Raw genomic sequence first — 57671 nt, 5'->3', positions numbered from 1 at the left:
CTGTTGTTGTTCCACGGCCGCGGTGGCACCGTTGGCCGTGGCGGCGGCCCGGCCCATGCGGCGATCCTGTCGCAGCCACCGGGTTCGGTCGCGGGGCGTTTCCGCACCACCGAGCAGGGCGAGATGATCCGCTTCAAGTTCGGCCTGCCGGACATTGCCGAGCAGAACCTCAACCTGTACCTGGCGGCGGTGTTGGAAGCCACCTTGCTGCCACCGCCTCCTCCGGAGCCGGCCTGGCGCCATTTGATGGATGAATTGGCGGCAGATGGGGTCAGCGCCTACCGCGCCGTGGTGCGGGAAAATCCGCAGTTCGTCGAGTACTTCCGCCAATCCACCCCTGAGCAGGAACTGGGGCGCTTGCCGCTGGGCAGCCGCCCCGCCAAGCGGCGTGCCGGGGGGATTGAAAGCCTGCGTGCGATTCCGTGGATCTTCGGCTGGACCCAGACCCGCCTGATGCTGCCGGCCTGGCTGGGCTGGGAGGCGGCGCTGAGCAAGGCGCTGGAGCGCGGCGAAGGCGAGTTGCTGGAGCAGATGCGTGAGCGTTGGCCGTTCTTCCGTACCCGCATCGACATGCTGGAAATGGTGCTGGCCAAGGCCGACGCCGACATCGCTCAGCTTTATGACGAACGTTTGGTGCAACCAGACTTGCTGCCGTTAGGTGCGCACTTACGCGACCTATTGTCGCAGGCGTGCAGCGTGGTGCTTGGCCTGACTGGCCAGTCGCAACTGCTGGCCCATAGCCCAGACACCCTGGAGTTCATCCGCCTGCGCAACACCTACCTCGACCCCTTGCACCTGCTGCAGGCCGAGTTGCTAGCGCGGTCACGTCAAAAGGAAGCGGCGCAGGACAGCCCTCTGGAACAGGCGCTGCTGGTGTCTGTGGCGGGTATTGCCGCCGGGTTGCGCAACACCGGTTGAGGTTTCTTGCGTGTTCTCAATAGCTTGCAGATGAAGCATACAGGCCGTCCCGAGAGGGGCGGCCTGCGTTTGCAGGTCGGGGTTGCACCCAGGCGCACCCTGCCTGTGGCGTATGCCCGACGAGGGTTCCTGCGACTTTTGGCGGCTTGTATGGTGAGGGCCCGCTGTGTATCTTGATCAGCCTTTGGCCGTTTGATCGGCCTGGACCCATTTCTACGAGATTGGCCCCATGCGGCGAATCCGAGCGTCATCTCTATAAAAAATTGAGGAGCACATCGATGCGCGTCATTCTGCTGGGAGCTCCCGGGGCCGGTAAAGGTACTCAGGCAAAGTTCATCACTGAAAAATTCGGCATTCCACAAATCTCCACGGGCGACATGCTGCGCGCTGCCGTCAAGGCCGGCACCGAGCTGGGCCTGATCGCCAAGAGCGTGATGGACAGCGGTGGCCTGGTCTCCGATGACCTGATCATCAACCTGGTCAAGGAACGCATCAGCCAGGAAGACTGCAAGAACGGTTTCCTGTTCGACGGTTTCCCACGCACCATTCCCCAGGCTGAAGCCCTGGTGAAGGCCGGCGTCGAGCTGGACGCTGTGGTTGAAATCGCCGTTGAAGACGAAGAAATCGTCCAGCGTATTGCCGGTCGCCGTGTTCACGAAGCCTCGGGCCGCGTGTACCACACCGCCTACAACCCGCCAAAGGTTGAAGGCAAGGATGACGTCACTGGCGAAGACCTGGTGCAGCGTAAAGACGACACTGAAGAAACCGTGCGTCATCGTCTGTCGGTCTACCATTCCCAGACCAAGCCGCTGGTGGATTTCTACCAGAAGCTGTCTGCAGCCCAGGGCAAGCCGAAGTACAGCCACATCCCTGGCGTTGGCTCGGTAGAAGCCATCACCGCCAAGGTGCTGCAAGCGTTGAGCTGACCCTTCGGTCGGCTTCACAGACAACGGCCCGCTTGCGGGCCGTTGTTGTTTATACTGGCGCACTTTTTTTCGACCTGGACACCCGCACCGATGAGCACCCTGTTGGCCCTGGATACCGCGACTGAAGCTTGCTCCGTTGCCCTGCTGCACGACGGCAAGGTCACGAGCCACTACGAGGTGATCCCGCGCCTGCACGCGCAGAAGCTGTTGCCGATGATCAAACAACTGTTGGAAGACGCCGGCACCACCCTGTCAGCCGTGGACGCCATCGCCTTTGGCCGTGGCCCGGGCGCGTTCACCGGTGTGCGCATTGCCATCGGTGTGGTGCAGGGCCTGGCGTTTGCGCTGGAGCGTCCGGTGTTGCCGGTGTCCAACCTGGCGGTGTTGGCACAGCGCGCTTTGCGTGAACACGGCGCCAAGCAAGTGGCAGCGGCAATCGATGCGCGCATGGACGAAGTCTATTGGGGCTGCTACCGCGAAACGGCGGGGGAGATGCGCCTGGTAGGCGAGGAGGCCGTGCAGGCGCCCGAGGCGTCGACACTGCCGCAGGATGCCAGCGGTGACTGGTTCGGTGCTGGCACCGGTTGGGGGTATGGCGAGCGCATCGGTGTTAAAACGGTTGGCCAGGACGCCACGATGCTGCCCCACGCTGAAGACTTGCTGGCCCTGGCGCGCTTTGCGTTCGACCGCGGCGAAGCCATCCCGGCCGACCAGGCGGCACCGGTTTATCTGCGCGATAAAGTGGCGCAGACCAAGGCCGAACGCGGGATTATTTGACGCCAAAAATGCTGGCATTTTGGTGTTAATTTCACCAATCGTCAGAATTTGCCCGCGCTTTTAAACCTTTTTCAAATTATGTGTTCTAGTTATCACCAGAGCATTTGCGCACTACGGACAGTGCTGCCAAAATGCCATTACTGATAGCGAGTTCGCGCCCATGCGTATTGATGGCTTATCCTCACAGTCGTACCCGATCAAGCGCAAGCCGCGTAAGGCCAACGCTACGGTGGACGATTCCGTCGAGGATTCGCCGGACTTCATCGAAGTCCAGTCCGATGCGCAAGCCAATGCCCAAGCGCGTATCAGCGGCCTTCCCGCACGTCAGCAAGACATGGTCTTCCCCCGCTCCATGAGCAAAAGCGTCGCCACCGCCCTGGCCAGTTACCTGACCACCGCCGGTTTTGTCGAATGGGATATGGAAGTGCTGGGTCTCGATATCCACATCTGATGCGCCTGCCTTACTACATCGGCTGTCCGTCCTGGAGTGAAAACGCCTGGCGCGAGTACCTGTACCCCGCCGATGCCCGGTCCAGCGATTACCTTGGCCTGTATTCCCAAGTCTTCAACGCCGTTGAAGGCAACACCACGTTTTACGCTCGCCCCTCGGCCGCCACGGTGCAGCGCTGGGCCGAAATCATGCCCGATGATTTTCGGTTCACCGCCAAATTCCCGGGTGATATCAGCCATGGTGGCGACTTGCGCGAACAGTTGCCGGCTGCCGAAAGCTTTGTCGGTTTGATGAGCCCGTTGGGGGAGCGTGTTTCACCGCTGTGGCTGCAACTGTCGGCGAGTTTCTCGCCGCAACGCCTTGGCGAACTGGCCGGGTTTATCGATGGGCTTGAGCGGCCGTTGGCAGTCGAAGTACGCCATCCGGAGTTCTTCGCCAAAGGCGATGCCGAGCGCATGCTCAACCGCTTGTTGCGTGACCGGGGTGTGGAGCGCATCTGCCTCGATCCGCGCGCGTTGTTCAGTTGCACCTCGACTTCGGCGGCGGTGCTGCATGCCCAATCGAAAAAGCCCAAGGTGCCGCCCCGTCCGGCAGCGCTCACTCAATTCCCACAGGTGCGTTTCATCGGCCATCCGGAATTGGAAGCCAACGATCCGTTCCTGATCCCCTGGGTTGAAAAGATCGCCACCTGGATCGAAGAAGGGCGCACGCCCTACGTCTTCCTGCACACCTCGGATAACCGCCTCGCCGCCCAACTGGCGCTGCGCTTTCACGACAAGCTGATGGCGCGCCTGCCCGGTTTGCCAGCGTTGCCGACCTTGCATCGGGAACCCGCTGCGGAGCAACTGGGGTTACTCTAAGGCTCCTTTTTCGCCTGGAGTCAGCCATGGATGCCCAAACCCTTCGCGCCGAAACCTTCAAGGCCCTGCATGAACGTGAGCGTGCCTTCGTGATGCCCAACCCGTGGGATGCGGGCTCCGCGATCATGCTGGCCAGCCTTGGCTTCGAAGCCCTGGCCACCACCAGTGCGGGTTTTGCCTTCAGCCTCGGCCGGCCGGATGCAGAAGGGGCGTTGTCCCTTGAAGACACCCTGGGCAACGCCGGCACCATCGCCCGGGCGACTTCGCTGCCAGTGGCGGCGGACCTGGAAAACGGCTTCAGCGATACGCCCGAAGGCTGTGCCCAGACCATTCTGCGGGCTGCGGCCACCGGCATTGTGGGCGGCTCGATCGAAGACGCCACCGGCATTGCCGCTGACCCGATCTATCCTTTTGACCTCTCCGTCGAGCGCGTAGAAGCCGCGGTTGCTGCCGCGCGCAGCTTGCCGTTCCCGTTCACGCTGACGGCGCGCGCGGAAAACCTCCTGCACGGTCGCCTGGATTTGCCCGACACCCTTCGCCGCCTGCAAGCCTACGCCGAAGCCGGTGCTGACGTGCTGTATGCGCCGGCGTTGCGCAGTGCCGAAGAGGTGCTGGCGGTGGTCAAGGCGGTCGCGCCCAAGCCGGTGAACGTGTTGATGTCCGGTGGGCTGAACCTCAGCGTGGCGCAACTGAGCGAGATGGGGGTGCGGCGTATCAGCGTCGGCTCGGCCCTGGCCTTGGCGGCCTATGGCGAGTTTTACCGTGCAGCGCAGGAGGTGTATGAGTTGGGCACTTTCACGTTTACCGACCGCAAGATGCCCTTCAGCCAGGCCAACGCTTTTTTCAAGGGGTGAATCAGGCGGCCAGGCGCAGGTTCTGGGTGACCAGCGGGCGCGCCCAGTAGTAGTCGAAGTCCAAGGCCTTCTGTTGTGCCACCAGCTCTTCGGTGGGATACGGGGTTGCAGCCGGTGGCAAGAGGTCCAGTTCGAACTCGGCAATCGGCAGGTGCAGGGGGCGCGGGTCGGGTGCCGGGCCTGGTTCTGGCAGCGGCTGGCCTGCATTCAATACGAGCGGGCGGACCCATTCGCTTTCGAAATTCTGTTGGCGTTGTTGCGCGACGATTTCTTCCTGCGGGAATGGCGTCGCGGCCGGTGGCAGCAAATCGGTTTCGAACTCGGCGATTGGCAGGAACAACGGCTCAGGCGGAGCGATTTCGGTGTCTGTCACGTCGCACTCACGCTGGGTGAGGATCTGCGACAGCAGGTCGGCGCCTTCGCGCGGTTCTACCGCGGGGTCCGCCGGTGCTGGCGCCTTGGCGGCGAGCGCGTCCGGCGTTTCGCCAAGCTGCTCGGCCAGTGCGCGGGCGAAGAAGTCCTGCCACACATGGCTCACCCCGGCCAGCGCTTGAGTATTGCGCAGGCCGTAGTGGTTGTGGGTCGGCAGTACACCGATGGTTAGGGGAAGAATGTCTGACATTTTTCTCGGTCGACGCTCAGCTCTGGCAAAATACCTGACTGTTGTTTTTATCGGCCGTTGTTTGCCGATCCTTAATATTTTTGAGCGTAGCGATTGATGAGCGAACAACCAGCGGCCAGCCGCATTCAGGTCGAAGCCTTGGCCGAAGGTTTCCAGGCCCTTGCCGAGCAATGGGCGGCGCGACTTGGCTTGCCGTTAGCGCTGGCGGATGCGGACTTTTCCCTGCAAGTCGGTGAACAGGGCCTGCAGTTGCAACAGCTCGGGCCTGACGCGCCGGGGCCGGTGCGGGTGGACTTTGTTGAAGGTGGCGCGGCGCATCGGCGGTTGTACGGCGGTGGCAGCGGGCAGATGATCGCCAAGGCGGTCGGCATTGCCCAGGGCGTGCGCCCACGGGTGCTGGATGCCACGGCGGGTTTGGGCAAGGACGCGTTCGTGCTGGCCAGCCTGGGCTGCGACATGAGCCTGATCGAGCGTCAACCGCTGATTGGCGCTTTGCTCGAAGACGGCCTGGCACGCGGTGCGGACGATTTTGAAGTGGCCCCCATCGTGGCACGCATGAAGCTGCTCAAGGGCAATTCCATTGAGGTGATGCGCGACTGGGAAGGCGAGCCGCCCCAGGTGATCTACCTCGATCCGATGTTTCCTCATCGTGAGAAAACTGCCTTGGTGAAGAAGGAAATGCGCCTGTTCCGGCCTTTGGTGGGGGATGATCCGGATGCCCCTGCGTTGCTGGCCGCAGCACTGGCCTTGGCCAGCCACCGGGTGGTGGTCAAGCGCCCGCGCAAGGCGCCGTGCATTGAAGGGCCCAAGCCGAGCCATGCACTGGATGGGAAATCCAGCCGGTATGACATTTATCCGAAGAAGGCGCTCAAGGCCTGATTCTTTGTTGGCCTTTAGGGCCTCATCGCCGGCAAGCCGGCTCCTACACGGAAATGTGCAGCCCTTGTAGGAGCCGGCTTGCCGGCGATAGCGGTCTCAGGGGCGATACGCCCGCATAAACAACCCCACCACATCCTGCACATGCGCCTCGGCGGCTTCCTCACTCAGGTGACCGCCACAGCCATACAGCAGACAGAAATTTGCCGTGCCCTTGAGCAGGCAGAAGAAGTGCTCGGCTGCCGTAAACGGCTTGTCGATGCTCAGGGCGCCGCTCTGGTCGATCCGGCTGAGCAGGCGCTCCATACCTTGAAGCATGCGCATCGGGCCCGCTTCGAAGAAGATCTGCGAGAGCTTCACGTCTTGGTTGCCGGTGGTCATCATCAGGCGATGCAGGTTCACCGACTCCTCGCTGTTGATCAGCCGATGGAAGCCCCGCGCAATATTCAGCAGCACCGTTTCCACGGGCATGCCTTCGGGCAATTCGAAATACATCACCGGTAACTGTTCCTCGCACGTCGCCACGACGGCGGCGGTGAACAACGTCTCTTTGTCGGTGAAGTGGCTGTAGACGGTCAGCTTCGACACGCCGGCTTCCAACGCCACGGCATCCATGCTGGTGCTGGCGTAGCCATTGCTCAAAAACAGGATTTTCGCGGCTTCGAGGATAGCCTGGCGTTTTGCCATGTCCTTGGGACGCCCGGGGCTATTGGTGTTGATGGGATTGTCGGACATTTTCACCTTTAATACTGGACTGGTGAGTTTGGTATTAATAACATACCCGCCAGTATAATTATTCCTAGCTCCATTTGCGAAAGGTCCTTCAGCATGCGCAGTACTTTCCTGCCCCTTGCGTTGCCTGCCAGCCTGGTTTTCCTCTTGGCCGCCTGCGGCCATGAAGAAGCGGCCCAGACCACTGTCCGCCCGGCCATGGTGGTGCAACCGCAGCCGTCGGCGCAGGCGATGGACAGCTACCCAGGCGAGGTGCGGGCGCGCTACGAGCCGGACCTGGCGTTTCGCATCGGTGGCAAAGTCAGCAAGCGCCTGGTGGAGGAAGGCGAACGGGTCAAGGCCAACCAACCGCTGGCCGAGCTCGACCCTCAGGACGTGCGCCTGCAACTGGAAGCCACTCGCGCGCAGGTGGCCGCCGCCGAGGCCAACCTGAGCCTGGTGCGCGCCGAGCGCGACCGCTACAAGACCTTGATGGACCGTCAGATGGTCAGCCGCTCTCAGTACGACAATTCTGAGAACCTCTACCGATCCGGTGAAGCACGCCTCAAGCAGATCAAGGCCGAGTTTGACGTGTCCAGCAACCAGGCCGGCTATGCCGTGTTGCGGGCGCCCCAGGACGGAGTGGTCGCCAAGCGCGCGGTTGAAGTGGGCCAAGTGGTGTCCGCAGGCCAGACGGTGTTCACCCTGGCTACCGACGGCGAGCGTGAAGTGTTGATCAGCCTGCCCGAGCAAGGCTTCGGCCGTTTCAAAATCGGCCAACCGGTGTCGGTGGAGTTGTGGAGCCAGCCCGACCAGCGTTTTGCCGGGCGCATCCGTGAGTTGTCCCCCGCGGCAGATCCCAAATCCCGCACCTTTGCCGCCCGTGTGGCCTTCACCGGCGGTAAAGTCCCCGCCGAACTGGGCCAGAGTGCCCGCGTATTCGTCCAGGCCGACGGCGTGATTCCGCTGTCGGTGCCGTTGTCGGCCCTCAGCGCAGAGAACGGCGCGTCCTACGTCTGGCGCGTGCAACCGGACAACACACTCAAACGTACCCCGGTGCGCATCGGCGCGTTTGGCGAGAAAACCGTGCCGGTGCTCGAAGGCTTGAGCCCCACCGACTGGGTGATCGCCGCAGGTGTGCATGTACTCCATGAGGGCCAGCAAGTGCGCCCGGTGGATCGCTCCAACCGAGTTGTGAATCTGGCGGCCAAGGAGTAGTCCCCGATGGGTTTCAATCTTTCCGAATGGGCGTTGCGTAATCGCCAGATCGTACTGTTCCTGATGATCCTGCTGGCCGTAGTCGGCACCTTGTCCTACACCAAGTTGGGGCAAAGTGAAGATCCCCCCTTCACCTTCAAGGCCATGGTCATCAAAACCAACTGGCCGGGAGCGACGGCCCAGGAAGTCTCGCGCCAGGTCACCGAGCGTATCGAAAAGAAGCTGATGGAAACCGGTGACTACGAGCGCATCGTGTCATTCTCGCGCCCAGGGGAATCCCAGGTCACCTTCATGGCCCGCGATTCCATGCACTCGGCGCAGATTCCCGAGCTGTGGTACCAGGTGCGCAAGAAGATCAGCGACATCCGCCAGACTTTGCCGCCGGATATCCAGGGGCCGTTTTTCAATGATGAGTTCGGCACCACCTTTGGCAACATCTACGCCCTGACCGGTGATGGCTTCGACTACGCCGTGCTAAAGGACTACGCCGACCGCATCCAGATTCAACTGCAACGCGTGCCGGATGTGGGCAAGGTTGAGTTGCTGGGCCTGCAAGACGAGAAGATCTGGATCGAACTGTCCAACCTCAAGCTGGCCACCCTCGGCTTGCCGTTGGCGGCAGTGCAGCAGGCCTTGCAGGAACAGAACGCGGTCTCCACCGCAGGCTTCTTTGAAACCCCGACCGAGCGTGTGCAGTTGCGCGTGTCGGGTAACTTCAAAAGTGTGGAGGAGATCCGCAATTTCCCGATTCGCGTGGGTGACCGAACCTTCCGCATCGGCGATGTCGCCGACATCCACCGTGGTTTCAACGACCCGCCCGCGCCGCGCATGCGCTACATGGGCGCCGATGCGATCGGCCTGGCCGTGGCCATGCGTGACGGCGGCGACATCCTGGTGCTGGGCAAGGCGCTCGAAGGCGAATTCGCGCGGCTGCAGAAGAACCTTCCGGCAGGCATGGAGTTGCGCAAGGTGTCAGACCAGCCGGCCGCGGTGAAAACCAGTGTCGGTGAATTCGTCCAGGTGTTGGCCGAGGCACTGGCCATTGTGTTGCTGGTGAGCTTCTTCTCCCTCGGCGTGCGCACCGGCATGGTGGTAGCCCTGGCAATCCCGTTGGTGTTGGCGATGACCTTCGCCACCATGTATTACCTCGGCATCGGTTTGCACAAGATTTCCCTGGGCGCGTTGGTGCTGGCCCTGGGCTTGTTGGTGGATGACGCGATCATCGCCGTGGAAATGATGGCGATCAAAATGGAGCAGGGGTACGACCGGCTCAAGGCTGCCAGCTTTGCCTGGACCAGCACCGCGTTCCCGATGCTCACCGGCACCCTGATCACGGCGGCCGGGTTCCTGCCGATTGCCACCGCGCAATCGAGTACTGGCGAATACACCCGCTCGATTTTCCAGGTGGTGACCATCGCGCTATTGGCCTCGTGGGTCGCGGCGGTGGTGTTTGTGCCGTACCTGGGGGAAAAACTCCTGCCAGACCTGGCGAAGATTCACGCGGCCAAGCATGGCACCGACGGCCCTGATCCCTACGGCACGCCGTTCTATCAGCGTGTAAGGCGCTTGGTGGAGTGGTGCGTGCGTCGGCGCAAAACTGTGATCGTCCTGACCCTGCTGCTGTTTATCGGCTCGGTTGCGCTGTTTCGTTTTGTGCCGCAACAGTTCTTCCCGGCTTCCGGTCGCCTGGAGTTGATGGTCGACTTGAAACTGGCCGAAGGCGCCTCCCTGAGCAACACCGCCGATCAGGTCAAGCGCCTGGAGGCACTGCTCAAGGAGCACGCGGGCATCGATAACTACGTGGCCTATGTCGGCACGGGCTCACCGCGCTTCTACCTGCCCCTGGATCAGCAATTGCCTGCCGCCAGCTTCGCCCAGTTTGTCGTGCTGGCCAAAACCATCGAGGAGCGTGAAAGCCTGCGCACTTGGCTGATCGAGACCCTCAACGAACAATTCCCCGACCTGCGTTCGCGCGTCACCCGTTTGGAAAACGGCCCGCCCGTGGGCTACCCGGTGCAGTTCCGCGTGACGGGCGAGCACATCGAAGAAGTGCGTGCGCTGGCGCGCAAGGTGGCGGCCAAGGTTCGCGAAAACACCCATGTGGTCAACGTGCACCTGGACTGGGAAGAACCGAGCAAGATCGTCTACCTCAATATCGACCAGGATCGCGCCCGCGCCCTCGGCGTGAGCACCGCCAACTTGTCGAAATTCCTGCAGAGTTCGTTGACCGGCTCCAGCGTCAGCCAGTACCGGGAGGACAACGAATTGATCGAAATCCTCCTGCGTGGCACCGCGCATGAGCGCACCGAATTGTCGCTGCTGCCAAGCCTGGCGGTGCCGACCGACAACGGCAAAAGCGTCGCGCTGTCGCAGATCGCCACCCTCGAATATGGGTTTGAGGAAGGCATCATCTGGCACCGCAATCGCCTGCCAACGGTCACCATCCGCGCCGATATCTATGGCAAGGAACAGCCGGCCACCCTGGTCCAGCAAATCCTGCCGACCCTGGAAGGTGTGCGCGCCGAATTGCCGGACGGCTACCTGCTGGAAGTGGGCGGCACGGTTGAAGACTCCGCTCGTGGACAGAACTCTGTCAAAGCCGGTGTGCCACTGTTTATCGTGGTGGTGCTGACGTTGCTGATGCTGCAACTGCGCAGTTTCTCGCGCACCGCGATGGTGTTTCTGACCGCGCCATTGGGCTTGATCGGGGTGACCCTGTTCCTGCTGGTGTTCCGCCAGCCCTTCGGTTTCGTGGCCATGCTGGGCACCATCGCCCTGTCGGGGATGATCATGCGTAACTCGGTGATCCTGGTGGACCAGATCGAGCAGGACATCAAGGCGGGCCTGGCACCGTGGCAGGCAATCATCGAGGCCACCGTCCGACGCTTCCGGCCGATCGTTCTCACCGCCCTCGCGGCGGTGCTGGCGATGATCCCGCTGTCGCGCAGCGTGTTCTTCGGCCCGATGGCCGTGGCGATCATGGGCGGTTTGATCGTGGCGACGGCGTTGACCCTATTGTTCTTGCCAGCCCTGTATGCTGCGTGGTTCCGAGTGAGGAAGGACGTCGCGTAATCATGCTGGCCACCGTTTCAGCCCTGCTGTTGTTGCTGCTTGCCCCTGGCCCGACCAATACCCTGTTGTTTCGCGCCGGGGTGTTGTTCGGGTATCGGGCGTCGTGGCGGCTGGTGCTTGTCGAATGCCTGGCGTACCTGCTCCAGGTCTCCGCGTGGGGCGTGGCGCTGCAATACCTGGCGGCCTATTCGCCGTGGGCGTTGAAGCTCACCCAGTTGGTCGCGGCCTGCTACCTGCTCTATATCTCGTTCAAGTTATGGCAACGCAACAGTGGCGATCGCGATCCGGGAAGGGATCGCTTCAGCGGGCTGTACTTTTTCTGGCTGACGGTGATGAACCCCAAAGGCCTGTTGATAGTTTCGTTTATCGCACCGGCGAACGCCTTTGCCACGCTGCAAGGGTATACAGGGTTCATGCTGACGCTTGCGGTGGTGGTGATACCGGTAGGGACGGCCTGGATCCTGCTGGGCAGTCGGTTCGAGGGCCTTCAAAAGGCGTGGCTGACGCCATTGAGGATCAACCGTGTGACCTCCGTGGCGATCTGCTGCTTTGCCACGCTCATGATGGGACGGCTGGCCGACTCGGTATTTCACTGAAGCACACTGTGCGGCGTTTACATGCAGACGCAAACAGGTGTCAGGGCATTCGGAACGTTTGCCCGTCGCACTCCACTCAGATTTGCCTGATGGACAGGCACGGGCCAGGACCTCGCCAGTGGCGAGCCAGCCTATTTCAATGAGTGTATGGAGTGTCACATGACGATCTTATCAGCGATTGCGGCTTTCAAAGGCGCGTTTCTCGGGGCCTTGCTTGGGAACAACCTGCCGCACAAGGGCTTTGAACCTGCTAACCCACTGAGGCCTGGGTATGGCCATCATCACCGCCCCTATCCAACCGGGCCAGGGTACGGCCACGACCCTCACTGTAAGCCAGGACACGGCGAGCCGTTTCCCGACCCGGGGCACCTTTACCCTACTCGGCCTTCGTATCCGCTGTTTGCGTTTAATCGCTAAGCGGCTGGCCTGAAACAACTGCGCCCAGATCCGTAGCCAGCGATCTGGGCGCAGTGAAAGGGCAGGGCAGTTACAGCGCGCCAAACACCTTTTTCGCCAGGCTGGTGGCTGCCGCCGCCGGGTTCTTGCGAATGGTTTCTTCTTGCTGGGCAATCATCTTGAACAGGCCGTCCAGCGCTTGTTCAGTCACGTAGTTCTCGACGTTTGCGCTCTTGGCATCCACTGCGCCAAAGGCTGCGGCCTTGCCGGCCAGTGCGTTGTATTGCTGGGCTACGCCAACCTTGTCGGTTGCGGCCTTGACGATCGGCAGGAACTTGGCGCGGATCTGTTCGCGGCTGCTCTTGTTCAGGTATTGCGTCGCCGAGTCCTGGCCACCGGTGAGGATGCCCTTGGCGTCAGTCACGCTCATGTTCTTCACCGCATTGACCAGGATCGGCTGAGCCTGGGTCACGGCGGATTCGGCCGCCTTGTTCATGCTGGTTTCCAGTTGCGTGACTTGGTCACCCATGCCGAACATCTTCAGCTTGTCGGCCACCTTGCCCAGTTTGCCTGGCAGGCCGATCTTCACTTCCGGGTTGTTGCTGAAACCACCGGGTACACCCAGCTGTTTCACGGCGATCTGCGCGCCTTGGGTCAGCGCGTCCTTGAGGCCGCCAGAGGCATCGCCCTGGGACAGGCTGCCAAGGTCCAGGGCCAGGGCGTTGGCGCCGAGCAGCAGGCCGGCACACAGGGCAGTGAGGCGAAGGGAGTTACGGAGCATGGGCGCTTCCTTTTGATCGGGTGTACTGGAAAGTGTCAGTGCGCGACGGCATCAACCCGCAGGCGCAGCGGTTGTGGGTCCTGGCCGTTGAGTTGCACGGTGTGTCGCTCGGTGGTGATAAACAGTAGCTTGCCATCGAGCTCGATGCGAGCGCTCACCGAATAACTGTGGCCCGGCTTGACCTGGGCAGGGTCGTAGCTCAAGTGAAACGGCAGCGGCACCTGGCCTTTGACTGGGCCTTTCTGTTCGGCGAGGGTCACGGCCGGCGCGTCCATCAACGACACGTCCTGCAGGCTGACACTCAGGGTGGCGGCAGGCGGCAGGGCGATGCGTTGCAGGTAGAACACCTCGCCGTCGAGGCTGGCCTTGGGCGCAGGATTCATCGATTGGCAGGCTCCGAGCAAGGCCGTGAGGCCGAGGAGAATGATCTTTTTCATGGTACAGCTCCTTGTCAACGGCGTCGGAAACCGCCCGACGCCTTATTCAATCTAGCGGCTTTCTTCAGGTTTGGGCGCTTCAGGCTCCACCGGCGCCTCCGCAGCACCGTCGACGCGATGCAACGCCACTTGGCGAATCGACAGGCGAATCTCGGCGGGCAGCACACGTTTTGCCGCGCCTTCGGCCAGTTCGCCGAGCAGGTCGTGGTAGCTCAGCTTGCCGGCTTCATCGCGGCGCAGTACATCTTGCTCCAGCAGGGTCTGGATGAAATGTCGGAAAAGGCTCTTGTCGAAGAATTCCGGCGCGTTCAGGCCATGCAGGATCGACAGGCGTTGGGCCATGATGGTGCACAGGTCTTCCAGCTCTTCGGCGCTGATGCTGTTCTGGCCGCTGTTGAGCAGCAACGAGATCGCCATGTAGAAGCGCTGCAGGGTCTGGGCAATGCTCTTGGACAGCAGGGTCAACAACACAAAGTGCCGCGAACTTGGCGCCGGACGCAGGTACACGTTGTTCTCGAAACGCAGCAGGCCTTGCTCGACAAAGGCTTCCAGCCATTGGTCGATCACTGTGTCCAACTCGTCCAGCGACCAGCGGATGAACAGCTCCGATTGCAGGTACGGGTACAACGCGTGGGTGTAGCGCAGGATCTGTTCGCGACTCATGCGCGAGCTGCTCTGGAAGAAGCTCGCCAACAACGCCGGCAGGGCAAAGATGTGCAGCACGTTGTTGCGGTAGTAGGTCATCAGGACGGCGTTTTGTTCGTCCAGGTACAGGATCTTGCCCAGAGCATCACTTTGCTCCGACAGCAGGTCCATGTCCTTCACATGCTTGATCAGCGCCAGGCCATCGCCTTCCGGCAGCGTGGTATGGGGCGAGTAAGGCACACGGCGCAACAAGGCCAGGTACAGGTCGAGCTGGCGCGCCATGGCCTGTTCGTCCAGGGCCAGGCGGGTGGTGGACAACAACGCCAGCGCTACCAGGTTCACCGGGTTCACCGCGGCGGCTTCGTTCAAGTGGCGCGCCACCTGTTCGCCCAGGCGGTTGGTGGTCTCGTTGAGCCAGGCCGGTTTGTAGTTCGGGCCCAGGTCCTGGGTGCGCCAGTCCGGCTGCTCGGCGTCGAGGAATTCGGCCAGCTTGATCGGTTCGCCGAAGTTGACCGCGACCTGGCCAAAGCGCTGCTTGAGCGCGCCGACCACTTTGAAGATATCGAAGATCGATTCTTTCTTCTTGCTCGCGCCTCGCAGTTCGCCGAGGTAGGTACGGCCTTCGAGCACGCGCTCATAACCGATATACACCGGCACGAACACGATCGGCATGCGCGAGGAGCGCAGGAAACTGCGCAGGGTAATCGCCAACATGCCGGTCTTGGGTTGCAGCATGCGCCCGGTGCGCGAACGGCCGCCTTCGACGAAGTACTCCACCGGGAAGCCTTTGGTGAACAGCGTGTGCAGGTATTCGTTGAACACCGAGGTGTACAGCGGGTTGCCCTTGAAGGTGCGGCGCATGAAAAACGCACCGCCACGGCGCAGCAGGCTGCCGATGACGGGCATGTTCAGGTTGATGCCGGCGGCGATGTGCGGCGGGGTCAGGCCGTTCTTGAACAGCAGGTAGGACAGCAACAGATAGTCGATGTGGCTGCGGTGGCAAGGCACGTAGATGACCTCGTAGCCCTGGGCAACCTTTTGCACACCTTCGATGTTATTGACCTTGATGCCGTCGTAGATCTTGTTCCAGAACCAGCTCAATACCACTTCAAGGAAGCGAATCGCGGTGTAGGTGTAGTCCGAGGCGATCTCGTTGCCGTAGCGCAGGGCCTGGGCCTTGGCTTTTTCGGGGCTGATCTTTTCCCGCTCGGCTTCGTCGGCGATGGCCTGGCGCACCAGTGGCATGTTGACCAGGCCTTTCACCAGGTTGCGACGGTGTGACAAATCGGGACCGATTACGGCAGTTTTCAGGTTACGAAAGTGCACGCGCAGGATGCGCTGGGCCATGCGCACGGTGCGTTCGTGGCCTTTATTGTGCTCGATCAATTCACGCAGGTTGATAGGCGCAGAGAATTGCACGCGGGTCTTGCGGCCCAGGATCAGGATGCTCAACAGCCGGCGCAGACGCCCGGTCACAGCCCAACTGTCGGCAAACAGCAGCTTCCACGGGCTGGACTCGCTTTCGGGTGACTGGCCCCAGAACACGCTGACCGGAATGATTTGTGCATTCTCTTCGGCGTGTTCGGTCAGGGTGTTGACCAGCCGGGTCAGGGTGGGCGGTGCGCCGCGTTTGTCCTGGCGGCCGAGCCAGTCGGGATCTGGCGTGAGGTAGAAGAACGCCGCCGGTTCCATCAACGGGCCGACCGACACCGGCAGCACCGGGCGCGGCAGGCCGGCCTTGGTGCACTCGGCATCGACCACCGCCAGTTCGGTGAGGGAGGGCGATTGCAGGACGTAGAACACCGGCCGGCTGCGGTCCAGGTTAAGGGTTAGGGACGACTGGTTGATCGTCTCCGAGCGAACCCAGAGGTACAACAGTCGGCGCAAGGTGCCAAACACCAGACGGCGGAACGGGGAGCGGGTCATAGGCGTGCTGCTTCAAGTGGAAAAAACCGAGCAGGTGCTCGGGCGGGTAGTGTGCCGTATTCGCCGAAAATCGGCAAAAAAGCGGCTAAATAAACTTGAGTTGAAGCTTTTTGAGCCTGTCATATACTCGGCAGTTCAATGCGACTGACTCAACAATAAAAAGCATGTGGGAGCAAAACAGATGGCAACGCGCGAAACCGGCAATGTGAAGTGGTTCAACGATGCAAAGGGCTATGGTTTTATTCAGCGCGAGGATGGCAAGGATGTGTTCGTGCACTACCGCGCCATTCGCGGTGAAGGCCACCGTTCCCTGGCTGAAGGCCAGCAGGTGGAGTACGCCGTGGTGACCGGCGAGAAGGGTTTGCAGGCTGAGGATGTGGTGGGTCTTTAAGCATCACCACAATCAACTGTGGGAGCTGGCTTGCCTGCGATAGCATCACTTTGGTCTGCCTGAAAGACCGAGGTGCTTGCATCGCAGGCAAGCCAGCTCCCACATTGATTGGGTTTGCAGTGTTAAATCAGGCTGTTTTCCAGGTGATCTGCTCTTCACCGTCGGCGCTGATGCGAATCCAGGTGTCGGCGCTTTCTTCACCTTCTTCCTCGACCCAGGTCCCCGGTGCGCAACGCACTTCAACGTTCAGCACAGCAAACGCAGCTCGGGCGCAGGCGATGTCGTCGTCCCACGGGGTCTGGTCGCTTTCCAGGTACAGGCTGTTCCATTTGCCTACAGCTTTCGGCAGCCAGGTGACGGGCACGCTGCCGGCCTTGCACTTGTAGGTCTGGCCCTTCTGGACCCAGTCGGAGCACGGACCCAAGGCGGCGCCCAGCCAGGCGGCGATGGCCTTGTGGTCGACGTCGGCGTCCTTCAGGTAAATCTCGATATCAGGTTGGCGCATGGATATTCCTCGTTGCGGGATTCGAAAATCCATTCGCGGAAAAGTCGGTTATTGAAGCACGAAATAATCGTAGCGCATCGACACCGTGACCTTCAGCGGTTCGACGGCCTCGATCACTTCGTTGCGGCGCTCGGCGCTGGCCCGCCAGCCGTGGGGCGTCATGGCCAGCAGGTTGGCGCGGTCTGCAGGCTCGGCCAGGCTCAGGGTGAACTCAAGCGTCTCGCTGTGGGCCAGGCTCATGCCCTCCGGCACCAGGGCCAGGTGCTTGTCGTCGGTGTACTCGCGCACTTCGTCGTACAACCGCTCGCGCAGTTCCATCAGGTGACCGCTGGTCGGGCCAACCTTCATCAAACCGCCGCCTGGGCTGAGCAGGCGCTTGGCCTCTTCCCAATCCAATGGGCTGAACACGCTGGCCAGAAACTGGCAGCTGCCTGACGCCAACGGCACGCGGGCCATGCTGGCGATCAACCAGGTCAGCGCCGGGTTGCGCTTGCAGGCCCGCTTGACCGCTTCCTTGGAGATGTCCAGCGCGTAGCCATCGGCCTGGGGCAGGGCATCGGCGATCTGCGCGGTGTAGTAACCCTCGCCACAGCCGATGTCCACCCAGCGTTGTGGTGCGCGCTCGGCGGCCAGTTCCGCCAGGCGCCTGGCCACCGGAGCGTAGTGCCCGGCGTTGAGGAAGTCGCGGCGCGCCGCCACCATCGCCAGGTTGTCTCCCGGGTCGCGGCTGTTCTTGTGCTGCACCGGCAACAGGTTCAGGTAGCCCTGGCGCGCGCGGTCGAAACGGTGCCCGGCCGGGCAGGCCACACCGTTGTCCACCGCGTTGAGCGGGGCGCTGCAAAGGGGGCAGGCGAGCATCAGGCGAGCAACTTGATCAGGGTCTGGTAGTAGATTTCGGTCAGCACATCGAGGTCGCTGGCCAGGATGCGTTCGTTGACCTGGTGGATCGTCGCGTTGACCGGACCCAGCTCGACCACTTGGGTGCCGAGGGTGGCGATGAAACGCCCGTCGGACGTGCCGCCACTGGTCGAGGCCTTGGTGTCACGGCCGGTGACCGCCTTGATGCTGGCCGAAACGGCATCCAGCAGGGCGCCGGGTTCGGTGAGGAACGGCAGGCCCGACAGCGCCCACTCCACGTGCCAGTCCAGGTTGTGCTTGTCGAGGATCGCCGCCACGCGTTGCTGCAGGCCTTCGACGGTGGACTCGGTGGAAAAACGGAAGTTGAACACCGCCGTCAGGTCGCCCGGGATCACGTTGGTCGCGCCGGTACCGGAATTGAGGTTGGAGATCTGGAAACTGGTTGGCGGGAAGAAGGCATTGCCGTCATCCCAGTGCTCGGCCGCTAGCTCTGCCAGGGCCGGGGCGGCCAGGTGGATCGGGTTCTTGGCCAGGTGCGGGTAGGCCACGTGGCCTTGTACGCCGCGTACGGTCAGGGTGGCGCCGAGGGAACCGCGACGGCCGTTCTTGACCACATCGCCCACCAGGGTGGTGCTCGACGGCTCGCCGACGATGCACCAGTCCAGGCGTTCCTTGCGGGCTGCCAAGCGCTCGATCACGGCCTTGGTGCCATGGTGCGCCGGGCCTTCTTCATCGCTGGTGATCAAGAACGCGACCGAGCCGCGGTGGTCCGGGTAGTCGGTGACAAAACGCTCCGATGCCACGAGCATGGCCGCCAGGCTGCCCTTCATGTCCGCCGCGCCACGCCCGCAGAGCATGCCGTTTTCGTCGATCAGCGCGTCGAACGGGTCGTTCTGCCAGGCGTTCACCGGGCCGGTGGGCACCACGTCGGTGTGACCGGCAAAGCACAGCACCGGGCCTTCGTGCTTGCCGTGGGTGGCCCAGAAGTTGTCCACGTCTTCAATACGCATCGGCTCGAGCGCAAAACCGGCGTCGCCCAGGCGCTGCATCATCAGCTTCTGGCAATCGGCGTCGATCGGCGTGACCGAGGGGCGACGGATCAGGTCGATGGCAAGTTGAAGGGTCGGCGAAAGGTCGGCATGGGCCGTCATGGAAAGCTCCGGAAGCGTGTAATGGGCGCAGGACGCATGTGGAATACAGAACTTGAAATGGCGAAATTCTAATGTGGGAGCAGGCTTGCTCGCGAATGCGGAGTGTCAGCTACGCATGTATTGGCTGATATACCGCATTCGCGAGCAAGCCCGCTCCCACATAAGGCAATCGGCGCTTGGCTGATCCAACAAAACGGCCGTTATCTTATAGCAAAACGGCGGCCAGAGGCCGCCGTTTAGTGCATTGCGCAAGTTTTTACACGGCCGGTTCAGGCGCCGGCGTCGCTGCAGGTTTGGGCAGCGACGAAAGGAACGCCATGATCAGCGCCGCCACGTACGGCAGCGACTGCACCAGCAGCATCACCACCCAGAAGCGGATGTCGTTGCTGGGCAGGCCCTGCACCAGGTAGATCCCCAGCGCCGCGCCCCACAGCAGCAGCATGATGAACATCTCTTCCCGGGCTTCGGAAATCGCGACCCAGAAGCCGTGGTTATCGGCGTTCTTGGGTGTACGGAAGAACGGAATGCTGCTGGTGAAGAAGCCGTACAGCACCGCCTTGGCGATGGTGTGGGACAACGCCAGGCCAGCGAGGGCCGCGCAGAACGCATCCTTGAGGTTCACGCCAACGGCGCGGCGGTACAGGAAGATGATCTTGCCCACTTTGAACACGAACAACGCCAAGGGCGGGATCGCGAAAATCAGCAGCGGCGGGTCGACGCGCGTCGGCACGATGATCATCGCCGCCGACCACAACAGGGCGCCCACGGTGAAGAAGATGTTCATGCCGTCCGCCACCCACGGCAGCCAGCCCGCGAGGAAGTGGTAGCGCTGGCCACGGGTCAGCTCGGTGTCCTTGCCGCGCAGCAGGCTGGCGGTGTGGCGCTTGATGATCTGGATCGCGCCATAGGCCCAGCGGAACCGCTGCTTCTTGAAGTCGATGAAGGTATCCGGCATCAGGCCTTTACCGTAGCTGTCGTGGTAATACGCCGCCGACAGGCCTTTTTCGAATACGCGCAGGCCCAGTTCGGCGTCTTCGCAGATGCACCAGTCGGCCCAGCCCAATTCTTCGAGCACCGAGCGACGGGTCATGGTCATGGTGCCGTGCTGGATGATCGCATCACGGTCGTTGCGGGTGACCATGCCGATATGGAAGAAGCCTTTGTATTCGGCGTAGCAGAGCTTCTTGAAGGTGCTTTCGTTCTGGTCGCGGTAGTCCTGCGGCGACTGCACCACGGCGATTTTCGGGTCGGCGAAGTGCGGCACCATGTGCTTGAGCCAGTTCGGCGACACGCAGTAGTCCGAGTCGATCACCGCGATCACTTCGGCATCCTTGGCGGTGTGCGGGATCAGGTAGTTCAGCGCGCCGCCCTTGAAACCGGCCAGGGGCGAGACGTGGAAGAACTTGAAGCGCGGGCCGAGGGTTTCGCAGTAGTCGCGCACCGGCTCCCAGACGGCCGGGTCCTTGGTGTTGTTGTCGATGATCAGGACTTCGTAGTCCGGGTAATCGAGGGCTGCCAGGGCGTCGAGGGTCTGTTTGACCATCTCCGGCGGCTCGTTGTAGCACGGCACGTGGATCGACACTTTTGGGCGGTAGTCTGAATCCCCTTCAACCGGCAGGAATTCACGCCGACGTTTGTGGGTCCACACCGCCTCGGCCAGCTCATGGGCTTCGGTCAGCAACACGATAAACACGCCGAGGGCGCCGAGTGCCAGCAAGACGCCGACCGTCACGCTGAACCAGGTGCTGTATTGCTGGCTGTAGTCGTAGCCGATCCACACCAGCACCGAACCGCACAGGAATGCGATAAAGGTCAGGAAGGTACGGCCTCGCTGGCGCAGGGCCGAGCCGTCGATCATCAGCAAGGTCAGCGACAGCAGTGCCAGTACCACCGAGCCGATGGCCAGTACGCGCCATTGCGGGATCGCGACCACCGGGCCTTCAAAGTTGAATTTCTGCTGGCGCGCGGCGTTGTACACGCCCCAGTAGGCGCCGGCGGAGCCTTCGTCACTGACTTTCCACGGCTGGTCGAACGCCTCGATCACGAAGTAGTTGTAGCCCTGGCGGTTGAGCTTGTTCACCAGCGTGCGCAGGTAAATGGCCTGGTCGGCCGGCGATGTTTCGTTACCACCGCGCATACGGCCGTTGCTCGGCCAGCCGACTTCCGACAGCAGCAAGGGCTTTTTCGGGAACAGTTTTTTCAGGTCACGGGCACGGTCGAGTACGTATTGGCCGGCCTTGTCCATCGGGATGTATTCCCAGAACGGCAGGATGTGCGCGGCGATCAGGTCGACGTGCTTGGCCAGTTGCGGGTTCTTTTCCCAGATGTGCCATTGTTCGGAGGTGGTCACCGGCACTTTCACGGCGGCACGCACCCGGTCGAGCAGCACGATCAGCGCTTCGGGGGTGATTTCTTCGCGGAATAGCGCTTCGTTGCCGACCACCACCCGTACCACGCTGCGCGAACTGTTGGCCAACTCGATGGCGCGCTGGATTTCACGTTCGTTGCGTTCCAGGTCCGGGCTGATCCAGATGCCCAGGGTCACCCGCAGGCCGAATTCTTCCGCCAGCTTGGGGATGTCTCCCAGGGTGCCGTCAACCGAGTAGGTACGGATGTTGTCCGTCAGCTTGCTCATGATCGCCAGGTCCTGGCGCATCTGATCGTCAGTCGGGTATTGGTCTTTCTGTGGGAACTGGCCTTGTTGGAACGGCGAGTACGAAAACCCGGAGATCTGTTCAGGCCAGTTGGGGGTGGTGACCGGGCGGTTGATCAGCGCCCAGAAGCCGGTGAACAGCGCGGCGATTGCCAGCACGATCACCAGGTTGAGTCCAAATTTACGCGATGCCATAGCTATTTCGGGTTCCAAAGGGTGTGGAACGAAAAGAGGTGTCGGCCTGCGCCGAACGGCGCGCATCCTACACCGGCCTTTCCCTGACCGTACAGCAAGCAGAGAAAAACCGGACATTAGTCAGCGAAAGGCCATCTAAGTTCTTTACTTGTAGCTTGTCGCTTCGAACTTGTCGCTCTGTAGTCCATAATGCGCGCCGGTTTTTGGGGTAATGGTCATGAGTACAGAAGATCCACGGTTTGCAGGCGTCGCCCGCTTGTATGGCATTGAAGGCCTGGAACGCTTGAAAGCGGCCCATGTGGCGATCGTCGGCGTCGGCGGCGTGGGTTCCTGGGCGGCGGAAGCCATGGCCCGTTGCGGGGTGGGCGAGATTTCGCTGTTTGACCTGGACGACGTCTGCGTCAGCAACAGCAACCGCCAGTTGCATGCCCTGGACAGCACCGTGGGCAAACCCAAGGTCGAGGTGATGGCTGAGCGCCTGCGCGGCATCAACCCGGATTGCACGGTGCACGCGGTGGCGGATTTCGTCACCCGCGACACAATGGCTGAATACATCACGCCAGACATCGACTGCGTGATCGACTGCATCGACGCGGTCAACGCCAAGGCGGCGCTGATTGCCTGGTGCAAGCGCCGCAAGATCCAGATCATCACCACCGGCGGTGCCGGCGGGCAGATCGACCCGACGTTGATCCAGGTGTGCGACTTGAACCGCACCTTCAATGACCCGCTGGCCTCCAAAGTGCGCTCAACCCTGCGCCGCGACTATGGTTTCTCGCGCACCGTGACCCGCCACTACAGCGTGCCGTGTGTGTTTTCCACCGAGCAACTGCGCTATCCCAAGCCGGACGGCAGTATCTGTTTGCAAAAGAGCTTTGTCGGGGATGGGGTGAAGCTGGACTGCGCGGGTGGATTTGGCGCGGTGATGATGGTGACGGCGACGTTTGGCATGGTCGCGGCGACCAAGGCCGTGGATAAGATCGTCGCCGGGGTGCGTAGGCCGTCGGAGCGGGTCAAGCCTGCTTAACTATCCTGCCGAACCAAGCTCAAAATGTGGGAGCGGGCTTGCTCGCGAATGCGGTGGCTCAGTCAATCATGTATAGACTGACACGGCGCTTTCGCGAGCAAGCCCGCTCCCACATTTGGTTTTAGGTATGGCCCAACGCTCGCATGCGCTGCAGGACAGCGTTAAGGCCATTGCTGCGGGACGGTGACAATTGGCGGGAAAGCCCCAGCTGGTTGAACCAGTCCGGCAGATCAACGGCCTGCAACTCGGCGGCCGTCAACCCATTCACCCGCGCCAGCAGCAACGCCACCAACCCGCGAATCATCCGTGCATCGCTGGCGGCAGCAAACTGCCAACGGCCATCCTGCAAGTGCCCCGCCAACCACACCAGGCTTTCGCAGCCCTGCACCAGGTTGGCGTCGACTTTATCCCCGTCGGCCAGGGCCGGCAGACGCTCGCCCCATTGCATCAGCATCCGCGCGCGCTGTTCCCAACTGCCGACAGCCTGGAAGGCGTCAAGCGCGGTCACTGCATCCACCGGCAAATTCATCGCAGCATATCCAGCGCTTGATCCAGCGCTTCAAAGAAACGCTCCAGATCATCGGAGTCGTTGTACAGCGCCAGGGACACACGAATCGCCCCCGACAGATGCATCGCCTTGAGCAACGGCATCGCACAGTGATGTCCGGCGCGCACGGCAATGCCTTGCTCCGTCAGCAGGTGGGCGAGGTCAGCGTTGTGCACGCCATCGACCACGAAGCTGACCAGGGCCACCTGGGGATATCCCAATACTTGCACACCGTTGCGCGCTTTGAGCCCGCGCAACAGGTAGTCGTGCAGGGCTGCTTCATGGGCGATCACGGCGTTGGGGTCCAGCGAACTCAAGTAGTCCAGGCTGGCCCCCAGGCCGATCACGCTGGCGATCGGCGGCGTGCCGGCTTCGAAACCCAGGGGCGCCGGGCGAAAGCTGGCGCTGTGGTAGTCGGCCTGTTGCACCATCTCGCCACCAAACTGCCAGTGGCGCAGGTGGTGCAGGGCTTCGTTGCGGCCAAACAGCACGCCGACGCCGTCCGGCCCGTAGAGTTTGTGGCTGGAGAACACATAGAAGTCGCACCCCAGGGCCTGCACGTCGTGACGGCCATGGACGATGCCCTGGGCACCGTCTATGACGGTCAGCGCGCCGTGTGGCTGGGCCAGCGCCAACAGGGCCTCCAGGGGCTGCCAGGCGCCGAGCACGTTGGACAACTGGCTCACCGCCAGCAGGCGCGTGCGTGGGCCGATCAGTTCGGCGGCGACGGCAAGGTCAATCACGCCGTCGTCACCCAGGGGCAATACCACCAGGTTCAGCGCGCGGCGTTTGGCCAACTGCTGCCAGGGCAGCAGGTTGGCATGGTGTTCCAGGGCGCTGATGACAATCTCATCGCCCGCATTGAATAAGTGCTCAAGGCCATAGGCCAAGAGGTTCAGCGCCGATGTCGCGCCGTGGGTAAACACGATTTGCCCGCTGTCACCTGCGTTCAGCCACTGCGCGACCTTGTTGCGGCTGTCTTCAAAAGCCTGTGTCGCGTGAGCCCCCGGCAAATGCTGGGCACGGTGCACATTGGCTGCGCCATTGGCGTAGTAATGGCTGATGGCATCCAGCAGGGCTTGGGGTTTTTGCGTGGTGGCGGCGTTGTCCAGGTAGGTCTGGTCTTGCCGTTGCAGGGTGGCGATGGCCGGGAAGTCGGCGCGCCAGGGAGAGGGCACAAGCATGGTGATAAAGACTCGTATAAGCGAGCCCCTGGGTGGGGGCCCGCTAGTGGCATCGAGTGGCTGCTTAGTTGTGAGCGTGCAGCGCTTCGTTCAGTTCGATGGCCGATTTGTGGGTTTTGCACTCCACGGCACCGGTCTCGGAGTTGCGGCGGAACAGCAGGTCCGGCTGGCCGGCCAGTTCGCGTGCCTTGACCACCTTGACCAATTGATTCTGCTCGTCCAGCAACGCAACCTTGGTGCCGGCGGTGACGTACAGGCCCGACTCCACGGTGTTGCGGTCGCCCAGCGGGATACCGATACCGGCGTTGGCGCCGATCAGGCAGCCTTCGCCCACCTTGATCACGATATTGCCGCCGCCCGACAGGGTGCCCATGGTGGAGCAACCGCCGCCCAGGTCCGAGCCCTTGCCGACGAACACGCCAGCCGACACACGGCCTTCGATCATGCCCGGGCCTTCGGTGCCGGCGTTGAAGTTGACGAAACCTTCGTGCATCACGGTGGTGCCTTCGCCCACGTAGGCGCCCAGGCGCAGACGCGCGGCGTCAGCGATCCGTACGCCGGCCGGAACCACGTAGTCGGTCATTTTCGGGAACTTGTCCACCGAGAACACTTCCAGCAGCTCGCCACGCAGGCGTGCTTCCAGTTGGCGTTCGGCCAGTTCGGCGATGTCGATCGCGCCCTGGCTGGTCCAGGCCACGTTCGGCAGTTGCGGGAACACACCGGCCAGGCTCAGGCCGTGTGGCTTGACCAAGCGGTGGGACAGCAGGTGCAGCTTGAGGTAGGCCTCAGGCGTGGAGGTCAGTGCGGCGTCTTCAGCCAGCAGGGTGGCGACCAGCGGCGTGTGACTTTCAGCCAGGCGGTTGAGCAACGCGGCTTGGGTGGCGTCGACATTCTTGAGCGCATCAGCCAGCTGCAGTGCTTGGCTGATGGTGAAGGTAATGGCCTGGTTGCCTTCGGTGTAACCGAGGATCGGCGCGATGGCTGCGACGATTTCAGCCGAAGGGTTGAGCAGCGGCTGCGCGTAAAACACTTCCAGCCAAGCACCTTGGCGGTTCTGAGTGCCGACGCCGAAGCCCAGGCTGAACAGGGAATTGGACATGCTGTTACCTCTACAAAATGGAAAGGGCTGGCCTACTTGAGGGCCGCCGAATAACTATCTGGCTTGAAGCCAATCAGGGTTCTGTCACCGAGATCAAGCACCGGGCGCTTGATCATCGAAGGTTGCGCGAGCATCAATTCAATGGCTTTCGACTGATCGAGATCGGCTTTGCGTTCGTCTTCGAGTTTGCGAAAGGTGGTGCCCGCACGGTTCAAAACCACCTGCCAACCGTGCTCGTTGCACCATTGGGTCAAGTGTTCGCGGTCGATACCGGCTGTTTTGTAGTCGTGGAACTCATAGCTCACAGCGTGCTCATCGAGCCAGGTGCGGGCCTTTTTCATGGTGTCGCAGGCTTTGATGCCGAAAAGGTGCAACGTTTTGCTTGAAGCGGTCAAGGAATTGCCCCCTTTGAGCGTGTGAAAACGGAAGGTCACGGATTATGCCACGACCAGCGGGTTTGGGTGCCGCTCGTCATGCCGGCGTGCGACTTATGTGCAAATGTCAGGCTGCAGCCAGGTGGGTAACATAGCTGGGTTATATGGCACTTCAACGGCGAGTTGTTGCCGTATGTGTGTCGTTGCACGTCGATTGTCCGGGAAACCCGCGTTATGCAAACCGCCTACACCGTTCTTATTCTGCTGATGCTGGTCAGCGTTTCGCGTCTGGTCGGGCGTGTCATTCCTCTGCCGTTGCCCTTGGTGCAGATTGCCGCCGGCGCCTTGCTGGCGTGGCCTACGCTAGGGTTGCACGTGGCACTGGACCCGGAGCTGTTCCTGTTTCTGTTCCTGCCGCCGTTGTTGTTCTCCGATGGTTGGCGCATGCCCAAGCGAGAGCTTTGGCGGCTGCGCGGGCCGATCCTGACGTTGGCGGTGGGGCTGGTGCTGTTCACGGTAGTCGGTGCCGGTTACTTCATTCACTGGATATTGCCTACGATCCCGCTGCCGGTGGCCTTCGCCCTGGCGGCGGTTTTGTCGCCGACGGATGCTGTGGCCGTGTCCGCCATTTCCCAGAACCGTTTGCCTACTCCGCTGATGCACATGTTGCAGGGCGAGGCATTGATGAATGATGCGTCGGGCCTGGTGACCTTCAAGTTCGCCCTGGCGGCGGCGTTGACCGGGGTGTTTTCCCTGGCCGATGCCAGCCTCACGTTTGTCTTGGTGGCCGTCGGTGGCCTGGCCGTGGGGGTCGCGCTGAGCTGGCTGGTGGGCCGCTTGCGCACCTGGATGATCGCCCGGGGTTGGGACGACCCGGCGACGCATGTAGTGTTCATGTTGCTGCTGCCGTTTGCCGCGTATGTGTTGGCTGAGCGTTTGGGTGCATCGGGGATTTTGTCGGCGGTAGCAGCGGGCATGATGCAAAGCTGGCTCGACCTGCTGCCGCGCCAGACGAGCACGCGTTTGCTCAACCGCAGCGTCTGGTCGTTGTTGGAGTTTGCTTTCAACGGCTTGATCTTCCTGCTGCTGGGCCTGCAACTGCCGGACATCATCAAGGCGGTGGTCAGCCATGAGCCGACGTTGTGGCCGACCTTGTTGTATCGCTGCCTGGACGTGGTGGCGATCTTCCTGGTGTTGCTGGTGCTGCGCTTTATCTGGGTACAGAGTATTTGGCGGCTGTCGGGTTTGCTGCGCAGGCTGCGAGGCAAAGGTGAGCTGACGCTGGTGCCAACGGCGCGTTCATGCTGGTTGCTCACCGTCGGTGGCGTGCGCGGTGCAGTGACGCTGGCCGGTGTGATGTCGGTGCCGCTGCTGCTGGCGCCGGGGCAGGACTTTCCCGAGCGTGACCTGCTGACCTTTATCGCGGCAGGGGTGATCCTGTTATCGCTGATTGCTGCGTGCATTGCCTTGCCACTGTTGTTGCGCGGCGTCGAAAAGAGTCCCGATGAGAAGCGCCACAACGAGGTTCGCGAGGCCTGGAAGAAAACCGCCGTGGCCGCGATTCATGCCCTGGAAACCGAGGAACTTGCTGAAACCGAAACCCAGGACGCCGCCCAGGCCGCGCTCGCTGCTGAGTTGAAGGCACGCTTGATGTCGGAATACCGCCACCAGTTGGAAGTGTTCAACGACTCGGCCGAGGCCCAGGCGCTGGCGCAACAGATGGACCTGCTTGAGCGCAAGTTGCGCCTCAAGGCCCTGCGGGCGCAGCGCCTGGAATTGTATAGCTTGAGCCGTCATCACCAGATTGGTGATGACGTGTTGCGGGAGGTGTTAGCGGAGCTGGATATGAGCGAAGCGAACCTGGGATCGCTGAAATAAGTCTCAGGGGCTCTATCGGTTTTTAGGGTACAGCGCACGGATGAACTGTTTGTCGGTTTCTGACAGTTCATAGTTCTCGGATGTGGGCATGCCGTTAGTGAAGTACTCCCCCGGCATGCTGTAGTGCATGATTGAGCGCGGGTCATACTGAGAAGAATAAACCTGGCGAGGATCAAATTTTTTCAGTATTTGGTCGTCAGCCTCTTTCCTGGGTTGTTTGTAGCGATCGTGCTCTTGATAGACGTTTTCTGCATTGAACTCTAAAGTCCGGTAGGGATGTTGGTGCTCATGCTTCAAACCCAAGGCATGGCCGAACTCATGCGCTACCGTCTGGCTGGTTTTTGCAACCAAGCCGTGTGCAAAACCGATAACCATCGTGGGCTTTTGGGCGGGAACCTTCTTCGCATTTACGCCGACTGTCGATGAGCCCCCATAGGAATTATTGTCCGCTGCAATCCTGATATCGGCGTCGGGTGATTGGGTGAACTCAAACGTCAGATTGACGTGAGGCGCCCACTTATTGATGCTGGTTTTGGTGAGTTGCTCTTGCTCCGGCGTCATGCCAATCAACGAGATCTTGAGTGTCGAGTGTTGTGGCCAAAGGTCCGCAGGGAATGCCACGCCACGTTTTTTTCTACTGAGCGCGGATGTTTCCGGCGCCTGGTTGTTGTAGGCATGCTCAGGGGCGGCGGCTGTTGGATGGGCAGTAGGGTTGATGCTCAAAATGCACGGCCTCGCTGACGAAAGGAGTCTGGAGTCCATGTAGTGGTGCTGTTTGAGGGAAACGTTCCAACAAAGGCGTAGCTTAATACTTGTGGCGCTGTAGGAAATGCTCAGCATCCCGCACTGCATTGCGCAGTGCGGGCGTGTTTGATGACTGATGACGCTGAATAAACGCACGAACCCGCTCCGCCGCTTTCACATGTTCGCATCGAGGCGATGCCATCGCAGGCAAGCCAGCTCCCACATGAGCCACGTCCACAACATTAAAATTTATATAGTCAGGCGCGTGAGCTCGACGCCAGGCTCCTGGGTCACGACGATGGCTTCCTGCGAGCGCAGGCACAGCTCCGGGTCGGACAGCGGCTGGTTATCGGCGTCGGTGATGAAGAACACGTCTTACGCGCTCGCCGAGGGTCGCAATCGTGGCGTTCTGCAACGACTCGGCCCAAGCCCAGGCGCTGGCGCAACAGATAGATCTGCTTGAGCGCAAGTTGTGGCTCAGGGCCCTGCGGGCGCAGCGCCTGGAGTTGTATAGCTTGAGCCGTCATCACCAGATGGGTGATGACGTGTTGAGGGAAGTGTTGGCGGATCTGGATATGAGCGAAGCGAACTTGGGAGTGATGAAGTAGAGGTTCGCACTGAGTAACTATCAGGTGGGTAATTTGTATAGTTTGCGTACGATGGCTTTGTCTCCTTCCGAGAGATGGGTATTGGCACCGACACCTCTTCCATCAAGGGTGACAATATCCGGGAAGTCGTAATGCATGATGGACTTACTGTCATAGCGGGTGACGAGCAAATGGTCGCCAACAGGTAGTTTCAGGAACTGACTATAGACGAGCTCTTTCGGGAAGTGCTCGCTGGTGTAACCTTCGTAAACAGCGTCTATGTCCCAGTTGATATCGTGCTCAGGGTTTTGGTGTTCGTGCAGCAGCCCCAGGGCATGGCCGAATTCGTGCAGCGCATTTGCACGGAATTCCCTCGAATCATCGAGTCGTTCCAAGTGCATCGTCGGTTCGCTCAGCGGCACGTTTTTCGCGTCGGTGCCAATCGCGGACCAGTTTCTCTTGATGCCTGGGTCATCAGAGATTCGAATATCGCCCTCTCTGCCATCGACAACCCGAAATTGAAGGGCGGGAGTGTTATGCGCCCACTCCCTGATCGCATCTATCACCAGAGCCTTGCTTTTCTGGTCTCTAAGGTCAATAGCAACGGTTATGACGCCTGCGGGCCAGCGTTTGGTTGTGTCTGCGAGGCCTCTTTTGGTCCGGCCGGTGCGCGCAGAGGTGGGAGTTTCGCTATCTAAGGGCGGCAGTGGGAAATGAACGTTGCCAGAAAGTTGAGCGGTCGGGTTCATGCGCTGTACTCCAAGGGAATGTCCCAATGAGTGTTAAGCGCGAAATTCTGGTTCCCCTTGTTCAAGTGAGCAAGGCCCCGCACTGTGTTGCACAGTGCGGGGTTGGCAAGGGTTACTGAGTGCGCTGGACAAAATCGCGAATTCGCTCAGCCGCCTCCACGCACTCCGCCAGTGGTGCAACCAGTGCCAAACGCACTCGCCCTGCACCCGGGTTGAAGCCATCCACTTCCCGCGACAGGTAGGAACCCGGAACCACGGTTACGTGTTCTTGCTCGAACAGGTCGCGACAAAAGGTGGCATCGTCTCCATTCACATTCGGCCACAGGTAGAACCCGCCATCCGGTGCCTGCACATCCAGTACCGGCTTGAGAATGGCTAGCACGGCGTCGAATTTCTCGCGGTACAGGTCACGGTTGGCCAGCACATGGGCTTCGTCTTTCCAGGCTGCAATGCTGGCCAGCTGGGTTTGCACCGGCATCGCGCAGCCGTGGTAGGTGCGGTACAGCAGGAAGGCCTTGAGGATGTCGGCGTCGCCGGCCACAAAACCGGAGCGCAGGCCTGGCAGGTTGGAGCGCTTGGACAGGCTATGGAACACCACGCAGCGCTTGAAGTCCTGGCGGCCCAGCTCGACGCAGGCGCTCAACAGGCCCGGTGGTGGGGTTTGTTCGTCGAAGTACAGTTCGCTGTAGCACTCGTCGGCGGCGATGACGAAGTCATGTTCGTCGGCCAGGGTGATGAGTTTTTTCAGGGTATCGACCGGGATCAGCGCGCCGGTCGGGTTACCCGGGGAGCACAGGAACAGGATCTGGCAGCGCTTCCAGATGTCCGGCGTCACGGCATCGAAATCCGGGTTGAAGCCGTTGGCATCCAGGCAAGGCAGGTAGTGCGGCTTGGCCCCGGCCAGGAACGCCGCGCCTTCGTAGATCTGATAGAACGGGTTCGGGCTCACCACCAGGGCGTCGTCACCGCGATTGACCACGGTCTGGGTGAAGGCGAACAGCGCCTCGCGGGTGCCGTTGACCGGCAGGATGTTGCGCGCCGGGTCGAGCCAACCCTTGGGTACATTGAAGCGGCGTTCGCACCAGGCGCCAATGGCCTCGCGCAAGGCCGGGATGCCCAGGGTGGTCGGGTACACCGCCATCTGGTCAAGGCTGTCGGCCAGGGCCTTGGCGACGAACTCAGGTGACTTGTGTTTGGGTTCGCCGATGGACAGCGCAATCGGGCGCTTGTCCGGGTTCGGCGTGACGCTGCCCAGCAGGGCACGCAGTTTTTCGAACGGGTAGGGCTGGAGCTGGTTCAGGGCGTTGTTCATAAAAGTCTCTTAGGTAAGCGCAGACCCTGTGGGAGCTGGCTTGCCTGCGATGGCTTCGCCTCGCTGTGCCAGATACACCGTGGCGGCCCTATCGCAGGCAAGCCAGCTCCCACATGAATCGGGTTAACACATTCAATAATCAAATAGTCAGCCGGGTGAGCTCGACCCCAGGCTCTTGGGTCACGCTCAACTGCTGCACGATGGCTTCCTGCAAGCGCAGGCACAGCTCAGGGTCGGACAGCGGCTGGTTATCGGCGTCGGTGATGAAGAACACGTCTTCCACGCGCTCGCCGAGGGTCGCAATCTTGGCGTTCTGCAACGACAGGTCGAACTCCAGGAAGATCCCGCCGATGCGTGCCAGCAACCCCGGGCGATCCGGTGCGCTGAGTTCCAGCACGGTTACCGGCCGCTGGGCGTCGTTGGAAATGGTCACCTGGGGCGCAAACGCAAAGTGCTTGAGCTGGCGCGGTACCCGGCGCTGGATGATGGTCGGGTAGTCGTCAGGGTTGCGCAGGGCCTCGGTAAGGCCTTCGCGGATCTTTTTCACCCGCACCGGGTTGTCACCAATCGAGTCGCCGTCGGTGTCGAGCACGATGTAGGTGTCGAGGGTGAACTGGCTGCTGGAGGTGATGACCCGTGCGTCATGAATGTTCAGGTTGAGCTGGTCCATGGCGGCCACGGTCACGGCGAAGAAGTCGTGCTGGTCCGGCGCATAGATGAAGATCTGCGTACCGCCTTCGAATTCGCGCTGGGTGGTTTCCTTGATCAGCACCAAAGGCCCGCCATCGGCCGGCTGCTGCAGGATCGCGTCACTGTGCCAGGCCACATCGCCGGCGGTGTGGCGCAGGAAGTAGTCGTCGCCCAGTTGCGACCAGAGTTGCTCGACATCGTCCGGGTCGTTGCCGCCACGCACCAAGATGTCCAGGGCGGCGCTTTGGGTGCGGCGGATCTGCTCTTCGCGGTCCACCGGGTTTTCCAGGCCACGGCGCAAGGCGCGCTTGGTCTCGGTGTAGAGCTGGCGCAACAGGCTGGCACGCCACGAGTTCCACAGCGTGGGGTTGGTGGCGTTGATGTCGGAGACGGTCAGTACATACAGGTAGTCGAGACGGGTTTCATCGCCGACGATGCCGGCGAAGTCGTGGATCACCTGCGGGTCGGACAAGTCCTTGCGCTGGGCAGTGGTGGACATCACCAGGTGGTTCTGCACCAGCCAGACGATCAGGCGGCTGTCCCACAGGGGCAACTGGTGGCGCTGGCAGAACGCCTCGGCGTCGACGGCGCCGACTTCCGAGTGGTCGCCATGGCGGCCCTTGCCGATGTCGTGGTACAGGCCAGCGAGGTAGATCAGCTCCGGCTTGGGCAGCTTGGCCATGAGCTTGCTGGCCAGCGGGAATTTCTCTGACACCTGGGTGTACTGCAGCTTACGCAGGTGCTTGATCAGGTTCAGGGTGTGGGCGTCCACGGTGTAGATGTGGAACAGGTCGTGCTGCATCTGCCCAACGATAAAGCCGAATTCCGGCAGGTAGCGCCCGAGGATGCCGTAGCGGTTCATGCGCCTCAGGTTGCGGTGGATGCCGATCTTGCACTTGAACAGCTCGATGAACAGGCTGGTGTTGCGGATATCGTTGCGAAAGTCATCGTCGATCAGGTGACGGTTTTCCCGCAGCAAACGGATGGTGTCGGCGCGCACGCCCTTGATTTCCGGCTGCTGGGCCATCAGCACGAAGATCTCCAGCATGGCGAACGGGGTGCGTTTGAAGACGTTGTCGTTGCGCGCCTCGATATAGCCGTCGTGCAGTTGGAAACGCGCGTTGATCGGCTGCGGCGGCGCTTCATCCTCGGGCGCCAGGATCACTTCTTCGAAGTGCTGGATGATCAGGTCGCTGAGCTGGGCAATGCTCATGACCACCCGGTAATACTGCTGCATGAAGCTTTCGATGCTGGTCTTCGCGTCTTCACCTTCAAAGCCCAGCAGGGTGGCGATGGAGCGCTGGTGGTCGAACAGCAGGCGGTCTTCGGAGCGTCCGGCGAGCATGTGCAAGGCGTAGCGCACTTTCCACAGGAACTCCTGGGAGGAGGCCAGCAGGGCGTTTTCGCTTTCCACCAGGAAACCTTCGCCGGCCAGGGCCCGCAGGTTCAGGGTGCCGTACTGGCGACGGGCAACCCACAAAATCGTCTGGATATCCCGCAGGCCACCGGGCGAGCCCTTGACGTTGGGTTCCAGGTTGTATTCGGTGTCGTTGTATTTGTGGTGCCGGGCCTTCTGCTCGGCGCGTTTGGCCAGGAAGAAGTCCTTGCTTGGCCACATGTGCGCGGTGCTGGTGACTTCGAGCATGCGCTGGCGCAGGCGTTCGGGGCCGGCGATGGTGCGGCTTTCCATCAGGTTGGTGATGACGGTCAGGTCGGCGCGGGCCTCTTCGGCGCATTCGTCCACCGAGCGCACGCTCTGGCCGACTTCCAGGCCGATGTCCCACAACAGGGTGAGAAAGCGCTCGATAGAATCGCGAAAGATCTCATGGTCGGCGCTGTCCAGCAGGATCAGCAGGTCGATGTCGGAGTAGGGGTGCAGCTCGCCGCGCCCGTAGCCGCCGACCGCCACCAGGGCGATGTCGGCGTCCTCGCTCCAACTGAATTGCTCCCAGGCCTTTTGCAGGATGTTATCGACGAACCAGGCGCGGTCCTCGATCAGCCTGCGGATGTCCCGGCCGCTGCGAAAGCGCTCATCGAGCACCTCGCGGGCCTGGCGGATAGCCTTCTTGAAGGCGGCGATGGGGCTTGCCTTCAACGCCAGTTCGGCCTGGAACTGGCCGCGGTCGAAGAGTTCGGGATCCACCTGGGGCATCGATCGGTTTTCCTTTCTATCTATCAGTCAGTCACAACACAGTGGGGGGAAAACCTAAGCAAGCTTTACGCCGAAGCCGCACCCGACGTGCGCGGGATCGTGTCGTCGGCGCGCAGGGTGAAGATCTCGTAGCCGGTGTCGGTGACCAGCAGGGTGTGCTCCCACTGGGCCGAGAGCTTGCGGTCCTTGGTGATGGCGGTCCAGCCGTCGCCCAGCACCTTGGTGTCGGCCTTGCCCTGGTTGATCATCGGTTCGATGGTGAAGGTCATGCCTGCTTTCAGCTCCATACCGGTGCCGGCGCGGCCGTAGTGCAGGATCTGTGGCTCTTCGTGGAACACAGTGCCGATGCCGTGGCCGCAGAACTCGCGCACCACCGAGAAACCGTTCTTTTCGGCGTGCTTCTGGATCACTTCGCCGATGTCGCCCAGGCGGCAGCCGGGTTTCACGATCTCGATGGCCTTGTACATGCATTCCTGGGTCACCTGGGACAGGCGCTCGGCCCAGACCGGCACGGTGCCGACGTGGAACATGCGGCTGGTGTCGCCGAAGTAGCGGTCCTTGATCACGGTGACGTCGATGTTCAGGGTGTCGCCGTCCTTCAGGGGCTTGTCGCCCGGGATCCCGTGGCAGACCACGTGGTTGACCGAGGTGCAGATGGACTTGGGGAAACCCTTGTAGTTCAACGGGGCAGGGATGGCCTTTTGCACATTGACTATATAGTCGTGGCAGATCTGGTTCAGGGTGTCGGTGGTGACGCCGGGCTTGACGTGTTCGGCGATCATTTCCAGCACGTCGGCAGCCAGTTTGCCGGCGATGCGCATGCCGGCGATGTCTTCGGCGGTTTTCAAACTTACGGTCATACAGGCTCTCTCTAGCGCGACGCGCTGAAATCAATACGGTTTACGGGCGTGCGACAAAAGGTTACAGAATTCGCACAAGCCACAAAAAACGCGATTCTATCAGACGATGGCCTCAAATCATGAGCCTCTGATAATCGCTTCTCTCTATAAGGTAGGGGGTTGTGGGCTCTATTCAAGGGCTTGCGTGAACGCGGTTGGCGGCAGATGTGATTGCGGGTTTCGTTTTCGTCGATGCTGTGGTATAAAATGCGCCGCTTTCCGGGGATACCCCGCAAAGCTTAAATCCACACACGTGTCGACACGATGACCTGGGTGCCGGAGGCCTTGATGCCGCTGGTTGGTCATTGGGATACGTGGAGGCCAAACCCGACTTATTAAGGAACTATCATGTCCCAAGTCAATATGCGCGATATGCTGAAGGCCGGTGTGCACTTCGGTCACCAGACCCGTTACTGGAACCCGAAAATGGGTAAATACATTTTCGGCGCGCGTAACAAGATCCACATCATCAACCTTGAAAAAACCCTGCCAATGTTCAACGAAGCTCTGACTTTCGTAGAGCGTCTGGCCCAGGGCAAAAACAAGATTCTGTTCGTCGGCACCAAGCGTTCCGCTGGCAAGATCGTTGCTGAAGAAGCAGCACGTTGCGGTTCGCCGTACGTCGATCACCGCTGGTTGGGCGGCATGCTGACCAACTTCAAGACCATCCGTGCTTCCATCAAGCGTCTGCGTGACCTTGAAGTACAAGCCGAAGACGGTACTTTCGCCAAGCTGACCAAGAAAGAAGCGCTGATGCGCTCCCGTGACCTGGAAAAGCTCGATCGTTCCCTGGGTGGTATCAAGGACATGGGCGGTCTGCCTGACGCACTGTTCGTTATCGACGTTGATCACGAGCGCATCGCGATCACCGAAGCCAACAAGCTGGGCATCCCTGTTATCGGCGTAGTCGATACCAACAGCAGCCCGGAAGGCGTTGACTACATCATCCCAGGCAACGATGACGCAATCCGCGCTATCCAGCTGTACATGGGTTCGATGGCTGACGCTGTAATCCGTGGTCGCAACCACGTTGCTGGTGGTACCGAGCAGTTCGTTGAAGAAGCTCCGGTAGCTGCCGCTGAGTAATAGCGCCCTGGCGTTGACTCAGTAAGCAAAAAGGGGGCTTGGCCCCCTTTTTGCCACCTCGAAAACCATTTGTCGGCAGCGCAGCTACATCATTTGTAACGTGCAGCGGCCTACAAGGGTGGTTCGGGAAGAATTGATCGCCCGTTTGATCGGGTGGAATGGTTGAAAACCTATCCAAGAGGATTTTGAAATGGCAGAGATTACTGCAGCGTTGGTTAAAGAACTGCGTGAGCGTACCGGCGAAGGCATGATGGATTGCAAAAAGGCCTTGACCAAGGCCGGCGGCGACATCGAAAAAGCCATCGACGACATGCGTGCTTCGGGCGCCATCAAGGCCGCCAAGAAAGCAGGCAACGTAGCTGCTGAAGGCGCTATCGCTCTGAAAGAAGACGGTAAGTCCGCTGTTCTGCTGGAAGTGAACTCGCAGACCGACTTCCTGGCTCTGCAGGACGACTTCAAGGCATTCGTGGCTGCCAGCGTTGAAAAAGCATTCGCTGACAAGCTGACCACCGTTGAGCCTCTGATCGAAGCTCAAGAAGCTGCTCGCCTGGTACTGGTCGGCAAGGTTGGCGAAAACGTCAACATCCGTCGCCTGGCCCGCGTTGAAGGTGACGTGGTTGGTGGTTACCTGCACGGCAACAAGATCGGTGTAGCGGTTGTTCTGAAAGGTGGCGACGTAGAGCTGGCCAAAGACATCGCTATGCACGTTGCTGCAAGCAACCCTGAGTTCCTGCTGCCTTCGGAAGTTTCGGCCGAAGCGATCGAGCGTGAAAAAGCTGTGTTCCTGCAGCTGAACGAAGAAAAAATCAAAGGCAAGCCAGAAAACATTGTTGAGAACATGGTCAAAGGCCGTATCAGCAAGTTCCTGGCTGAAGCAAGCCTGGTTGAGCAGGCGTTCGTCAAGAACCCTGAAATCAAGGTTGGCGACCTGGCCAAGAAAGCCGGTGCTGAAATCGTTTCCTTCACCTACTTCAAAGTAGGCGAAGGCATCGAGAAGCCGGTCGACAACTTCGCTGAAGAAGTTGCTGCCCAGCTGGCTGCCGCCAAGCAATAAGACAGTTTTAAACTGTCGCCCGAAAGAGGCTGCCCGCTCACGCGCGCAGCCTCTTTTCAAATGGGAAGGCTGATTTTATTTGGCTTCCCCTCGGAACTGGCTTACAAAGCCGTGTTCCGATGGCGCTGTGATAGCGTCCAGCTAGAGTGAACGCAAGCCGTAAACGGCTCGCCAAGAATTTTTAAAAAATACGCCGCAGGAGAGATTCGCAATGGCTCAGCAGGGCAGTGGTTATCAGGCTCGCTATAAACGCATTCTACTCAAGCTTAGCGGCGAGGCCCTGATGGGCTCGGAAGAGTTCGGGATCGATCCCAAGGTGCTCGACCGCATGGCGCTGGAGGTCGGCCAGTTGGTCGGAATCGGCGTACAAGTCGGTCTGGTGATCGGTGGCGGCAACCTGTTCCGCGGCGCTGCACTGAGTGCGGCCGGGATGGATCGGGTCACGGGCGACCACATGGGCATGCTGGCCACTGTGATGAACGCCCTGGCCATGCGCGACGCTCTGGAGCGCGCCAATATCTCGGCCATCGTGATGTCGGCTATTTCCATGGTCGGCGTGACCGATCACTATGATCGTCGTAAAGCCATGCGCCACCTGAATGCCAAGGAAGTGGTGATCTTTGCCGCTGGCACGGGTAACCCGTTCTTCACCACTGATTCGGCTGCTTGCCTGCGTGCCATCGAGATCGATGCTGACGTGGTGCTCAAGGCCACCAAGGTGGATGGTGTGTACACCGCAGACCCATTCAAAGACCCGCATGCCGAGAAGTTCGATCATCTGACCTACGATGAAGTGCTGGATCGCAAGCTGGGCGTGATGGATCTGACGGCAATTTGCCTGTGCCGCGACCACAAGATGCCGCTGCGCGTATTTAACATGAACAAGCCCGGCGCCCTGCTGAATATCGTACACGGCGGCGCGGAAGGGACTCTGATCGAGGAAGGCCAACAATGATCAACGAAATCAAGAAAGACGCCCAAGCGCGTATGCAGAAATCCCTGGAGTCTCTGAGCCATGCATTCGGCCAGATTCGTACCGGCAAGGCGCACCCAAGCATCCTGGGCAGCGTGATGGTGCCTTACTACGGCGCCGACACTCCGCTGAGCAGCGTGGCCAACGTCACCGTGAAAGACTCGCGCACCCTGCAGGTCGTGGCATTCGAGCGCAACATGCTCGCTGCCGTTGACAAGGCAATCCAGAGCGCTGGCCTGAACCTCAACCCGACCAACCTGGGTGAGTTGCTGCTGATCTCCATGCCTGCCCTGACCGAAGAAACCCGCAAGGGCTTCACCAAGCAGGCACGCAGCGCTGCAGAAGATGCCCGTGTGGCCGTGCGCAACATCCGTCGCGATGCCTTGGGTGACCTGAAGAAGCTGGTCAAGGACAAGGAAATCAGCGAAGACGAAGAGCGTCGTGCCGTTGCCGATATCGACAAGCTGACTAAAGATGCCGAGGCCCAGATCACCAAGGCCACGGAAGAAAAAGAAAAGGACCTGATGGCCGTATAAGGGGTCAGGACGCCTTCATGGAAAAGACCAAGCAGACTGTACCCTCTGTGGTGCCGCGCCATGTCGCGATCATCATGGATGGGAATAATCGCTGGGCGAAGAAACGCTTTATGCCGGGTGTAGCCGGGCATAAAGCGGGTGTCGATGCGGTGCGGGCCGTGATTGAGGTGTGCGCCGAAGCCAAGGTCGAGGTGCTGACCTTGTTCGCCTTCTCCAGTGAAAACTGGCAGCGGCCTGCCGAAGAAGTCAGCGCTTTGATGGACCTGTTCTTCAAGGCTCTGCGTCGTGAGGCCAAGCGTCTCAACGACAACAACATCAGCCTGCGCATCATTGGTGATCGCTCGCGGTTTCATCCGGAACTGCAGGCTGCCATGCGCGAGGCCGAGGCTATCACGGCTGGCGCCAATCGTTTTGTGCTGCAGATCGCAGCCAACTACGGTGGCCAGTGGGATATCGCCCAAGCGGCGCAACGCCTTGCCCGCGAAGTGCAGGCCGGTCATCTGCGGCCGGATGACATCACGCCTGAACTGTTGCAGACCTGCCTGGTCACCGGTGACTTGCCGTTACCTGACCTGTGCATTCGTACCGGTGGTGAGCATCGCATCAGCAATTTCCTGCTGTGGCAGCTGGCTTACACCGAGCTGTACTTCTCCGACCTGTTCTGGCCGGACTTCAAACACGATGCCATGCGCAATGCGCTGGCCGATTTCGCTTCCCGTCAGCGTCGCTTCGGTAAAACGAGCGAGCAGATCGAAGCTGGAGCCCGGGTTTAAATGCTTAAACAACGAATCATCACTGCACTGATCCTGTTGCCGATCGCCTTGTGCGGGTTCTTCCTGCTCGATGGTTCCGGCTTTGCGCTGTTTATCGGCCTGGTCGTGACCCTGGGCGCCTGGGAATGGGCGCGCCTGGCGGGTTTCAATGCGCAATTGCCACGCGTGGTGTACGCCGCGGTGGTCGCGGTGCTGCTGTTTCTGATGCATACCCTGTCGAGCATCGTCGTGCCTTGGGTGTTGGGGGCGGCGGTGTTGTGGTGGGCGCTGGCGACCTTCCTGGTGCTGACGTTTCCGCGTACCAGTGGTCACTGGTCCAGTGTTGCCAGCAAGCTGGTGATTGGTTTGCTGATTCTGCTGCCGGCCTGGCAAGGGTTGGTGGAGATCAAGAATTCGCCCATGGGCAACTGGCTGATCATGGCGGTGATGGTGTTGGTGTGGGGTGCTGATATCGGTGCGTACTTCTCGGGTCGGGCCTTTGGCAAGCGCAAGCTAGCGCCGGCCGTGAGCCCGGGCAAGAGCTGGGAGGGCGTGTACGGTGGTCTGGCGTTGACTCTGGTCATTACGCTGGTGGTCGGTGTTGTGCGCGATTGGTCGGTGAGGGAGATTTTCCTGGCCTTGTTGGGCACCGCTGTCGTCGTGTTTATTTCGGTGGTTGGCGACCTCACTGAGAGCATGTTCAAGCGCCAGGCCGGGATCAAGGACAGCAGCAACCTGCTGCCAGGTCACGGTGGTGTGCTGGACCGTATCGACAGCCTGACTGCTGCGATCCCGATCTTTGCAGTGCTGTTGTGGATGACCGCTTCGTGAGCCGCCTGCAGCAAGTGACCGTGCTGGGTGCAACCGGCTCGGTAGGGTTGAGCGCCCTTGATGTGATTGCTCGCCACCCGGACCGTTATCAGGTCTTTGCCCTGACCGGGTTTACGCGTCTGAGTGAGCTGCTGGCGTTGTGCGTGCGCCACGCGCCGCGTTTTGCTGTAGTACCTGAGGCGGCGGCAGCCCGTGGCTTGCAGGACGACCTGCGCGCTGTCGGGCTCGCCACTCAAGTGTTGGTGGGCGAGGAGGGGCTTTGCCAGGTTTCGGCGGATGCCGAGGTCGATACCGTCGTGGCAGCCATCGTTGGCGCTGCGGGCCTGCGTCCGACGCTCGCGGCTGTCGATGCGGGCAAGAAGATCCTGCTGGCCAATAAAGAAGCGCTGGTGATGTCTGGCGCACTCTTCATGCAGGCGGTGCGCAAGAGCGGCGCCGTACTGCTGCCTCTCGACAGTGAGCACAACGCGATTTTCCAGTGCATGCCGGGGGATTTTTCCCGTGGTCTGAGCCAGGTAGGCGTGCGTCGCATTCTGCTGACCGCTTCGGGTGGCCCGTTCCGTCAGACGCCTTCGGCGGAGTTGGAGCATGTCTCTCCGGATCAGGCCTGTGCTCATCCGAACTGGTCCATGGGGCGCAAAATCTCCGTAGACTCAGCCAGCATGATGAACAAGGGCCTGGAGCTGATCGAAGCCTGCTGGCTGTTCGATGCCCGGCCGGACCAGGTCGAGGTGGTGATTCACCCGCAAAGTGTGATTCATTCCCTGGTCGACTATGTGGATGGTTCGGTATTGGCGCAGCTGGGTAACCCCGACATGCGCACACCGATCGCCAATGCCTTGGCGTGGCCTGAGCGGATCGACTCCGGGGTTGCGCCTCTGGATTTGTTTGCCATCGCCCGCCTGGACTTCGAGGCGCCGGACGAGCAGCGCTTCCCATGCCTGCGTCTGGCGCGGCAAGCGGCCGAGGCGGGCAACAGCGCGCCAGCCATGCTCAATGCGGCCAATGAAGTGGCGGTGGCGGCGTTTCTTGATGGGCGCATCCGCTTTCCGCAGATCGCGAGTATCATCGAGGACGTGCTGAGCCTTGAACCTGTGGTCGCGGTGAATGATCTGGGCGCGGTGTTTGAGGCGGATGCAAAGGCTCGAGCGCTGGCCGGGCAATGGTTGAACCGCAATGCGCGTTAGTCTGTCGGCGCAGTAGGCCTTCAGGCACTGGATTGGAATGCGGAGAAATTAGATGAGTGCGCTCTACATGATTGTCGGCACCCTGGTTGCTCTGGGTGTGCTGGTTACCTTCCACGAATTCGGCCACTTTTGGGTGGCGCGTCGTTGCGGCGTCAAGGTATTGCGCTTTTCCGTCGGTTTCGGCATGCCGTTGGTCCGCTGGCACGATCGCCATGGTACCGAGTTCGTGATTGCAGCCATTCCGCTGGGCGGCTACGTCAAGATGCTCGATGAACGTGAAGGCGAAGTGCCGGCCGATCAACTGGACCAATCCTTCAACCGCAAGACCGTTCGTCAGCGTATCGCCATTGTGGCTGCGGGCCCGATTGCCAACTTCCTGTTGGCGATGGTGTTCTTCTGGGTCTTGGCCATGCTGGGCAGCCAACAGGTGCGCCCGGTCATCGGTGCGGTCGAGGCGGACAGCCTGGCGGCCAAGGCTGGCCTGGTTGCCGGGCAGGAAATTGTTTCCATTGATGGCGAACCTACCACTGGCTGGGGCGCGGTCAACCTGCAGTTGGTTCGTCGCCTGGGCGAAAGCGGCACCGTCAATGTGGTAGTGCGTGAGCAAGACTCCACCACTGAAACCCCGCGTGAGCTGGTCCTGGATCATTGGCTTAAGGGCGCTGATGAGCCTGATCCGATCAAATCCCTGGGTATTCGCCCATGGCGTCCTGCGCTGCCGCCGGTACTTGCCGAGCTGGACCCGAAAGGTCCGGCCCAGGCTGCAGGCCTGAAAACCGGCGATCGCCTGCTGGCGCTTGATGGTCAGTCGCTGGGTGACTGGCAGCAAGTGGTCGATCTGGTGCGTGTACGCCCTGATACCAAAATTGTGCTGAAAGTTGAGCGCGATGGTGCTCAAATCGACGTCCCTGTGACCTTGTCGGTACGCGGGGAAGCCAAGGCGGCCGGGGGCTACCTGGGTGCTGGAGTCAAGGGCGTAGAGTGGCCGCCGTCGATGGTTCGGGAGGTCAGTTTCGGGCCTTTGGCAGCGATTGGCGAAGGTGCAAAACGCACTTGGACCATGAGCGTGCTGACCCTCGAATCCCTCAAGAAAATGTTGTTCGGCGAGCTCTCGGTAAAAAACTTGAGTGGACCGATAACCATTGCTAAAGTGGCGGGCGCTTCTGCCCAGTCGGGTGTCGCAGATTTCCTGAATTTCCTGGCTTATCTGAGTATTAGCCTGGGGGTTCTGAATTTGCTGCCCATTCCAGTATTGGATGGGGGGCATCTGTTGTTTTATCTGGTCGAGTGGGTGCGTGGTCGCCCCTTGTCGGATCGGGTGCAGGGTTGGGGGATACAGATCGGTATCAGTTTGGTGGTCGGGGTGATGTTGTTAGCCCTGGTCAACGATCTGGGACGACTGTAACGCTTCGCTGAATTGCGAATCTGCCGCATTTTGCGGCAGTTTGTTTATTGCCAGTTGGAATAAGAAAGGACTTCATGAAACGTCTGCTGCTAACTGCGGTTCTCACCGTATTGATGATCGCCGAAGTTCACGCCGAGTCCTTCACTATCTCCGATATTCGCGTCAACGGCCTCCAGCGGGTTTCCGCGGGTAGCGTCTTTGGTGCCTTGCCGTTGAACGTCGGGGAACAGGCTGATGACCGTCGCCTGGTGGAATCCACTCGTGCGCTGTTCAAAACCGGGTTCTTTCAAGATATCCAACTGGGTCGCGAAGGCAACGTCCTGGTCATCACCGTCGTCGAGCGACCTTCCGTCGCCAGTATCGAGATCGAGGGCAACAAGGCGATCTCCACTGAAGACCTGATGAAGGGCCTCAAGCAATCCGGCCTGGCCGAAGGCGAGATCTTCCAGCGCGCCACCCTTGAGGGTGTGCGTAACGAACTGCAACGCCAGTACGTTGCCCAGGGCCGCTACTCCGCGACCGTGGAAACAGAAGTGATCCCGCAGCCTCGCAACCGTGTCGGCCTGAAGGTCAACATCAACGAAGGCACCGTGGCTGCCATTCAGCACATCAACGTGGTGGGCAACACCAAGTTCTCTGATGACGACCTGATCGATCTGTTCGAACTCAAGACCACCAACTGGTTGTCGTTCTTCAAGAACGATGACAAGTACGCCCGTGAAAAACTCTCCGGTGACCTGGAGCGCCTGCGTTCCTACTACCTGGACCGTGGCTATATCAACATGGATATCGCTTCGACCCAGGTGTCCATCACGCCGGACAAGAAACACGTCTATATCACTGTCAACGTCAACGAAGGCGAGAAGTACACCGTTCGTGACGTGAAGCTCAGCGGCGACCTGAAAGTCCCTGAAGACCAGGTCAAGGCCCTGCTGCTGGTGCAGAAGAACCAGGTGTTCTCGCGCAAGCTGATGACCACCACTTCCGAACTGATCACCCGCCGCCTGGGTAACGAAGGCTATACCTTCGCCAACGTCAACGGCGTGCCGACCCCGCATGATGATGACCATACCGTGGACATCACCTTCGTTGTCGACCCAGGCAAGCGTGCCTACGTGAACCGTATCAATTTCCGTGGCAACACCAAGTCTGCGGACGAAGTGCTGCGCCGTGAAATGCGCCAGATGGAAGGTGGCTGGGCGTCGACTTACCTGATCGACCAGTCCAAGACCCGTCTTGAGCGCCTGGGCTTCTTCAAGGAAGTCAACGTCGAGACACCGGCTGTACCGGGTGTGGATGACCAGGTTGACGTGAACTACGCCGTGGAAGAACAAGCGTCGGGTTCGATCACCGCAAGCGTCGGCTTTGCACAGAGTGCGGGTCTGATCCTCGGTGGTTCGATTACCCAGAACAACTTCCTTGGTACCGGTAACAAGGTGTCCATCGGCCTGACCCGAAGCGAATACCAGAGCCGCTACAACTTCGGTTATGTCGACCCCTACTGGACTGCTGACGGTGTGAGCCTGGGCTACAACGCCTTCTACCGCACCACCGACTACAAAGACCTCGACGTTGACGTTGCAAGCTATGCGATCGACAGCCTGGGTGCCGGTGTCAACATCGGTTACCCGATCAGCGAAACTTCGCGTCTGACGTTCGGCCTGACCGCGCAACAGGATGAGATCAAGACCGGTGTGTACACCGTGGACGAGATCTTCAACTTCGTGCGTACCGAAGGTGACAAGTTCCTGAACTTCAAGGCATCGGCCGGCTGGTCTGAGTCGACCTTGAACAAAGGCGTACTGGCAACCCGTGGCCATTCCCAGAGCCTGACTTTGGAAGCAACCACGCCGGGCAGCGACCTGTCGTTCTTCAAGCTCGACTACCGTGGCCAGTTGTTCCAGCCATTGAGTGACAACTACACCATGCGCCTGCACACCGAATTGGGTTATGGCGATGGTTATGGTTCGACTCATGGTCTACCGTTCTACGAGAACTACTACGCAGGTGGCTTCAACTCTGTACGTGGTTTCAAGGACAGCACCCTCGGCCCGCGTGGTACTCCGAGCCGTGGTGTTGGCGTAACCGGCAACAATGGCACAGTGGCTGACTCGGACAACGACCCGCTGCCGTTCGGTGGCAACGTGTTGATCCAGGGTGGTGCGGAAATTCTGTTCCCGCTGCCATTCGTCAAGGATCAGCGTTCGCTGCGGACCTCGGTATTCTGGGACGTGGGTAACGTGTTCGACTCCAAGTGCGACCAGATCACCAACCCGAGTGGCGTGAAGTCTCAGACCCAGTGCAACGACATCAGTCTGAGCAACCTCGCCAGTTCTGTGGGTGTGGGTGTGACGTGGGTGACTGCGCTCGGCCCGTTGAGCTTTGCTCTGGCCATGCCGATCAAGAAACCGGATAACGCTGAAACCCAGATTTTCCAATTCTCCCTCGGCCAGACGTTCTAAGCGTCTGACCCAAGATAACGACAACGGATTCTGTAGGAGTACATCGTGCGTAAGTTGACTCAATTGGTTCTGCTGGCCACTGTGCTGGTAACCACCCCGGCCTTCGCCGAAATGAAAATCGCCGTCCTGAACTATCAGATGGCCCTGCTGGAATCGGACGCGGCCAAGAAATACGCCGTGGATGCCGAGAAGAAGTTCGGTCCGCAACTGACCAAGCTCAAAACCCTGGAAAGCAGCGCCAAGGGTATACAGGATCGTCTGGTTGCCGGTGGTGACAAGATGCAGCAAGGCGAGCGCGAGCGTCTGGAGCTTGAATTCAAGCAAAAGGCCCGCGATTACCAGTTCCAGTCCAAGGAGCTGAACGAAGCCAAGGCTGTTGCCGACCGTGAAATGCTGAAACAGCTGAAGCCGAAACTCGACAGCGCTGTGGAAGAAGTCATCAAGAAAGGTGCCTTTGACCTGGTGTTCGAGCGTGGCGCTGTGATTGACGTCAAGCCTCAATACGACATCACCCGTCAGGTGATCGAGCGCATGAACCAGCTGAAGTAAGCCATGACCGCGACTATCAAGCTCGGCGAGTTGGCCGAGTTCCTGGGGGCCACCTTGCGTGGCTCCAAGGAGAAAGAAATCACTGGGCTAGCCACCTTGCAGGAGGCTGGCCCAGCTCAGTTGAGCTTCCTCGCAAATCCCCAATACCGTAAATACCTGGTCGACAGTCAAGCCGCAGCCGTGTTGCTGAAGGCCGCCGACGCCGAAGGGTTTGCCGGGGATGCCTTGGTGGTAGCTGACCCCTACCTGGCCTATGCACGGGCATCGCACCTGTTCGATCCCAAGCCCAAGGCCGTAGCCGGGATTCACCCGTCTGCGGTGATCGCCGATGATGCCCAGGTTGATCCGGCGGCAAGTATTGGCGCCTTTGCGGTGATCGAAAGTGGCGCGCGTATTGCGGCTGGGGTAACGGTGGGTGCGCATTGCTTTATCGGCGCACGCTGCACCATTGGTGCCGATGGCTGGTTGGCGCCCCGTGTGACCCTGTACCACGATGTGCGTATCGGTGAGCGCGTGGTGATTCAATCGGGTGCCGTGATCGGGGGCGAGGGCTTCGGCTTCGCCAATTCGAAAGGCGTCTGGAACAAGATCGCCCAGGTGGGCGGTGTATTGATCGGCGATGACGTGGAAATCGGCGTCAATACCGCTGTTGATCGCGGGGCACTGGCCGATACCGTGCTTGGCAATGGCGTGAAGCTCGACAACCAGATTCAGATCGCCCACAACGTACAGGTCGGCGATCACACCGCCATGGCCGCGTGCGTAGGTATTTCCGGCAGCACCAAGATCGGCAAGCATTGCATGCTCGCCGGTGGCGTTGGGCTGGTGGGGCATATCGAAGTGTGCGACAACGTCTTCATTACCGGCATGACCATGGTGACCCACTCGATTACCGAGCCCGGGGCCTATTCATCCGGTACCGCCATGCAGCCCGCAGCTGAATGGCGCAAGAGCGCAGCGCGCTTGAGGCAGCTCGACGACATGGCTCGACGTCTCAAACAGCTGGAAAAGCGTGTTGGGGACGTGACCCCTGGCGGTAATGCTTCATCAGAAGGCTGATACCATTTCCATATCAAGTGTGCACAGCCGCTAGACTGCCTCCTTGATTTGCTAGCGGGGCGTGCTTTTAGTCCGCCCGCCCCCAATCTTTATTACAGGCTTCCCCCCGAAATGATGGACATCAACGAGATTCGCGAATACCTGCCTCACCGTTACCCGTTCCTGCTGGTGGACCGCGTAGTGGACCTCAATGTCGAGGAAAAGCGCATTCGTGCCTACAAGAATGTCAGCATCAACGAACCGTTCTTCAACGGTCACTTTCCTGCGCATCCAATCATGCCGGGCGTGCTGATCATCGAAGCGATGGCCCAGGCTGCCGGTATCCTTGGTTTCAAAATGCTTGACCTCAAGCCTGCCGACGGCACGCTTTACTATTTCGTGGGCTCCGACAAGTTGCGTTTCCGCAACCCGGTCACGCCCGGTGACCAGTTGATCCTGGAAGCCAAGTTCATCAGTTGCAAGCGTCAGATCTGGAAGTTCGAATGCCAGGCCTCGGTCGACGGCAAGCCAGTGTGCTCCGCCGAGATCATCTGTGCGGAACGCAAACTATGAGTTTGATTGACCCTCGCGCAATCATCGATCCGTCGGCCGTACTGGCCGCCGACGTTGAGGTCGGCCCGTGGTCGATCATCGGCGCAGGTGTGGAAATCGGCGAGGGGACAGTCATCGGGCCGCACGTGATCCTCAAAGGTCCGACCCGCATTGGCAAACACAATCGCATCTACCAGTTCTCCTCGGTAGGCGAAGACACCCCGGACATGAAGTACAAGGGTGAGGAAACGCGCCTGGTAATCGGTGATCACAACATCATTCGTGAAGGCGTGACCATTCACCGTGGCACCGTGCAGGATCGTGCCGAGACCACGCTGGGTGACCACAACCTGGTCATGGCCTATGCGCACATCGGCCACGACAGCGTGATCGGCAACCACTGCATCCTGGTCAACAACACCGCCCTGGCGGGCCATGTGCACGTTGATGATTGGGCGATCCTGTCCGGTTTCACCTTGGTGCATCAGTACTGCCATATCGGCGCCCACAGCTTTTCCGGCATGGGCACCGCCATCGGCAAGGATGTACCGGCGTTTGTCACGGTATTCGGCAACCCGGCTGAAGCGCGCAGCATGAACTTCGAAGGCATGCGCCGTCGTGGTTTCAGTGAAGATGCGATTCACGCCCTGCGTCGTGCCTACAAAGTGGTCTACCGCCAGGGGCTGACCGTTGATCAGGCGTTGGCCGAACTGGCCGAGCCTGCAGCACAGTTCCCGGAAGTCGCTGTGTTCCGCGACTCGATCCAGGCGTCGACTCGCGGCATCACTCGCTGATCATGGCCAATCTGCGTATCGCGCTGGTGGCCGGGGAAGCTTCCGGCGATATTCTGGGCGCAGGTTTGATGCGGGCCCTCAAGGCCCAGCATCCTGCAGTGGAATTCATCGGGGTTGGTGGCCCATTGATGCAGGCCGAAGGCCTCACCTCTTACTTCCCCATGGAACGCCTGTCGGTCATGGGGCTGGTGGAAGTGTTGGGCCGGCTGCGTGAGTTGCTGGCCCGCCGCAAGTTGTTGATCCAGACACTCATTGAAGAAAAGCCTGACGTTTTCATCGGAATCGACGCGCCCGACTTCACCCTCAATATCGAACTCAGGTTGCGTCAGGCCGGCATCAAGACCGTGCACTACGTCAGCCCGTCCGTGTGGGCGTGGCGGCAGAAGCGCGTGTTGAAGATCCGTGAAGGCTGCGACCTGATGCTGACCCTGCTGCCGTTCGAGGCCAGGTTCTATGAAGAGAAGGGCGTGCCGGTGCGGTTTGTCGGGCATACCCTGGCCGATACCATTCCGTTGCAGGCCGATCGCGCGGCGGCCCGGGCCGAACTGGGCTTGGCCGATGGCCCGCTGGTTGCGTTGATGCCTGGCAGTCGAGGCGGGGAAGTCGGCCGCCTGGGTGCCCTGTTTTTCGATGCGGCCGAGCGTCTGATGGCCTTGAAGCCTGGGGTGCGTTTTGTGCTGCCCTGTGCCAGCCCGCAACGCCGAGTACAGATCGAAACACAGCTGGAAGGCCGCAACCTGCCGTTGACCTTGCTTGATGGCCAGTCGCACCTGGCGCTGGCGGCCTGCGATGCAGTGCTGATCGCCTCCGGCACGGCTACCCTGGAAGCCTTGCTGTACAAGCGCCCGATGGTCGTGGCCTATCGTCTGGCGCCGCTGACCTTTTGGATTCTCAAGCGCATGGTCAAAAGCCCTTACATCTCCTTGCCCAACCTGCTGGCCCAGCGCCTGCTGGTGCCGGAGTTGTTGCAGGACGATGCGACGCCGGACGCCCTGGCGCAAACCCTCTTCCCGCTGATCGAGGGTGGCGAAGAGCAGACCCGCGGCTTCGACGAGATTCACCGCACCCTGCGTCGTGATGCGTCGAACCAGGCGGCAGATGCCGTGCTGACCTTGATCGGCCACAAACAGGAAACCCTATGACGACGCAAATGGGCCTGGATTTCAGCCTGGTTGCCGAAGCCCACGAACTGGTGGCTGGCGTTGATGAAGTCGGACGCGGCCCGTTGTGTGGCGCCGTGGTGACGGCTGCGGTGATTCTTGATCCGAACCGCCCGATCCTGGGCCTTAACGACTCGAAAAAACTCACCGAAGCTCGTCGCGAAAAGCTTTTTGACGAGATCTGCGAGAAAGCCCTGAGCTGGCATATTGCCCGAGCCGAAGTCGAAGAAATCGACGAATTGAACATCCTCCACGCCACCATGCTGGCCATGCAGCGCGCGGTGGAAGGCCTGCACGTCACGCCAAAACTGGCGATGATCGACGGCAACCGTTGCCCCAAGCTGGCCATGCCGGCGGAAGCGGTGGTGAAGGGGGATAGCAAGGTGCCAGCCATTGCCGCCGCCTCGATCCTGGCAAAGGTCAGCCGTGACCGTGAAATGGCGGCTTTCGAATTGATCTACCCCGGCTACGGCATAGGTGGACATAAAGGCTACCCGACGCCCGTTCATCTGGAAGCCCTGGCTCGCCTGGGGCCCACGCCGATCCACCGCCGCTCGTTCGCCCCGGTGCGCCAGGCTTACGAGGCGCGGGAGAGCCTGAGCGAGGTTTAGTCGCGAGGCTGATGTTTTTGCCAAGGCCCGGTACAATCCGGGCCTTGTTGTTTTCCACGTATAAGAGATCACTATGCCGGCTTCATTCGTACACCTACGCCTGCACACTGAATACTCCCTGGTCGACGGCCTGGTACGGATCAAACCGCTGGTCAAGACTCTGGTGGGCATGAACATGCCTGCGGTCGCGGTGACCGATCAGAACAACATGTGTTCCCTGGTCAAGTTCTACAAGAACGCCATGGGCGCCGGCATCAAGCCGATCTGCGGCGCTGACCTGTGGCTCTCCAATAAAGACCCGGATAACCCACTGAGCCGCATCAGCCTGCTGGCGATGAATGGCGTCGGTTACCGCAACCTCACCGAATTGATTTCCCGCGGTTTTATCGACGGCCAGCGCAATGGCTCGATCATCATCGAGCGCGAATGGGTCGCCGAGGCCAACGAAGGCCTGATCATGCTCTCAGCCGCTAAAGAGGGCGAAATCGGTATCGCGCTGCTGGGTGGCAACCCCCAGGAAGCCGAAGTGCTGGCCAGTGAGTGGATGCAGGTCTTTCCCGAGCGTTTCTACCTGGAAGTCCAGCGCACCAACCGCCCCAACGATGAAGAGCACCTGCACGCCGCCGTCGCCCTGGCCGACAAGCTGGGCGCACCCCTGGTGGCCACCAACGATGTGCGCTTTATCAAGAAGGAAGACTTCGAGGCCCACGAAACCCGCGTGTGCATCGGTGAAGGCCGAGCGCTGGATGACCCGCGCCGCTCCAAGAACTACAGCGAAGAGCAGTACCTCAAAAGCGCCGAGGAAATGGCCGAGCTGTTCAGCGACCTGCCCGAGGCCCTGGAAAACTCCGTCGAAATCGCCAAGCGCTGCAATATCGAAGTGAAGCTGGGCAAGCACTTCCTGCCCAACTTCCCGATTCCCGATGGCATGACCATCGATGAGTACTTCCGCAAGGTATCGTTCGATGGCCTGGAAGAGCGGCTCACGGTCCTGCTGCCCAAGGACACTACCGAAGATTACGACGCCAAACGTCAGGTCTACGTCGACCGGCTGAATTTCGAGCTGGATATCATCATCCAGATGGGGTTCCCCGGTTACTTCCTGATCGTGATGGACTTTATCCAGTGGGCCAAGAACAACGGCGTGCCGGTGGGCCCTGGCCGGGGGTCAGGTGCTGGCTCGCTGGTGGCCTATGTGCAGAAGATCACCGACCTCGACCCGCTGGAATATGACCTGCTGTTCGAACGGTTCCTGAACCCGGAACGGGTTTCCATGCCCGACTTCGACGTCGACTTCTGCATGGACGGTCGTGACCGCGTGATCGAATATGTGGCCGAAAAATACGGCCGCAACGCGGTCAGCCAGATCATCACCTTCGGTTCGATGGCCGCCAAGGCTGTAATTCGCGACGTGGCGCGGGTGCAGGGCAAGTCCTACGGCCTGGCGGACCGCCTGTCGAAGATGATTCCGTTTGAAGTCGGCATGACCCTGGAAAAGGCCTTTGAGCAGGAAGAGATCCTGCGTGACTTCATCAAGGTCGATGAAGAAGCCGCCGAAATCTGGGACATGGCCCGCAAACTCGAAGGTGTGGTGCGTAACGTCGGCAAGCACGCCGGTGGTGTGGTTATTGCGCCCACCAAACTCACCGACTTTTCGCCGATCTATTGCGACGAAGAAGGCGACGGCCTGGTAACCCAGTTCGACAAGGATGACGTGGAGGCGGCCGGCCTGGTGAAGTTCGACTTCCTCGGCCTGCGAACCCTGACGATCATCGACTGGGCGCTCAAGACCATCAACCGTGACCGCGCCAAGGTGGGCGAAGAGCCGCTGGACATCGCGTTCATCCCGCTGGACGACAAGCCGACCTACACCCTGCTGCAAAAAGCCGAAACCACGGCGGTGTTCCAGCTTGAATCCCGCGGCATGAAGGAGCTGATCAAGAAGCTCAAGCCCGACTGCCTGGAAGACTTGATCGCACTCGTGGCCCTGTTCCGTCCGGGCCCGCTGCAATCGGGCATGGTGGATGACTTCATCAACCGTAAGCACGGCCGCGCCGAGCTGGCGTATCCGCACTCCGACTACCAGTACGAAGGCCTCAAGCCCGTACTGGCACCGACCTACGGCATCATCCTGTACCAGGAACAGGTGATGCAGATTGCCCAGGTGATGGCCGGCTACACCCTCGGCGGCGCAGACATGCTGCGTCGAGCCATGGGTAAGAAAAAACCCGAGGAAATGGCCAAGCAGCGCGGCGGTTTCATTGAAGGTTGCGCCACCAACAATATTGACGCGGACCTGGCCGGTAACATTTTCGACCTGGTAGAGAAATTCGCGGGTTACGGCTTCAACAAATCCCACTCCGCCGCCTACGGCCTGGTGTCGTACCAGACCGCCTGGCTGAAAGCCCACTACCCGGCGCCGTTCATGGCCGCGGTGCTCTCGGCGGATATGCACAACACCGACAAGGTCGTGACCTTGATCGAGGAAGTGCGCACCATGAAGCTGCGCCTCGACGCGCCGGACGTGAACGCCTCGGAGTTCAAGTTCACGGTGAACGACGAAGGCCGCATCATCTATGGCCTGGGCGCGATCAAGGGCGTGGGCGAAGGCCCGGTGGAAGCCATCACCGAAGCGCGCCAGGACGGGCCGTTCAAGGATCTGTTCGACTTCTGCGCGCGGGTCGACCTCAAGCGCATCAACAAACGTACCCTCGATGGCCTGATCCGCAGCGGCGCGCTCGACCGTCTTGGCCCGTATTTTCATGATGAGCCCAAGGCCTACCAGGCGAACATCGATCGCAATCGCGCGGTGCTGCTGACCGCGATGGAGGAAGCGATCAAGGCCGCCGAGCAAACCGCGCGCACCCACGACAGTGGTCACGCCGACCTGTTTGGCGGGCTGTTCGTCGAGGAAGATGCCGATGTGTACGCTAACCACCGCAAGGCCAAGGAGCTGACCCTCAAGGAGCGCCTCAAGGGTGAAAAAGACACCTTGGGCCTGTACCTCACCGGTCACCCGATTGACGAGTACGAAGGCGAGATCCGCCGCTTTGCCCGTCAGCGCATCATCGACCTCAAGCCTGCGCGGGATACCCAGACCGTTGCCGGCATGATCATCGCCCTGCGGGTAATGAAGAACAAAAAGGGCGACAAGATGGGCTTCATCACCCTCGACGACCGCTCGGGTCGTATCGAAGCGTCACTGTTTGCCGACGCATTCCACTCCGCCCAGTCGCTGCTGCAGACCGACGCCATGGTGGTGGTGGAAGGTGAGGTCAGCAACGACGACTTCTCCGGTGGCCTGCGCCTGCGGATCAAGCGGGTGATGAGCATGGAAGATGCCCGTACCAACCTGGCCGAAAGTCTGCGCTTGAAGGTGAAAACCGAGGCGCTCAAGGGCGATCAGCTACGCTGGTTGGGTGACCTGCTCAAACGCCACCGTGGCGCGTGCCCGGTGACCATGGAGTACACCGGCAGCGACGCCAAGGCCATGTTGCAGTTTGGCGAGACCTGGCGAATTGATCCCGCCGATGGCTTGATTCAAGCTTTGCGTGACCAGTTCGGGCGAGACAACGTCTTCCTCCAATACCGTTGACGGTCAGGGCACCTGATCTCGACTGAACATTTAATCTCGACCTAAACGCGCCTCTCCCTTAAGGTAGGGCGCGAATAGACAACCGGCTGGCCAGGCACTCCCTGGCCGTCGACCCAAGACGGACGCTTATGAACCCGAATTTTCTTGATTTCGAACAGCCGATCGCTGACCTGCAAGCCAAGATCGAAGAGCTGCGCCTGGTCGGCAATGACAATTCGCTGAATATCGGCGATGAAATCTCCCGCCTGCAAGACAAGAGCAAGACGCTCACCGAAGACATCTTCGGCAAGCTGACCAGCTGGCAGATCGCGCGCCTGGCCCGCCACCCGCGCCGTCCGTACACCCTGGACTACATCCAGCACATCTTCACCGAGTTCGACGAGCTGCACGGCGACCGTCACTTCTCCGACGACGCGGCCATCGTGGGCGGTATCGCTCGCCTGGACGACCAGCCGGTGATGGTGATCGGCCACCAGAAAGGCCGTGAAGTGCGCGAGAAGGTGCGCCGCAACTTCGGCATGCCGCGTCCGGAAGGCTACCGCAAGGCGTGCCGCCTGATGGAAATGGCTGAACGTTTCAAGATGCCGATCCTGACCTTCATCGACACCCCGGGTGCTTACCCAGGTATCGACGCCGAAGAACGCAACCAGAGCGAAGCCATCGCCTGGAACCTGCGCGTCATGGCCCGCCTGAAAACCCCGATCATCGCCACCGTGATTGGTGAAGGGGGTTCCGGTGGTGCACTGGCCATTGGCGTGTGCGACCAACTGAACATGCTGCAATACTCGACCTACGCGGTGATCTCGCCGGAAGGTTGCGCCTCGATCCTGTGGAAAACCGCAGAAAAGGCGCCGGACGCTGCCGAAGCCATGGGCATCACCGCAGATCGCCTCAAGGGCTTGGGCATCGTGGACAAGGTCATCGCCGAGCCATTGGGCGGTGCCCACCGCGACCCGGCTGCCGCGTCTGCCACCATCCGTGCTGAACTGGCATCGCAACTGGCGATGCTTAAGAAGCTGGATAACGAAGCGCTGCTGGCCCGTCGCTACGAGCGCCTGATGAGCTACGGTCTCTAAGACCCACGCAATACCCAATGTGGGGGCCAGCTTGTGTGGGAGCGTGGCTTGCCCGCGATGCAGGCGCCTCGGTTATGCAGTTGTACCGAGGTGATGCTATCGCAGGCAAGCCAGCTCCCACACAAGCCAGCTCCCACATTTGCTTTGTGTATGCTGGGCTGACGTACTCCAGATTTGCAGCGGTAACCTGTGATGAAACCAGCTCTGTCCGGCAAACTCCTGCAAACCCTGGCCCCCTGGCGCAATGCCCCGGCCTGGCACATCGCATTCTCGGGTGGCCTTGATTCCACCGTCCTGCTGCACCTCCTGGCCTCTTTGGCAAACACCGAAACCTTGCCACCCCTCAGTGCTGTGCATGTTCACCATGGCCTGCAAGCAACTGCTGACCTGTGGCCGGAGCATTGCCAGTCGGTATGCGACACGTTGGGCGTGCCCCTGCGGATCATGCGCGTGCAGGTCCGGCCCGGTGCCAGCCTTGAGCGTGCTGCCCGCGACGCACGCTACCAGGCCTTCGCCGAAGTGATCGGGGCAGGGCACGTGCTGCTGACGGGCCAGCATCGCGATGACCAGGCTGAAACCCTGCTCTTCCGCTTGCTGCGCGGGGCAGGTGTGCGCGGGTTGGCGGCAATGGCGGTGCAGCGCCCATTGGCGGATGGTTACCTGGTGCGGCCACTGCTGGATGTCTCCCGTGAAGCGCTGGAAGCCTACGCCCACGCGCATCAGCTCAAATGGATCGAAGACCCCTCCAACGCCGACCCGCGATTCTCCCGCAATTACCTGCGTCATCGCGTGTTTCCCGTGCTCACCGAGCGCTGGCCCCAGGCCGTCTCAAGCCTGGCGCGTACTGCGGAGCATCTGAGTGAAGCCCAGGGCCTGCTGGATGAGCTGGCTCGGATGGATCTGCACGCTGCCGATCAACCCTCACCCTCACCCTTTCCCTGGCTGCCCTTGCCGTCCTTGGCTCTTGCGCCCTTGTGCGAGCTTTCCGGCGCCCGCCAGCGCAATGCCTTGCGTCATTGGCTGAACCCACTGACCCGTTTGCCCGACAGTGACCACTGGGCTGGCTGGGATGCCTTGCGCGATGCCAAGGGTGACGCGCAGCCCCTATGGCGCCTGGCGGACGGTGAATTGCACCGTTGTGGCGAGCGTATCTGGTGGTTGCCTGTCACTTGGTCGGATTTTTCGGGCGACGCAGTGAGTTGGACTTGTCCAGAAAAAACATTGGCGTTGCCCGGTAATGGCGAGCTGGAAATCGTCGGCAAGGTGCCCGAAGGGCCGTTCGAGGTTCGCTATCGCCGGGGAGGCGAAATCGTGGAAGTGCCAGGTCGCGGCCGGCGAGACTTGAAGCGCCTGCTGAATGAGTGTGGGTTGCCGGGGTTCGTGCGTGGCAGATTGCCGCTGCTGTATCAGGGCGAGCAATTGCTGGCTGCCCCAACCCTTGCCGGGCTGTGGCGCGGCCCGGCAAGTGACTGGCAATTGCATTGGGTGCCACAGAGCTGCGATAGAGGTTTGAGCTGATAGAGCCTTTCCGGTAGACTACGCTCCCTTCTTGATACAACTTCTGTGGATTCTCCTGAATCGCAGCAGTTGCCGATTACCAAGCAGTCTTTGCTGGGCGATTCCAAAAAATGTGTAGCGATCAACGTACCGGTGTTTCACTGCTGGTCTGTCACAACGCGGCGGTTTTTTTGAAAGGTGCACTGTGATTAATGCAGGTGATCGGGGGCTTCGGCCTTCCTTCGCTTTCCCCGGCGGCTCGGACCGCTTTAACGCAGACTTCTAGGGTTTTTCATGACGCGCTACATATTCGTCACGGGCGGTGTTGTTTCTTCATTGGGGAAAGGCATTGCCTCCGCTTCATTGGCGGCCATCCTGGAGGCGCGGGGACTTAAGGTCACCATGCTCAAGCTGGACCCGTACATCAACGTTGACCCGGGCACCATGAGCCCGTTCCAGCACGGTGAAGTGTTCGTCACCCACGACGGCGCCGAGACCGACCTGGACCTGGGCCACTACGAGCGGTTCATCCGCACGACCATGACCCAGAACAACAACTTCACCACTGGCCGTGTCTACGAGCACGTGCTGCGCAAAGAGCGCCGTGGTGACTACCTGGGTGCAACCATCCAGGTGATCCCGCACATCACCGACGAGATCAAGCGCCGCATCATCAAGGGTGCAGGCGATGCCGACGTGGCGATGGTCGAGATCGGTGGCACCGTGGGTGACATCGAATCCCAACCGTTCCTCGAAGCCATCCGCCAGTTGCGTTTCGAAGTCGGCGCCAAGCGCGCGATGCTCATGCACCTCACCCTGGTGCCGTACATCGCCACCGCCGGCGAGACCAAAACCAAGCCAACCCAGCACTCGGTCAAGGAACTGCGTTCCATCGGCCTGCAGCCGGACGTGCTGGTGTGCCGCTCCGATCACCCGATCGACATTTCCTCGCGTCGCAAGATCGCGCAGTTCACCAACGTTGAAGAACGTGCGGTGATCGCGCTGGAAGACGCCGACACCATCTACAAGATCCCGGGCATCCTGCACTCGCAGGGCCTGGATGATTTTGTGGTCGAGCGTTTCGGCCTGCAATGCGGTGGTGCGGACCTGTCCGAGTGGGACGCCGTGGTCGACGCCAAGCTCAACCCTGAGCACGAAGTCACCATCGCCATGGTCGGCAAGTACATGGAGCTGCTGGACGCGTACAAGTCGCTGATCGAAGCGATGAGCCACGCCGGTATCAGCAACCGTACCAAGGTCAACCTGCGCTACATCGACTCTGAAGACATCGAGAACCAGGGCACTGCGCTGCTCGAAGGTGTCGACGCGATCCTCGTCCCGGGCGGTTTCGGCCTGCGTGGCGTGGAAGGCAAGATCACTGCCGTGCAGTACGCTCGTGAGAACAAGGTGCCGTACCTGGGGATCTGCCTGGGCATGCAAGTGGCCGTCATC

The 57671-nt window shown here is 60.6% G+C and carries 50 protein-coding genes and 2 pseudogenes (2 of these 52 only partly in view); 33 read left to right on the top strand and 19 right to left on the bottom strand.

The genetic code is table 11. The features are described 5' to 3' along the window. The 6 genes from ppc to HX803_RS03710 all read left to right on the top strand — a co-directional run. Nucleotides 1-918, top strand: the final stretch of a protein-coding gene (gene ppc / locus HX803_RS03735; RefSeq protein ID WP_178919074.1) for a phosphoenolpyruvate carboxylase. 1710 nt of this gene lie to the left of the window's left edge; 918 of the gene's 2628 nt are visible here — the last part of the coding sequence; its start codon lies beyond the left edge, outside the window; its stop codon occupies nt 916-918. 278 nt (nt 919-1196) lie between these two features. Next, complete coding sequence (gene adk / locus HX803_RS03730; RefSeq protein WP_178919072.1) at nt 1197-1844, top strand: adenylate kinase; 648 nt, start codon at nt 1197-1199, stop codon at nt 1842-1844. 90 nt (nt 1845-1934) lie between these two features. Then, the gene (tsaB, locus tag HX803_RS03725; protein WP_178919065.1) at nt 1935-2621 is read left to right on the top strand and encodes a tRNA (adenosine(37)-N6)-threonylcarbamoyltransferase complex dimerization subunit type 1 TsaB; all 687 of its coding nucleotides are present in this window, start codon (nt 1935-1937) and stop codon (nt 2619-2621) included. 160 nt (nt 2622-2781) lie between these two features. Beyond that, nucleotides 2782-3072, top strand: a complete 291-nt coding sequence (locus HX803_RS03720; protein ID WP_178919063.1) for a hypothetical protein — start codon at nt 2782-2784, stop codon at nt 3070-3072. Next, complete coding sequence (locus tag HX803_RS03715; RefSeq protein WP_178919061.1) at nt 3072-3932, top strand: DUF72 domain-containing protein; 861 nt, start codon at nt 3072-3074, stop codon at nt 3930-3932. The genes HX803_RS03720 and HX803_RS03715 overlap by 1 nt, the downstream gene beginning before the upstream one ends. Before the next feature lie 26 nt (nt 3933-3958). Next, entirely contained in the window at nt 3959-4786 is an 828-nt protein-coding gene (locus HX803_RS03710; protein WP_178919059.1) for an oxaloacetate decarboxylase, read from the top strand. Between the two features lies 1 nt (nt 4787). On the opposite strand, the gene HX803_RS03705 is transcribed toward HX803_RS03710, so the two are convergent. Continuing rightward, nucleotides 4788-5408 carry an energy transducer TonB gene (locus HX803_RS03705; protein WP_178919058.1) on the bottom strand — a complete coding sequence of 207 codons (621 nt, stop codon included), beginning with the start codon at nt 5406-5408 and terminating at the stop codon, nt 4788-4790. A 96-nt stretch (nt 5409-5504) separates the two neighbouring features. On the opposite strand from HX803_RS03705, the gene HX803_RS03700 reads away from it, so the two are divergent. Continuing rightward, nucleotides 5505-6287: a class I SAM-dependent methyltransferase gene (locus HX803_RS03700; protein WP_178919057.1), complete on the top strand. Its 783-nt coding sequence runs from the start codon at nt 5505-5507 to the stop codon at nt 6285-6287. Nucleotides 6288-6383: 96 nt separating this feature from the next. On the opposite strand, the gene HX803_RS03695 is transcribed toward HX803_RS03700, so the two are convergent. Continuing rightward, complete coding sequence (locus tag HX803_RS03695; protein WP_178919056.1) at nt 6384-7019, bottom strand: TetR/AcrR family transcriptional regulator; 636 nt, start codon at nt 7017-7019, stop codon at nt 6384-6386. A gap of 93 nt (nt 7020-7112) precedes the next feature. Between HX803_RS03695 and HX803_RS03690 the strand changes: the two genes are divergently transcribed. The 3 genes from HX803_RS03690 to HX803_RS03680 are packed head-to-tail and all read left to right on the top strand — an operon-like array spanning nt 7113 to nt 11881. Further along, nucleotides 7113-8213 carry an efflux RND transporter periplasmic adaptor subunit gene (locus tag HX803_RS03690; RefSeq protein WP_178919055.1) on the top strand — a complete coding sequence of 367 codons (1101 nt, stop codon included), beginning with the start codon at nt 7113-7115 and terminating at the stop codon, nt 8211-8213. Between the two features lie 6 nt (nt 8214-8219). Beyond that, on the top strand, nt 8220-11285 hold the full coding sequence (locus HX803_RS03685) for an efflux RND transporter permease subunit (protein ID WP_178919054.1): 3066 nt from the start codon (nt 8220-8222) through the stop codon (nt 11283-11285). A gap of 2 nt (nt 11286-11287) precedes the next feature. Continuing rightward, nucleotides 11288-11881, top strand: a complete 594-nt coding sequence (locus tag HX803_RS03680; RefSeq protein WP_178919053.1) for a LysE family translocator — start codon at nt 11288-11290, stop codon at nt 11879-11881. Nucleotides 11882-12368: 487 nt separating this feature from the next. Here HX803_RS03680 and HX803_RS03675 read toward each other — a convergent pair whose 3' ends face one another. The 3 genes from HX803_RS03675 to plsB are packed head-to-tail and all read right to left on the bottom strand — an operon-like array spanning nt 12369 to nt 16066. Next, nucleotides 12369-13058: a DUF4197 domain-containing protein gene (locus tag HX803_RS03675; protein ID WP_178919052.1), complete on the bottom strand. Its 690-nt coding sequence runs from the start codon at nt 13056-13058 to the stop codon at nt 12369-12371. Between the two features lie 35 nt (nt 13059-13093). Continuing rightward, nucleotides 13094-13495 (bottom strand): YbaY family lipoprotein, encoded by a 402-nt coding sequence (locus HX803_RS03670; RefSeq protein WP_178919050.1) that lies wholly within the window; start codon nt 13493-13495, stop codon nt 13094-13096. Between the two features lie 51 nt (nt 13496-13546). Beyond that, nucleotides 13547-16066: a glycerol-3-phosphate 1-O-acyltransferase PlsB gene (gene plsB, locus HX803_RS03665; protein ID WP_178919049.1), complete on the bottom strand. Its 2520-nt coding sequence runs from the start codon at nt 16064-16066 to the stop codon at nt 13547-13549. A gap of 181 nt (nt 16067-16247) precedes the next feature. Here plsB and HX803_RS03660 point away from each other — a divergent pair, with 181 nt between their 5' ends. Then, nucleotides 16248-16457, top strand: a complete 210-nt coding sequence (locus tag HX803_RS03660) for a cold-shock protein (RefSeq protein ID WP_003219353.1) — start codon at nt 16248-16250, stop codon at nt 16455-16457. 127 nt (nt 16458-16584) lie between these two features. Here HX803_RS03660 and HX803_RS03655 read toward each other — a convergent pair whose 3' ends face one another. From HX803_RS03655 to HX803_RS03640, 4 genes are all read right to left on the bottom strand, one after another. Then, entirely contained in the window at nt 16585-16962 is a 378-nt protein-coding gene (locus tag HX803_RS03655; protein WP_178919047.1) for a hypothetical protein, read from the bottom strand. 48 nt (nt 16963-17010) lie between these two features. Further along, nucleotides 17011-17820, bottom strand: a complete 810-nt coding sequence (locus tag HX803_RS03650) for a putative RNA methyltransferase (protein WP_178919045.1) — start codon at nt 17818-17820, stop codon at nt 17011-17013. Then, complete coding sequence (dapE, locus tag HX803_RS03645) at nt 17820-18971, bottom strand: succinyl-diaminopimelate desuccinylase (protein WP_178919043.1); 1152 nt, start codon at nt 18969-18971, stop codon at nt 17820-17822. The genes HX803_RS03650 and dapE overlap by 1 nt, the downstream gene beginning before the upstream one ends. A gap of 256 nt (nt 18972-19227) precedes the next feature. Then, complete coding sequence (locus HX803_RS03640) at nt 19228-21819, bottom strand: glycosyltransferase (RefSeq protein WP_178919041.1); 2592 nt, start codon at nt 21817-21819, stop codon at nt 19228-19230. A 217-nt stretch (nt 21820-22036) separates the two neighbouring features. Between HX803_RS03640 and tcdA the strand changes: the two genes are divergently transcribed. Beyond that, complete coding sequence (gene tcdA / locus HX803_RS03635; protein ID WP_372339886.1) at nt 22037-22846, top strand: tRNA cyclic N6-threonylcarbamoyladenosine(37) synthase TcdA; 810 nt, start codon at nt 22037-22039, stop codon at nt 22844-22846. Between the two features lie 121 nt (nt 22847-22967). On the opposite strand, the gene HX803_RS03630 is transcribed toward tcdA, so the two are convergent. The 4 genes from HX803_RS03630 to HX803_RS03615 all read right to left on the bottom strand — a co-directional run bounded on the left by HX803_RS03630 (nt 22968) and on the right by HX803_RS03615 (nt 26017). After that, nucleotides 22968-23375 (bottom strand): SufE family protein, encoded by a 408-nt coding sequence (locus HX803_RS03630; protein WP_178919037.1) that lies wholly within the window; start codon nt 23373-23375, stop codon nt 22968-22970. Continuing rightward, nucleotides 23372-24577: an aminotransferase class V-fold PLP-dependent enzyme gene (locus HX803_RS03625; RefSeq protein WP_178919036.1), complete on the bottom strand. Its 1206-nt coding sequence runs from the start codon at nt 24575-24577 to the stop codon at nt 23372-23374. Before HX803_RS03625 ends, HX803_RS03630 begins: the two co-directional genes overlap by 4 nt. A 64-nt stretch (nt 24578-24641) precedes the next feature. Then, nucleotides 24642-25676 (bottom strand): 2,3,4,5-tetrahydropyridine-2,6-dicarboxylate N-succinyltransferase, encoded by a 1035-nt coding sequence (gene dapD / locus HX803_RS03620; RefSeq protein WP_178919035.1) that lies wholly within the window; start codon nt 25674-25676, stop codon nt 24642-24644. Nucleotides 25677-25708: 32 nt separating this feature from the next. Next, a complete protein-coding gene (locus HX803_RS03615) occupies nt 25709-26017 on the bottom strand; it encodes an arsenate reductase (RefSeq protein ID WP_231982825.1) in 309 nt (102 codons plus the stop codon). Nucleotides 26018-26284: 267 nt separating this feature from the next. Here HX803_RS03615 and HX803_RS03610 point away from each other — a divergent pair, with 267 nt between their 5' ends. After that, nucleotides 26285-27928, top strand: a complete 1644-nt coding sequence (locus tag HX803_RS03610) for a Na+/H+ antiporter (RefSeq protein ID WP_178919034.1) — start codon at nt 26285-26287, stop codon at nt 27926-27928. Nucleotides 27929-27940: 12 nt separating this feature from the next. On the opposite strand, the gene HX803_RS03605 is transcribed toward HX803_RS03610, so the two are convergent. Continuing rightward, nucleotides 27941-28651: a M12 family metallopeptidase gene (locus tag HX803_RS03605; RefSeq protein WP_178919033.1), complete on the bottom strand. Its 711-nt coding sequence runs from the start codon at nt 28649-28651 to the stop codon at nt 27941-27943. A gap of 270 nt (nt 28652-28921) precedes the next feature. Beyond that, nucleotides 28922-29090, bottom strand: a pseudogene (locus HX803_RS32630) (PII uridylyl-transferase); the annotation flags it as partial. On the opposite strand from HX803_RS32630, the pseudogene HX803_RS03600 reads away from it, so the two are divergent. Further along, nucleotides 29086-29280 (top strand): annotated as a pseudogene (locus HX803_RS03600) (Na+/H+ antiporter); the annotation flags it as partial. The pseudogenes HX803_RS32630 and HX803_RS03600 sit on opposite strands and share 5 nt — an antisense overlap. Before the next feature lie 20 nt (nt 29281-29300). Here HX803_RS03600 and HX803_RS03595 read toward each other — a convergent pair. From HX803_RS03595 to map, 4 genes are all read right to left on the bottom strand, one after another. Then, nucleotides 29301-30008, bottom strand: a complete 708-nt coding sequence (locus HX803_RS03595) for a M12 family metallopeptidase (protein WP_178919032.1) — start codon at nt 30006-30008, stop codon at nt 29301-29303. A gap of 112 nt (nt 30009-30120) precedes the next feature. Continuing rightward, the gene (dapC, locus tag HX803_RS03590) at nt 30121-31320 is read right to left on the bottom strand and encodes a succinyldiaminopimelate transaminase (RefSeq protein ID WP_178919031.1); all 1200 of its coding nucleotides are present in this window, start codon (nt 31318-31320) and stop codon (nt 30121-30123) included. Nucleotides 31321-31459: 139 nt separating this feature from the next. Continuing rightward, a complete protein-coding gene (locus HX803_RS03585) occupies nt 31460-34162 on the bottom strand; it encodes a [protein-PII] uridylyltransferase (RefSeq protein ID WP_178919030.1) in 2703 nt (900 codons plus the stop codon). Between the two features lie 65 nt (nt 34163-34227). Next, on the bottom strand, nt 34228-35022 hold the full coding sequence (gene map, locus HX803_RS03580; RefSeq protein ID WP_178919029.1) for a type I methionyl aminopeptidase: 795 nt from the start codon (nt 35020-35022) through the stop codon (nt 34228-34230). A 387-nt stretch (nt 35023-35409) separates the two neighbouring features. On the opposite strand from map, the gene rpsB reads away from it, so the two are divergent. From rpsB to HX803_RS03485, 19 genes are all read left to right on the top strand, one after another. Further along, nucleotides 35410-36147 (top strand): 30S ribosomal protein S2, encoded by a 738-nt coding sequence (rpsB, locus tag HX803_RS03575; protein ID WP_003189158.1) that lies wholly within the window; start codon nt 35410-35412, stop codon nt 36145-36147. A 190-nt stretch (nt 36148-36337) separates the two neighbouring features. Beyond that, complete coding sequence (tsf, locus tag HX803_RS03570; protein WP_016974403.1) at nt 36338-37201, top strand: translation elongation factor Ts; 864 nt, start codon at nt 36338-36340, stop codon at nt 37199-37201. A 211-nt stretch (nt 37202-37412) separates the two neighbouring features. Beyond that, nucleotides 37413-38156, top strand: coding sequence for a UMP kinase (gene pyrH, locus HX803_RS03565; RefSeq protein ID WP_003172271.1), 744 nt, complete (start codon nt 37413-37415; stop codon nt 38154-38156). Beyond that, nucleotides 38153-38710, top strand: coding sequence for a ribosome recycling factor (gene frr / locus HX803_RS03560; protein ID WP_043049618.1), 558 nt, complete (start codon nt 38153-38155; stop codon nt 38708-38710). Before pyrH ends, frr begins: the two co-directional genes overlap by 4 nt. A gap of 17 nt (nt 38711-38727) precedes the next feature. After that, entirely contained in the window at nt 38728-39483 is a 756-nt protein-coding gene (gene uppS, locus HX803_RS03555; protein ID WP_016974405.1) for a polyprenyl diphosphate synthase, read from the top strand. Next, nucleotides 39484-40293 (top strand): phosphatidate cytidylyltransferase, encoded by an 810-nt coding sequence (locus tag HX803_RS03550; RefSeq protein ID WP_178919027.1) that lies wholly within the window; start codon nt 39484-39486, stop codon nt 40291-40293. It abuts the gene before it with no gap. Next, complete coding sequence (ispC, locus tag HX803_RS03545; RefSeq protein ID WP_178919025.1) at nt 40290-41480, top strand: 1-deoxy-D-xylulose-5-phosphate reductoisomerase; 1191 nt, start codon at nt 40290-40292, stop codon at nt 41478-41480. Before HX803_RS03550 ends, ispC begins: the two co-directional genes overlap by 4 nt. Before the next feature lie 52 nt (nt 41481-41532). After that, on the top strand, nt 41533-42885 hold the full coding sequence (rseP, locus tag HX803_RS03540; RefSeq protein ID WP_178919023.1) for a sigma E protease regulator RseP: 1353 nt from the start codon (nt 41533-41535) through the stop codon (nt 42883-42885). A gap of 74 nt (nt 42886-42959) precedes the next feature. Beyond that, complete coding sequence (gene bamA / locus HX803_RS03535; RefSeq protein WP_176994694.1) at nt 42960-45347, top strand: outer membrane protein assembly factor BamA; 2388 nt, start codon at nt 42960-42962, stop codon at nt 45345-45347. A 45-nt stretch (nt 45348-45392) separates the two neighbouring features. Continuing rightward, nucleotides 45393-45896, top strand: a complete 504-nt coding sequence (locus HX803_RS03530; protein ID WP_003172279.1) for an OmpH family outer membrane protein — start codon at nt 45393-45395, stop codon at nt 45894-45896. Between the two features lie 3 nt (nt 45897-45899). Then, nucleotides 45900-46955: a UDP-3-O-(3-hydroxymyristoyl)glucosamine N-acyltransferase gene (lpxD, locus tag HX803_RS03525; protein ID WP_178919022.1), complete on the top strand. Its 1056-nt coding sequence runs from the start codon at nt 45900-45902 to the stop codon at nt 46953-46955. 111 nt (nt 46956-47066) lie between these two features. Further along, on the top strand, nt 47067-47507 hold the full coding sequence (fabZ, locus tag HX803_RS03520; protein WP_003172281.1) for a 3-hydroxyacyl-ACP dehydratase FabZ: 441 nt from the start codon (nt 47067-47069) through the stop codon (nt 47505-47507). Next, nucleotides 47504-48280, top strand: coding sequence for an acyl-ACP--UDP-N-acetylglucosamine O-acyltransferase (gene lpxA / locus HX803_RS03515; RefSeq protein ID WP_176994696.1), 777 nt, complete (start codon nt 47504-47506; stop codon nt 48278-48280). Before fabZ ends, lpxA begins: the two co-directional genes overlap by 4 nt. A gap of 2 nt (nt 48281-48282) precedes the next feature. Beyond that, nucleotides 48283-49422 (top strand): lipid-A-disaccharide synthase, encoded by a 1140-nt coding sequence (gene lpxB / locus HX803_RS03510; RefSeq protein ID WP_178919021.1) that lies wholly within the window; start codon nt 48283-48285, stop codon nt 49420-49422. Further along, complete coding sequence (gene rnhB / locus HX803_RS03505) at nt 49419-50051, top strand: ribonuclease HII (RefSeq protein ID WP_178919020.1); 633 nt, start codon at nt 49419-49421, stop codon at nt 50049-50051. Before lpxB ends, rnhB begins: the two co-directional genes overlap by 4 nt. A gap of 73 nt (nt 50052-50124) precedes the next feature. Further along, the gene (gene dnaE, locus HX803_RS03500) at nt 50125-53646 is read left to right on the top strand and encodes a DNA polymerase III subunit alpha (protein ID WP_178919019.1); all 3522 of its coding nucleotides are present in this window, start codon (nt 50125-50127) and stop codon (nt 53644-53646) included. A gap of 128 nt (nt 53647-53774) precedes the next feature. Further along, nucleotides 53775-54722: an acetyl-CoA carboxylase carboxyltransferase subunit alpha gene (locus tag HX803_RS03495; protein ID WP_016974415.1), complete on the top strand. Its 948-nt coding sequence runs from the start codon at nt 53775-53777 to the stop codon at nt 54720-54722. 192 nt (nt 54723-54914) lie between these two features. Next, nucleotides 54915-56240 (top strand): tRNA lysidine(34) synthetase TilS, encoded by a 1326-nt coding sequence (gene tilS / locus HX803_RS03490; RefSeq protein WP_178919018.1) that lies wholly within the window; start codon nt 54915-54917, stop codon nt 56238-56240. 273 nt (nt 56241-56513) lie between these two features. Next, nucleotides 56514-57671, top strand: partial view of a CTP synthase gene (locus tag HX803_RS03485; protein WP_034096253.1) — the 5' portion only. The gene runs 474 nt beyond the window's last position; only the first 1158 of its 1632 coding nucleotides appear in the window; its start codon is at nt 56514-56516; the stop codon falls past the right edge of the window.

It is taken from the genome of Pseudomonas sp. P7548 (assembly GCF_013386585.1).
Taxonomy (GTDB): Bacteria; Pseudomonadota; Gammaproteobacteria; order Pseudomonadales; family Pseudomonadaceae; genus Aquipseudomonas.
Note: the sequence above shows the minus strand (reverse complement) of the source record. Positions and strands in the feature narration are given on the sequence as shown.

Coding starts and splice junctions, on each gene's coding strand:
- adk (WP_178919072.1), top strand. CDS start 1,197: ATGCGCGTCATTCTGCTGGGAGCTCCCGGGGCCGGTAAAGGTACTCAG.
- tsaB (WP_178919065.1), top strand. CDS start 1,935: ATGAGCACCCTGTTGGCCCTGGATACCGCGACTGAAGCTTGCTCCGTT.
- HX803_RS03720 (WP_178919063.1), top strand. CDS start 2,782: ATGCGTATTGATGGCTTATCCTCACAGTCGTACCCGATCAAGCGCAAG.
- HX803_RS03715 (WP_178919061.1), top strand. CDS start 3,072: ATGCGCCTGCCTTACTACATCGGCTGTCCGTCCTGGAGTGAAAACGCC.
- HX803_RS03710 (WP_178919059.1), top strand. CDS start 3,959: ATGGATGCCCAAACCCTTCGCGCCGAAACCTTCAAGGCCCTGCATGAA.
- HX803_RS03705 (WP_178919058.1), bottom strand. CDS start 5,408: ATGTCAGACATTCTTCCCCTAACCATCGGTGTACTGCCGACCCACAAC.
- HX803_RS03700 (WP_178919057.1), top strand. CDS start 5,505: ATGAGCGAACAACCAGCGGCCAGCCGCATTCAGGTCGAAGCCTTGGCC.
- HX803_RS03695 (WP_178919056.1), bottom strand. CDS start 7,019: ATGTCCGACAATCCCATCAACACCAATAGCCCCGGGCGTCCCAAGGAC.
- HX803_RS03690 (WP_178919055.1), top strand. CDS start 7,113: ATGCGCAGTACTTTCCTGCCCCTTGCGTTGCCTGCCAGCCTGGTTTTC.
- HX803_RS03685 (WP_178919054.1), top strand. CDS start 8,220: ATGGGTTTCAATCTTTCCGAATGGGCGTTGCGTAATCGCCAGATCGTA.
- HX803_RS03680 (WP_178919053.1), top strand. CDS start 11,288: ATGCTGGCCACCGTTTCAGCCCTGCTGTTGTTGCTGCTTGCCCCTGGC.
- HX803_RS03675 (WP_178919052.1), bottom strand. CDS start 13,058: ATGCTCCGTAACTCCCTTCGCCTCACTGCCCTGTGTGCCGGCCTGCTG.
- HX803_RS03670 (WP_178919050.1), bottom strand. CDS start 13,495: ATGAAAAAGATCATTCTCCTCGGCCTCACGGCCTTGCTCGGAGCCTGC.
- plsB (WP_178919049.1), bottom strand. CDS start 16,066: ATGACCCGCTCCCCGTTCCGCCGTCTGGTGTTTGGCACCTTGCGCCGA.
- HX803_RS03660 (WP_003219353.1), top strand. CDS start 16,248: ATGGCAACGCGCGAAACCGGCAATGTGAAGTGGTTCAACGATGCAAAG.
- HX803_RS03655 (WP_178919047.1), bottom strand. CDS start 16,962: ATGCGCCAACCTGATATCGAGATTTACCTGAAGGACGCCGACGTCGAC.
- HX803_RS03650 (WP_178919045.1), bottom strand. CDS start 17,820: ATGCTCGCCTGCCCCCTTTGCAGCGCCCCGCTCAACGCGGTGGACAAC.
- dapE (WP_178919043.1), bottom strand. CDS start 18,971: ATGACGGCCCATGCCGACCTTTCGCCGACCCTTCAACTTGCCATCGAC.
- HX803_RS03640 (WP_178919041.1), bottom strand. CDS start 21,819: ATGGCATCGCGTAAATTTGGACTCAACCTGGTGATCGTGCTGGCAATC.
- tcdA (WP_372339886.1), top strand. CDS start 22,037: ATGAGTACAGAAGATCCACGGTTTGCAGGCGTCGCCCGCTTGTATGGC.
- HX803_RS03630 (WP_178919037.1), bottom strand. CDS start 23,375: ATGAATTTGCCGGTGGATGCAGTGACCGCGCTTGACGCCTTCCAGGCT.
- HX803_RS03625 (WP_178919036.1), bottom strand. CDS start 24,577: ATGCTTGTGCCCTCTCCCTGGCGCGCCGACTTCCCGGCCATCGCCACC.
- dapD (WP_178919035.1), bottom strand. CDS start 25,676: ATGTCCAATTCCCTGTTCAGCCTGGGCTTCGGCGTCGGCACTCAGAAC.
- HX803_RS03615 (WP_231982825.1), bottom strand. CDS start 26,017: ATGAAAAAGGCCCGCACCTGGCTCGATGAGCACGCTGTGAGCTATGAG.
- HX803_RS03610 (WP_178919034.1), top strand. CDS start 26,285: ATGCAAACCGCCTACACCGTTCTTATTCTGCTGATGCTGGTCAGCGTT.
- HX803_RS03595 (WP_178919032.1), bottom strand. CDS start 30,008: ATGAACCCGACCGCTCAACTTTCTGGCAACGTTCATTTCCCACTGCCG.
- dapC (WP_178919031.1), bottom strand. CDS start 31,320: ATGAACAACGCCCTGAACCAGCTCCAGCCCTACCCGTTCGAAAAACTG.
- HX803_RS03585 (WP_178919030.1), bottom strand. CDS start 34,162: ATGCCCCAGGTGGATCCCGAACTCTTCGACCGCGGCCAGTTCCAGGCC.
- map (WP_178919029.1), bottom strand. CDS start 35,022: ATGACCGTAAGTTTGAAAACCGCCGAAGACATCGCCGGCATGCGCATC.
- rpsB (WP_003189158.1), top strand. CDS start 35,410: ATGTCCCAAGTCAATATGCGCGATATGCTGAAGGCCGGTGTGCACTTC.
- tsf (WP_016974403.1), top strand. CDS start 36,338: ATGGCAGAGATTACTGCAGCGTTGGTTAAAGAACTGCGTGAGCGTACC.
- pyrH (WP_003172271.1), top strand. CDS start 37,413: ATGGCTCAGCAGGGCAGTGGTTATCAGGCTCGCTATAAACGCATTCTA.
- frr (WP_043049618.1), top strand. CDS start 38,153: ATGATCAACGAAATCAAGAAAGACGCCCAAGCGCGTATGCAGAAATCC.
- uppS (WP_016974405.1), top strand. CDS start 38,728: ATGGAAAAGACCAAGCAGACTGTACCCTCTGTGGTGCCGCGCCATGTC.
- HX803_RS03550 (WP_178919027.1), top strand. CDS start 39,484: ATGCTTAAACAACGAATCATCACTGCACTGATCCTGTTGCCGATCGCC.
- rseP (WP_178919023.1), top strand. CDS start 41,533: ATGAGTGCGCTCTACATGATTGTCGGCACCCTGGTTGCTCTGGGTGTG.
- bamA (WP_176994694.1), top strand. CDS start 42,960: ATGAAACGTCTGCTGCTAACTGCGGTTCTCACCGTATTGATGATCGCC.
- lpxD (WP_178919022.1), top strand. CDS start 45,900: ATGACCGCGACTATCAAGCTCGGCGAGTTGGCCGAGTTCCTGGGGGCC.
- fabZ (WP_003172281.1), top strand. CDS start 47,067: ATGATGGACATCAACGAGATTCGCGAATACCTGCCTCACCGTTACCCG.
- lpxA (WP_176994696.1), top strand. CDS start 47,504: ATGAGTTTGATTGACCCTCGCGCAATCATCGATCCGTCGGCCGTACTG.
- lpxB (WP_178919021.1), top strand. CDS start 48,283: ATGGCCAATCTGCGTATCGCGCTGGTGGCCGGGGAAGCTTCCGGCGAT.
- rnhB (WP_178919020.1), top strand. CDS start 49,419: ATGACGACGCAAATGGGCCTGGATTTCAGCCTGGTTGCCGAAGCCCAC.
- dnaE (WP_178919019.1), top strand. CDS start 50,125: ATGCCGGCTTCATTCGTACACCTACGCCTGCACACTGAATACTCCCTG.
- HX803_RS03495 (WP_016974415.1), top strand. CDS start 53,775: ATGAACCCGAATTTTCTTGATTTCGAACAGCCGATCGCTGACCTGCAA.
- tilS (WP_178919018.1), top strand. CDS start 54,915: ATGAAACCAGCTCTGTCCGGCAAACTCCTGCAAACCCTGGCCCCCTGG.